Origin of the sequence: Saccharospirillum alexandrii (genome assembly GCF_043641555.1) — a bacterium.
Taxonomy (GTDB): Bacteria; Pseudomonadota; Gammaproteobacteria; order Pseudomonadales; family Natronospirillaceae; genus Saccharospirillum; species Saccharospirillum alexandrii_A.
Window position 1 is genome coordinate 402,138 of the sequence record NZ_JBHZRJ010000001.1, and the last position, 57,671, is coordinate 459,808.

The 57,671-nt window shown below is 55.3% G+C and carries 48 protein-coding genes, 1 tRNA gene and 1 pseudogene (2 of these 50 cut by a window edge); 32 read left to right on the forward strand and 18 right to left on the reverse strand.

Going from position 1 to position 57,671, the window contains the following annotated elements; all coding sequences use genetic code 11:
• On the reverse strand, positions 1 to 530 hold the 5' portion of the coding sequence (locus ACHUE7_RS01720; protein WP_394168437.1) for a DctP family TRAP transporter solute-binding subunit. Its footprint begins 478 nt before the window's first position; 530 of the gene's 1,008 nt are visible here — the first part of the coding sequence; its start codon is at positions 528 to 530; its stop codon lies off the left edge, out of view.
• Positions 531 to 871: 341 nt separating this feature from the next.
• Between ACHUE7_RS01720 and ACHUE7_RS01725 the strand changes: the two genes are divergently transcribed.
• Entirely contained in the window at positions 872 to 1,546 is a 675-nt protein-coding gene (locus tag ACHUE7_RS01725; protein WP_394168438.1) for a TetR/AcrR family transcriptional regulator, read from the forward strand.
• A 66-nt stretch (positions 1,547 to 1,612) separates the two neighbouring features.
• A complete protein-coding gene (locus ACHUE7_RS01730) occupies positions 1,613 to 2,554 on the forward strand; it encodes an AEC family transporter (protein ID WP_394168439.1) in 942 nt (313 codons plus the stop codon).
• Between the two features lie 118 nt (positions 2,555 to 2,672).
• On the opposite strand, the gene ACHUE7_RS01735 is transcribed toward ACHUE7_RS01730, so the two are convergent.
• Entirely contained in the window at positions 2,673 to 3,569 is an 897-nt protein-coding gene (locus ACHUE7_RS01735; RefSeq protein WP_394168440.1) for a helix-turn-helix domain-containing protein, read from the reverse strand.
• Between the two features lie 150 nt (positions 3,570 to 3,719).
• On the opposite strand from ACHUE7_RS01735, the gene ACHUE7_RS01740 reads away from it, so the two are divergent.
• The 8 genes from ACHUE7_RS01740 to ACHUE7_RS01775 all read left to right on the forward strand — a co-directional run bounded on the left by ACHUE7_RS01740 (position 3,720) and on the right by ACHUE7_RS01775 (position 13,249).
• On the forward strand, positions 3,720 to 5,171 hold the full coding sequence (locus ACHUE7_RS01740; RefSeq protein ID WP_394168441.1) for an aldehyde dehydrogenase: 1,452 nt from the start codon (positions 3,720 to 3,722) through the stop codon (positions 5,169 to 5,171).
• 95 nt (positions 5,172 to 5,266) lie between these two features.
• On the forward strand, positions 5,267 to 6,466 hold the full coding sequence (locus ACHUE7_RS01745; RefSeq protein ID WP_394168442.1) for an amino acid ABC transporter substrate-binding protein: 1,200 nt from the start codon (positions 5,267 to 5,269) through the stop codon (positions 6,464 to 6,466).
• A gap of 112 nt (positions 6,467 to 6,578) precedes the next feature.
• A complete protein-coding gene (locus tag ACHUE7_RS01750) occupies positions 6,579 to 7,445 on the forward strand; it encodes a branched-chain amino acid ABC transporter permease (protein WP_394168443.1) in 867 nt (288 codons plus the stop codon).
• Positions 7,442 to 8,392, forward strand: a complete 951-nt coding sequence (locus ACHUE7_RS01755) for a branched-chain amino acid ABC transporter permease (protein ID WP_394168444.1) — start codon at positions 7,442 to 7,444, stop codon at positions 8,390 to 8,392. The genes ACHUE7_RS01750 and ACHUE7_RS01755 overlap by 4 nt, the downstream gene beginning before the upstream one ends.
• Complete coding sequence (locus ACHUE7_RS01760; protein WP_394168445.1) at positions 8,385 to 9,119, forward strand: ABC transporter ATP-binding protein; 735 nt, start codon at positions 8,385 to 8,387, stop codon at positions 9,117 to 9,119. The genes ACHUE7_RS01755 and ACHUE7_RS01760 overlap by 8 nt, the downstream gene beginning before the upstream one ends.
• Positions 9,112 to 10,239, forward strand: a complete 1,128-nt coding sequence (locus ACHUE7_RS01765; protein ID WP_394168446.1) for an ABC transporter ATP-binding protein — start codon at positions 9,112 to 9,114, stop codon at positions 10,237 to 10,239. Before ACHUE7_RS01760 ends, ACHUE7_RS01765 begins: the two co-directional genes overlap by 8 nt.
• 2 nt (positions 10,240 to 10,241) lie before the next feature.
• Positions 10,242 to 11,699, forward strand: a complete 1,458-nt coding sequence (locus ACHUE7_RS01770) for an aldehyde dehydrogenase family protein (protein ID WP_394168447.1) — start codon at positions 10,242 to 10,244, stop codon at positions 11,697 to 11,699.
• Positions 11,700 to 11,794: 95 nt separating this feature from the next.
• Positions 11,795 to 13,249, forward strand: coding sequence for a flotillin family protein (locus ACHUE7_RS01775; RefSeq protein WP_394168448.1), 1,455 nt, complete (start codon positions 11,795 to 11,797; stop codon positions 13,247 to 13,249).
• Between the two features lie 72 nt (positions 13,250 to 13,321).
• Here ACHUE7_RS01775 and ACHUE7_RS01780 read toward each other — a convergent pair whose 3' ends face one another.
• The 3 genes from ACHUE7_RS01780 to ACHUE7_RS01790 form a co-directional block, all read right to left on the reverse strand.
• Complete coding sequence (locus ACHUE7_RS01780) at positions 13,322 to 14,968, reverse strand: sulfatase-like hydrolase/transferase (protein WP_394168449.1); 1,647 nt, start codon at positions 14,966 to 14,968, stop codon at positions 13,322 to 13,324.
• 4 nt (positions 14,969 to 14,972) lie between these two features.
• Entirely contained in the window at positions 14,973 to 16,937 is a 1,965-nt protein-coding gene (locus tag ACHUE7_RS01785; protein ID WP_394168450.1) for a TRAP transporter permease, read from the reverse strand.
• An 82-nt stretch (positions 16,938 to 17,019) separates the two neighbouring features.
• Positions 17,020 to 18,021: a TAXI family TRAP transporter solute-binding subunit gene (locus ACHUE7_RS01790; RefSeq protein WP_394168451.1), complete on the reverse strand. Its 1,002-nt coding sequence runs from the start codon at positions 18,019 to 18,021 to the stop codon at positions 17,020 to 17,022.
• Between the two features lie 324 nt (positions 18,022 to 18,345).
• On the opposite strand from ACHUE7_RS01790, the gene ACHUE7_RS01795 reads away from it, so the two are divergent.
• Positions 18,346 to 19,266, forward strand: a complete 921-nt coding sequence (locus ACHUE7_RS01795; RefSeq protein ID WP_394168452.1) for a LysR family transcriptional regulator — start codon at positions 18,346 to 18,348, stop codon at positions 19,264 to 19,266.
• 6 nt (positions 19,267 to 19,272) lie between these two features.
• Here the strand turns inward: ACHUE7_RS01795 and ACHUE7_RS01800 are convergent, their stop codons facing one another.
• Positions 19,273 to 20,751 carry a hypothetical protein gene (locus ACHUE7_RS01800; protein ID WP_394168453.1) on the reverse strand — a complete coding sequence of 493 codons (1,479 nt, stop codon included), beginning with the start codon at positions 20,749 to 20,751 and terminating at the stop codon, positions 19,273 to 19,275.
• 59 nt (positions 20,752 to 20,810) lie between these two features.
• On the opposite strand from ACHUE7_RS01800, the gene ACHUE7_RS01805 reads away from it, so the two are divergent.
• Positions 20,811 to 21,578 (forward strand): phosphatase, encoded by a 768-nt coding sequence (locus ACHUE7_RS01805; protein WP_394168454.1) that lies wholly within the window; start codon positions 20,811 to 20,813, stop codon positions 21,576 to 21,578.
• Between the two features lie 314 nt (positions 21,579 to 21,892).
• On the opposite strand, the gene ACHUE7_RS01810 is transcribed toward ACHUE7_RS01805, so the two are convergent.
• The 3 genes from ACHUE7_RS01810 to ACHUE7_RS01820 are packed head-to-tail and all read right to left on the reverse strand — an operon-like array spanning position 21,893 to position 24,354.
• Positions 21,893 to 22,636 (reverse strand): amino acid ABC transporter ATP-binding protein, encoded by a 744-nt coding sequence (locus ACHUE7_RS01810; RefSeq protein ID WP_348474690.1) that lies wholly within the window; start codon positions 22,634 to 22,636, stop codon positions 21,893 to 21,895.
• Positions 22,637 to 22,639: 3 nt separating this feature from the next.
• Positions 22,640 to 23,524 carry an amino acid ABC transporter permease gene (locus ACHUE7_RS01815; RefSeq protein WP_394168455.1) on the reverse strand — a complete coding sequence of 295 codons (885 nt, stop codon included), beginning with the start codon at positions 23,522 to 23,524 and terminating at the stop codon, positions 22,640 to 22,642.
• Positions 23,521 to 24,354 carry a substrate-binding periplasmic protein gene (locus ACHUE7_RS01820; RefSeq protein WP_394168456.1) on the reverse strand — a complete coding sequence of 278 codons (834 nt, stop codon included), beginning with the start codon at positions 24,352 to 24,354 and terminating at the stop codon, positions 23,521 to 23,523. Before ACHUE7_RS01820 ends, ACHUE7_RS01815 begins: the two co-directional genes overlap by 4 nt.
• 314 nt (positions 24,355 to 24,668) lie before the next feature.
• Between ACHUE7_RS01820 and ACHUE7_RS01825 the strand changes: the two genes are divergently transcribed.
• Both ACHUE7_RS01825 and ACHUE7_RS01830 read left to right on the forward strand, forming a co-directional pair.
• On the forward strand, positions 24,669 to 26,219 hold the full coding sequence (locus ACHUE7_RS01825) for a cation:proton antiporter domain-containing protein (protein WP_394168457.1): 1,551 nt from the start codon (positions 24,669 to 24,671) through the stop codon (positions 26,217 to 26,219).
• Positions 26,220 to 26,288: 69 nt separating this feature from the next.
• A tRNA-Arg gene (locus tag ACHUE7_RS01830) sits at positions 26,289 to 26,365 on the forward strand.
• 379 nt (positions 26,366 to 26,744) lie between these two features.
• Here ACHUE7_RS01830 and ACHUE7_RS01835 read toward each other — a convergent pair.
• The gene (locus tag ACHUE7_RS01835; protein ID WP_394168458.1) at positions 26,745 to 27,515 is read right to left on the reverse strand and encodes an IclR family transcriptional regulator domain-containing protein; all 771 of its coding nucleotides are present in this window, start codon (positions 27,513 to 27,515) and stop codon (positions 26,745 to 26,747) included.
• A 395-nt stretch (positions 27,516 to 27,910) separates the two neighbouring features.
• Between ACHUE7_RS01835 and ACHUE7_RS01840 the strand changes: the two genes are divergently transcribed.
• From ACHUE7_RS01840 to ACHUE7_RS01895, 12 genes are all read left to right on the forward strand, one after another.
• Positions 27,911 to 29,812, forward strand: coding sequence for a TRAP transporter permease (locus ACHUE7_RS01840; RefSeq protein ID WP_394168459.1), 1,902 nt, complete (start codon positions 27,911 to 27,913; stop codon positions 29,810 to 29,812).
• A gap of 78 nt (positions 29,813 to 29,890) precedes the next feature.
• Positions 29,891 to 30,901: a TAXI family TRAP transporter solute-binding subunit gene (locus ACHUE7_RS01845; RefSeq protein WP_394168460.1), complete on the forward strand. Its 1,011-nt coding sequence runs from the start codon at positions 29,891 to 29,893 to the stop codon at positions 30,899 to 30,901.
• Between the two features lie 132 nt (positions 30,902 to 31,033).
• Entirely contained in the window at positions 31,034 to 31,369 is a 336-nt protein-coding gene (locus ACHUE7_RS01850; RefSeq protein ID WP_127557258.1) for a non-heme iron oxygenase ferredoxin subunit, read from the forward strand.
• Positions 31,369 to 32,625: an NAD(P)/FAD-dependent oxidoreductase gene (locus tag ACHUE7_RS01855; RefSeq protein WP_394168461.1), complete on the forward strand. Its 1,257-nt coding sequence runs from the start codon at positions 31,369 to 31,371 to the stop codon at positions 32,623 to 32,625. Before ACHUE7_RS01850 ends, ACHUE7_RS01855 begins: the two co-directional genes overlap by 1 nt.
• A gap of 13 nt (positions 32,626 to 32,638) precedes the next feature.
• The gene (locus tag ACHUE7_RS01860; protein ID WP_394168462.1) at positions 32,639 to 33,898 is read left to right on the forward strand and encodes an aromatic ring-hydroxylating dioxygenase subunit alpha; all 1,260 of its coding nucleotides are present in this window, start codon (positions 32,639 to 32,641) and stop codon (positions 33,896 to 33,898) included.
• 22 nt (positions 33,899 to 33,920) lie between these two features.
• Positions 33,921 to 34,391 carry an aromatic-ring-hydroxylating dioxygenase subunit beta gene (locus tag ACHUE7_RS01865; protein WP_394168463.1) on the forward strand — a complete coding sequence of 157 codons (471 nt, stop codon included), beginning with the start codon at positions 33,921 to 33,923 and terminating at the stop codon, positions 34,389 to 34,391.
• Between the two features lie 65 nt (positions 34,392 to 34,456).
• A complete protein-coding gene (locus ACHUE7_RS01870) occupies positions 34,457 to 35,365 on the forward strand; it encodes a PdxA family dehydrogenase (protein ID WP_394168464.1) in 909 nt (302 codons plus the stop codon).
• A gap of 894 nt (positions 35,366 to 36,259) precedes the next feature.
• Positions 36,260 to 37,567 (forward strand): Rieske 2Fe-2S domain-containing protein, encoded by a 1,308-nt coding sequence (locus tag ACHUE7_RS01875; protein ID WP_394168465.1) that lies wholly within the window; start codon positions 36,260 to 36,262, stop codon positions 37,565 to 37,567.
• 21 nt (positions 37,568 to 37,588) lie between these two features.
• Positions 37,589 to 38,581 (forward strand): ABC transporter substrate-binding protein, encoded by a 993-nt coding sequence (locus ACHUE7_RS01880; protein WP_394168466.1) that lies wholly within the window; start codon positions 37,589 to 37,591, stop codon positions 38,579 to 38,581.
• Positions 38,582 to 38,757: 176 nt separating this feature from the next.
• Positions 38,758 to 39,753 carry a TAXI family TRAP transporter solute-binding subunit gene (locus ACHUE7_RS01885; RefSeq protein ID WP_394168467.1) on the forward strand — a complete coding sequence of 332 codons (996 nt, stop codon included), beginning with the start codon at positions 38,758 to 38,760 and terminating at the stop codon, positions 39,751 to 39,753.
• Between the two features lie 117 nt (positions 39,754 to 39,870).
• Positions 39,871 to 41,781: a TRAP transporter permease gene (locus ACHUE7_RS01890; protein WP_394168468.1), complete on the forward strand. Its 1,911-nt coding sequence runs from the start codon at positions 39,871 to 39,873 to the stop codon at positions 41,779 to 41,781.
• 71 nt (positions 41,782 to 41,852) lie between these two features.
• Entirely contained in the window at positions 41,853 to 42,746 is an 894-nt protein-coding gene (locus ACHUE7_RS01895; RefSeq protein ID WP_394168469.1) for a DMT family transporter, read from the forward strand.
• A 78-nt stretch (positions 42,747 to 42,824) separates the two neighbouring features.
• On the opposite strand, the gene ACHUE7_RS01900 is transcribed toward ACHUE7_RS01895, so the two are convergent.
• The 4 genes from ACHUE7_RS01900 to ACHUE7_RS01915 form a co-directional block, all read right to left on the reverse strand.
• Positions 42,825 to 43,574, reverse strand: coding sequence for a class II aldolase/adducin family protein (locus ACHUE7_RS01900; protein WP_394168470.1), 750 nt, complete (start codon positions 43,572 to 43,574; stop codon positions 42,825 to 42,827).
• A 133-nt stretch (positions 43,575 to 43,707) separates the two neighbouring features.
• Entirely contained in the window at positions 43,708 to 44,220 is a 513-nt protein-coding gene (locus tag ACHUE7_RS01905) for a MarR family winged helix-turn-helix transcriptional regulator (RefSeq protein ID WP_394168471.1), read from the reverse strand.
• Positions 44,221 to 44,242: 22 nt separating this feature from the next.
• Positions 44,243 to 45,445 (reverse strand): Gfo/Idh/MocA family oxidoreductase, encoded by a 1,203-nt coding sequence (locus tag ACHUE7_RS01910; protein ID WP_127557235.1) that lies wholly within the window; start codon positions 45,443 to 45,445, stop codon positions 44,243 to 44,245.
• Complete coding sequence (locus ACHUE7_RS01915) at positions 45,442 to 46,410, reverse strand: PDR/VanB family oxidoreductase (protein ID WP_394168472.1); 969 nt, start codon at positions 46,408 to 46,410, stop codon at positions 45,442 to 45,444. Before ACHUE7_RS01915 ends, ACHUE7_RS01910 begins: the two co-directional genes overlap by 4 nt.
• A 169-nt stretch (positions 46,411 to 46,579) precedes the next feature.
• Here ACHUE7_RS01915 and nadC point away from each other — a divergent pair, with 169 nt between their 5' ends.
• Complete coding sequence (nadC, locus tag ACHUE7_RS01920) at positions 46,580 to 47,443, forward strand: carboxylating nicotinate-nucleotide diphosphorylase (RefSeq protein ID WP_394168473.1); 864 nt, start codon at positions 46,580 to 46,582, stop codon at positions 47,441 to 47,443.
• Positions 47,444 to 48,397: 954 nt separating this feature from the next.
• Positions 48,398 to 49,273 carry a hypothetical protein gene (locus ACHUE7_RS01925; RefSeq protein WP_394168474.1) on the forward strand — a complete coding sequence of 292 codons (876 nt, stop codon included), beginning with the start codon at positions 48,398 to 48,400 and terminating at the stop codon, positions 49,271 to 49,273.
• 269 nt (positions 49,274 to 49,542) lie between these two features.
• Here the strand turns inward: ACHUE7_RS01925 and ACHUE7_RS01930 are convergent, their stop codons facing one another.
• The 4 genes and pseudogenes from ACHUE7_RS01930 to ACHUE7_RS01945 form a co-directional block, all read right to left on the reverse strand.
• A complete protein-coding gene (locus ACHUE7_RS01930) occupies positions 49,543 to 50,094 on the reverse strand; it encodes a zinc-binding dehydrogenase (protein ID WP_394169142.1) in 552 nt (183 codons plus the stop codon).
• Positions 50,095 to 50,169: 75 nt separating this feature from the next.
• Positions 50,170 to 50,643: pseudogene (locus ACHUE7_RS01935) on the reverse strand (alcohol dehydrogenase catalytic domain-containing protein); the annotation flags it as partial.
• Positions 50,644 to 50,659: 16 nt separating this feature from the next.
• Positions 50,660 to 52,597 carry a TRAP transporter permease gene (locus tag ACHUE7_RS01940; protein ID WP_394168475.1) on the reverse strand — a complete coding sequence of 646 codons (1,938 nt, stop codon included), beginning with the start codon at positions 52,595 to 52,597 and terminating at the stop codon, positions 50,660 to 50,662.
• Positions 52,598 to 52,706: 109 nt separating this feature from the next.
• Positions 52,707 to 53,657: a TAXI family TRAP transporter solute-binding subunit gene (locus ACHUE7_RS01945; RefSeq protein ID WP_394168476.1), complete on the reverse strand. Its 951-nt coding sequence runs from the start codon at positions 53,655 to 53,657 to the stop codon at positions 52,707 to 52,709.
• A gap of 443 nt (positions 53,658 to 54,100) precedes the next feature.
• Between ACHUE7_RS01945 and gtdA the strand changes: the two genes are divergently transcribed.
• The 4 genes from gtdA to ACHUE7_RS01965 all read left to right on the forward strand — a co-directional run.
• Positions 54,101 to 55,144 (forward strand): gentisate 1,2-dioxygenase, encoded by a 1,044-nt coding sequence (gene gtdA, locus ACHUE7_RS01950; protein ID WP_394168477.1) that lies wholly within the window; start codon positions 54,101 to 54,103, stop codon positions 55,142 to 55,144.
• A gap of 27 nt (positions 55,145 to 55,171) precedes the next feature.
• Positions 55,172 to 56,026: a fumarylacetoacetate hydrolase family protein gene (locus ACHUE7_RS01955; RefSeq protein ID WP_394168478.1), complete on the forward strand. Its 855-nt coding sequence runs from the start codon at positions 55,172 to 55,174 to the stop codon at positions 56,024 to 56,026.
• Between the two features lie 10 nt (positions 56,027 to 56,036).
• Positions 56,037 to 57,476 (forward strand): aldehyde dehydrogenase family protein, encoded by a 1,440-nt coding sequence (locus tag ACHUE7_RS01960; RefSeq protein WP_394168479.1) that lies wholly within the window; start codon positions 56,037 to 56,039, stop codon positions 57,474 to 57,476.
• A 78-nt stretch (positions 57,477 to 57,554) separates the two neighbouring features.
• Positions 57,555 to 57,671, forward strand: partial view of an FAD-dependent monooxygenase gene (locus tag ACHUE7_RS01965; RefSeq protein ID WP_394168480.1) — the 5' portion only. It continues 1,086 nt past the right edge of the window; 117 of the gene's 1,203 nt are visible here — the first part of the coding sequence; the start codon lies at positions 57,555 to 57,557; its stop codon lies off the right edge, out of view.

Genomic DNA, 57,671 nt, shown 5'->3' on the forward strand with positions numbered 1-57,671 from the left:
TCCAGATACAGCGGAATGGTTTGCACCCGGAATTTCAGGCCTTCCATATCGGCTGGCGAAGCAATCGGGCGTACCGAGTTGGTGAAATGGCGGAAGCCGGTTTCACCGTAGGCCAGGGTGCGCAGGCCGGTTTCTTCCAGGCAGTGATCCGCCAGGGCCTGTCCGAATTCACCGTCCATCACTTCCCAGGCAACCGGTGCTGAAGGAAAGGTGTAAGGGATGTCGGTGACCGCGGCTGCGGCGCAATAGTTGGCGTAGGAGCCGGAGACCATGCTAATGCTGATGGTGCCATCCTGAGTGCCTTGCACCAGGTCGTCTTCACTGCCGAGCGAGCCGGCCGGAAACAGATCGACGGTCATGTCGGTTTCGGCTTCCACCAGGTTTTTGAACACCTGACTGGCGGCGCCCTTTTTGGAGGTTGTCCAGTCGTTCGGGTCTACGTGGGCGAATCGCAGGTTCTCGGCAGATACCGCACCGGCGGCAATCAGAGCGATAGCCAGGCCGCTGGCCTGAAAGGATAAGCGCTTCATGGTTACTTCCTCTTGTTGTTGTATTGGCAGTGGGCCATGCGAAAGTTCTATCACTGTTCACTTTGCCAGCAAGTCCAGAGCTTCGTTGTCAAACCTTGAAATAGCGCTGCTATTCCGGCGGTTTTCCGCCTCGCTCTGAACCTGCTGGCGTCGTTCCTTAGTGACAGAACTTCACGCATGGACCACTTGCTAGTTCATTGAGTTGTTTAAATCGGGCCACGAGACGCCGGCAACTTCGCAAAGTATAGCCAGGCGATGATGGTCAAATTCATAATGTACGAAATGGTACGTTCAGTCAACCTGTGGCATACTGAACGCATCGCAGACGGAGGGAAGTCAGAATGACCACACACAAGGTGGCCGCTAACGGTAAAGAGCGCACGCGCAAGAACGACCCGGTGCGCGTACAAGCCGATATCATGCGGGTTGCGACCCGGGAGTTCTCTGAAAAAGGCCTGTCTGGCGCGCGCATCGACGAAATCGCTGAGAAAACAAAAACGTCTAAGCGGATGATTTATTATTACTTTAAAGACAAAGAAACGCTGTATCTGAAGGCGCTGGAACGCTCCTATCAGCAAGTGAGACAGCAGGAAGGGGAGCTCGAACTCGATCATCTGGAGCCGATTCAGGCCCTGAGCAAACTCGTTGCTTTTACCTTTGAGCACCACATCAAAAACCCGGATTTCATTCGAATGGTGATGATCGAGAACATTCATCATGGCCGGTTCATTGAGCAGTCCGAACTGATTCAATCGCTTAATGCTGGCGCGGTGGATGAACTGCAGAAAGTCTATCGTCGTGGCCTGGAAACCAGTCAGTTTCGGCCCGGCCTTGAAGCGCTGGAGTTGCACTGGCTGATCAGTGCGCTGTCGTTCTTCAATGTCTCCAACCGCTATACCTTTTCGCGAATTTTCAACTGGGACCAGAACGCAGCGTCCAACCAGGAAAAGCTCGCCAGCCATGTGATCGATATGGTCTTGCGGTATGTTGTGAAGCCAGAATTGATGGCGGACTGAAGGCAACCGCTCATCTACTAGCCAATACCGCCAACCTGCACACAACCGCCCGGGTGATTTTCCGCCATGCAAGACATTTCCGTATTTAACGTCATCGTTCCGATTTTTATGGTCATCGGCATCGGCTACCTGGCGGTGCGCACCGAACTGATGCCCAAATCAGTGATTCCGGGCATGGGCCGTTTCGTGCTGTATTTTTGCTTGCCAGCGCTGATTTTTACCACCCTGACCACGACTTCGATCGTCACCGCCATCACGCCCTATTATCTGATTGCCTATGGCGCGGGCTCACTGCTGGCGTATCTGCTTGGCTTTGCTTTTTCAAAAGGCGTGTCGAAATCCACGACCTCTGAAGCCGGCTTGAATGCGCTTGGCATGAGCCTGAGTAACAGTGCTTTTGTCGGCTATCCGGTTTTGTTGCAGGTATTCGGTACCTTGCCTGCGGCTGCGTTTACCATGACCTTGCTGGTTGAAAACCTGCTGATCATGCCGCTCGCGCTCATGGTGCTGGAGCTGTCGCGCGCTTTGTCTGAAGGGGGCAGCGCTCGTCAGGTAATCAGCAGTTTTGTGCGCCGACTGGTAACTCAACCGATCTTGCTGGCCATTGTGTTCGGCAGCCTTTTCAGCCTGACCGGGTTGAGGTTGCCGGATGTCGTGTCGAGCGGTCTGGGTTTTCTGGCCAATGCCTCGGCCGGTGTGGCGTTGTTTGTCATCGGCGGCTCGCTGGTAGGCATCAGTATAAAAGGCGATGTCTGGAAAATCAGTTGGGTCACGGTGGGCAAGCTCTGTATTCATCCCCTGCTGGTCGCTCTGATGATCTGGCTGTTGCCGCCGTTCGACCGCCAGTTACAGGTCATTGCGATTCTGATCGCCTCAATGCCCATGCTCAGTATCTATCCGGTCGTTGCCGGCAATTACCTCGACCCGGCCCGCTACGCGGCGACACTGGTTGTAGCGACGCTCATGTCTTTTGTATCAATCTCAATCGTTCTTGCGGTGTTGTTTTAGGAGAAAGCTAAGAGCTTCGAGCTATGAGCTGCGAGTAAAAGACAACCCCAATGCTAACAGCTCGAAGCTCGAAGCTCGAAGCTAACAGCTCATAACTCGCAGCTCACAGCTTTCCTTTTCACGGCCACGCCGCGAACGTCGTGTCTTCACTCGGTGCCTGCTTGCGAATTTTTCGGCGCCAGGTGCCGGGGGCATCGATCATGTGTCGTTTAAAAAACCGATTGAAGTAGGCCGGGTCTTTGAAGCCCAGCCCGTAAGCCACTTCGGCGACCGACAGCGGTGAATGCGCCAGGCGCTGGCAGGCTTCGCTGATCAGTTTGCGTTGAATGATCATACTCGGGGTCTGGCTAACGTCTTTGTGGGTGGCGAATTCGAGTCGTCGTTCACTGACCCCCATGTGCCGGGTGTAATCGGACACCTTCCAGTGATCGCGAAAGTGCAGTTCGATCAGCCCCAGAAAACGCTGAAACAGGGTTGAGCGAATCAGGTCGGTCTCGGGTGCGATTGACTGTTCTGCATGCTGGCGATGTATGAGTGCCAGCAGGGTGGTCAGTTGCGCAGCAACGACGGTCTGTGCGCCCGGTTCGTTGTCGGACAGCTCAGCGCGAATGGCACTGAAACAGGGCGATAAGCGATCCAGCAATACATCGTCAGTCAGTGGCAGTTCGTGCAATGCATCGGCCATTGAACGGAAGGGCACCTGCGCATCCAGGGTACGGCTGACCGCAGGAATCAACCAGTCTTCCGACACCGTTAACAGCACACCATGGCTGCCTGCGGCAAAGTCACACCCCAGCATCATACCGGCCGGTGCCCACAGCAAGGTGGGTGCCACAAGCTCAAGATGCTCCCCTTTGAAACGCACCTTCCCACGGCCCGACAACAGCAGGATGCACTGGGCGAAATGGCGCCAGTCCTGTTTGGGGGCCGTCCAGGTCAGGGCGGTTCTGGGGTAGGTGATGTCCACCAGGTCCAGGTGCCGCTGTATCGGCTGTTGCAGCGCTGAATCGTTCATTAATTAACCTCTTTGTTGGGCTAATGTACAATTTTTTGTTGTAAAAGTGCAATGCAAAGCAGTTCCACCTTGTTCTCCTTTTGACTATCGTTCATCCATCAAAGCGCCTAATGCTTCGATCCCATATAAAAACTACTCGAGGATCGCACCATGTTTGACGTTGCCATGCTGGTTAATAACCAGCCGACGCCCGCACACAACAACCGTGTGTTTGAATGCAAAAATCCGATTACCGGCGAGGTCGTCACCCGGGCGGCGGCGGCCACTGTTGCCGATGCGCGTGCCGCTGCCGATGCCGCTGCCGAAGCGTTTCCGGTCTGGTCTGAGATGTCACCGAATGAACGCCGAACCGTGCTGTTGAAAGCCGCTGACTGCCTGGCCGCGAAAGCAGACCAGGCAGCGCAAACGGTGATGCAGGAAATGGGTGCGACGCCGATGTGGGGTGGTTTTAATATTCATCTGGCTTCGTCGATGCTGCGCGAAGCCGCCGCCATGACGACACAGCTGACCGGTGAAATTGTACCCTCCGATGTACCCGGTATGACCGCCATGGCCGTGCGACAGCCGGTCGGTGTTGTGCTGGGCATTGCGCCCTGGAATGCGCCCATTATTTTAGGCGTTCGGTCCATTGCCATGCCGTTGGCCTGTGGCAACACGGTTGTGTTCAAGGCCTCGGAAATTTGCCCGGCGACGCATCAGTTAATCGTTGAAGCACTGGTCGAAGCCGGTGCGCCAGCCGGTGTCGTCAACATGGTAACCAACGCTCCGGAAGACGCGCCCGACATTGTTAAAGCATTGATTGAACACCCGGCCATTCGCCGCGTGAACTTCACCGGTTCGACCAGAGTGGGGCGCATTATCGCGCGGTTGTGTGCTGAACAATTGAAGCCCGCTTTGCTGGAGCTCGGTGGCAAGGCGCCGATGGTGGTGCTGGATGATGCCAATGTCGATGCCGCCGTAAACGCAGCGGCCTTTGGTGCCTACATGAACCAGGGCCAGATCTGTATGTCGACCGAACGGCTGATCGTGACACCTGGGATCGCCGACGAACTTGTCGACAAGCTGGCCGCTAAGGTTCAAACCATCAAAGCAGCTGCGCCTGAATCGCAAACCGACATTCTGGGCGCGGTGGTTAATCAGGCAGCACTGGATCGGCTCAACCGGTTGATTGCCGATGCGGAAAAGAAAGGCGGCCAGATTCTGGCTGGCGGGCAATCGGATTCGGTGCTGATGGATGCCACCCTGATCGACGGGGTGACGCGTTCAATGCAGGTTTACAAGGAAGAATCGTTCGGGCCGCTGTTGTCGATCATTCGCGCGCAGGATGAAGAAGACGCCATTCGCATTGCCAACGACAGCGACTATGGCCTGTCATCAGCGGTCTTCAGTCAGGATTACAACCGCGCCATGGCCGTGGCCAAACGCATCGACAGCGGCATCTGCCACATCAACAGCCCTACCGTTCAGGACGAAGCCCAAATGCCATTTGGCGGCGTCAAAGACAGTGGCTATGGCCGCTTTGGCAGCAAGGCCGCCATTGCAGAGTTTACCGAATTGCGTTGGGTGACCAACCAGGCGGGCGACCGGCATTATCCGTTTTAGTGAGACATTCCCAATAACAAATACCCCATTAAGTACAGCTCACTCCGGTGAGCCAGTTGCACGACCAAAACAACGATAAAAAAGAGGTACGACCCATGAAAATCAAAACTCTGTCCACCCTGGTGGGCGCTGTTACCCTGGCCGGTGCGGCCGTATTTTCCAGTTCTGCTCTGGCAGAAGACACTATTCGCATTGGTGCGGCAGCCCCCAAAACCGGTCCATTGGCTGGCGGCGCTGCAGTGACCTACTGGCCCAACGTAGAGCTGTGGGCGCACCAGGTTAATGAGCGTGGCGGCATTCTGCTGAGCGACGGCGAGCGCCACCCGGTCGAAATTATCGAATACGATGACCGCACCAACCCAACTGAAACCATTCGTGCGGTTCAGCGCCTGGCGACCAGTGATGGTGTTGATTTTATCATCCCGCCTTATGGCACCGGTATGGCACTGGCCACCGCGCCGATCTTCGACCGCCTCGGTTACCCGATGATCAACGTAACCGCTATTACCGACCAGACCGATGCGCTGACCGATCGCTATGACGGTGTGTTTTTCACCCTTGGCAAAACTACGCCACTGGCCCAGGGCATTGCTCGCCTGGCTGCTGACATGAAAGCCAATGGCGAAGTGGGTGATCGCCTGGCCATGGTGAACGTGGCCGATGCGTTCGGTATTGAACTGGCCGAAGCGGCGCGCGGTATTTTTGAAGAAGCGGGTTTCGAGATTGTGTACAGCACCTCCTACCCACCGACGATTCAGGATGTGACGCCGATTATCAACTCAGCTTTGGATGCCGACCCTGATTTGTTCGTGGCGTTCTCCTACCCGCCCGACACCTTTGCTCTGACCGAGCAGGCGCAGGTGTCTGGCCTGATGGATGAAGTTGACGTGTTTTATACCGCCGTGGCCAACGCTTTCCCGGCTTACCGCAATCGCTTCGGTGACAGCATCAACGGTGTTTATGGCGTCGGTGGTGTGAACCCGGAAGACCCGGCCTTTGTCGAATACAAGGAAGCGCATATGGAAGTCACCGGTGCCGAGCCGGATTACTGGGCCAGTGCCGTCATGTATTCCTCGTTGCAGGTGCTCGAGCAAGCCATCGAAGGCGTGGGCACGCTGGACCGTCAGGCGGTGACCGAGTATCTGAAGAACAACAGCTTCGATACCGTGATGGGCGAATGGACCTTCGAAAACCAGCAGATCACCAACTACTGGACGGTTGGCCAATGGCAGAACGGCGACTTCTATGGCCTGGGCTCCACCGAGGGCATGGACGGAACAGCCGACCCGATGTAATACGGGTCGCGGCGCAACCGGAGGCTCATCTCATTTGGCTCTCCGGTTGCAAGTCCACTCTGGTCTTTCGTTTTAATCGCATTTCTTACGGGCCTCTTCAGGTAGTTTAGCTATGCAAATCTTAATCACGGGGATCTTCCTCGGGGGCGTGTACGCCATTATTGCAGTGGGCTTGTCGCTGCAGTACGGCGTGTCCCGAATCATGAATCTGGCGGTCGGTGAAATGCTGGTGGCGGGTGCTTTTGCGGCTTTCTGGTTCAGCACGGCCCAGAGCCTGAACCCTTATTTGTCACTGTTGGTGGTGATACCGGTGGCTTTCTGTGCCAACTGGCTGATTTACCGGTATCTGTTATTGCCGCTGGTGCGCCGTGCCAAAACGCGGGGCCAGCTGGAGGTAGATTCCATTCTGGTCACCTTTGGCCTCAGCTTCACCCTGGTGGGTATTTTTCTGTGGGCTTTTGGTGGCCAGTTTTTCAATTACAGTTTCTTGTCGGTACCGGTCGAGATTTTCGACTCGCGCTACGGGCAAAACCGGGTGCTGGCTTTTGTCATTGCCTTTGTGGTGTGTGCGGCCCTGTGGATCTGGCTGAACCACACTCGCTCGGGATTGTCGATGCGCGCCATTTCGGTCGATACCCGCGCCGCCAGCCTGGTGGCCATTGATGTGGAAAAATCCTCGAACTTTGCCTTTGCACTCGGGGGTGCCATTGCTGCGACCGGTGGCATGGTGCTCAGTACCTTTTTAACCTTCGATGCCTCCATCGGCATTGTGTTCACGTTGAAAGCGCTGGTCATTGTGATCATGGGCGGCGTGGGTGATATTCGCGGCGCCATCGTGGCCGCTTTGGTGCTTGGCATTACCGAGACCGTTGTTGCCCGGTTGATTGACCCCGGCCTCACGCTGGCGGCTGCTTACGTCCTGTTTCTGTTAATTCTGCTGTTTCGTCCCCAGGGCTTGTTCGGGAGGGCGCAAACATGAAGTTGACGCAAACCGATGTCTGGCGGGGCGTGGCGATACTGCTGGTGTTTTTTGTGCTCGCCTGGCTACCGGCGGTGCCGGGTGCCGACGGATGGCTGTCGATCGTGGTGCCGATCACCATGTACACCGTGTTGGCCACTTCCTGGGCTATTTTCTCAGGCCCGACACACTATGTATCGCTGGCCACCGCCGCCTTCTTTGGCGTGGGCAGTTACACCCTGGCGCTTGGTCTTGAGAGTGTGCCGTATCCGTTGCTGTTGTTGATGGCGGCAGTGCTTGGTGGCGTGATGGCGGCGCTGGTTGGCTGGGCCACGCTGCGATTGTCGGGTGTGTATTTTGTGATTTTCACACTGGGCCTGGCCGAACTGATTCGACAGGTGTTTACCTGGTATCAGAACAACATGGGCGGCACCCGGGGCAGTTATGTGTTCACTGACTTCACCGACGCCCACATTTACTGGCAGTTGCTGGCACTGGCGTTGCTGGTGTATCTGGTCGGTTGGCTGATCAACCGTTCGCGTCTTGGCTTTGCCATTCGCATCATCGGCGGTGATGAGTCGGTCGCCAAACACAGCGGTATCAATGTCGCCTGGTCGAAGATCGTGTTGTTTATGGTGTCCGGCTCGGTGGCGGCGGTGGTAGGTGCCATTCTGGCCCCGCGCTTCGTCTACATCGAACCGGCCATGGCCTTTAACCCTCAGTTGTCCTTTATGGTAGTGATCATGGCCTTGCTGGGCGGAACCCAACGGTTGTGGGGCCCCCTGATGGGCGCCATCCCCTTTGCGCTGGTGTGGGAAATCATTGCCTCCAACTTCCCGGCTCAAACCACTTTGTTGATGGGTCTGGCCTTTTTGCTGGTGGTGTTTTACATCCCCAACGGCATCAGCGGCGTGTTGCTTCGCTGGTATCACCAGGCGCGAGCCAGGCAGGGGGTGAGCCATGAGTAGTGCGGTATTGCTTGAAGTGCGCAAGGTGGTAAAACGCTTTGGCGGGCTGGTGGCCATTAACGGCGTCAGTTTCGATGTGCACGAACACGAAGTACTGGGGCTGATTGGCCCGAACGGTTCCGGTAAAACCACCATGATGAACCTGATCTCCGGCGCGCTGCCGGCGACCGATGGTTACATCGCCATGGACGACAAACTGCTGACCGATCTGCCAACGCGCAAGATTGCCCGCGCCGGTATTGCCCGAACCTTTCAACTGGTGAAGGTGATTCCGTCGATGACGGTGCTCGAAAACGTCATGGCCGGTGCCGTCTTTGGCCACAAAAAACTCTGGGGCCATGCGTTGGCGGTCTATGCCGAACGCCAGCTGGAACGCGTTGGTCTTTTTGGTGTTTCGCACAAGCTAACGGCCGATCTGACCTACATCGATCAGAAGCGGGTCGAGCTTGCCCGGGCGCTAGCCTCCGACCCCAAGGTGATTCTGCTTGATGAGTGGCTGGCGGGGCTGAACCCGACCGAGCTGCAAACCGGTATTGAACTGATTCGCTCGCTGCGTGACGACGGGCGTACGGTGATTCTGGTGGAGCATGTCATGGATGCCATTCGTAGCCTGTGTGACCGCTGCGTAGTGATGAGCACCGGTAACATCATTGCCCAGGGTACACCCGCCGAAGTGCTGGCAGATCCGCAGGTTATCGAAGCCTATCTGGGAGAAGACTATGAGTGATTCGCAGGGTCTTCAGGTCACCGGCGTCAGCGTCGCTTACGGAAAGCACCAGGCGCTGGACAACGTGTCTATCTCGGTCGCACCCGGTGAGATCGTGGTGATTCTCGGGGCGAATGGCGCAGGCAAGAGCTCGTTGCTGGGCACCATTTCCGGTTTGGTCGATCGCAGTGCCGGGTCAGTCACCATTAATGGCACCGCCACCGCAGGCTATAAAGCACATCAGGTTGTTGCCGCTGGTTTGGCCCTGGTGCCGGAAGGTCGGGGCATCTTTGGCGACCTGACTGTTGAAGAAAACCTCACCCTCGGCGCCTATTCAAAATTCGCCCGTGAGCGTGAAGAAACGCAACGCCAACTGGTCTATCAGTTGTTCCCGAAACTCATCGAGCGACGCCAGCAAATTGCGCGCACCATGAGTGGTGGTGAACAGCAAATGGTCGCCATTGGCCGTGCCATGATGTCGGCACCGGGCATTCTGATGCTCGATGAACCGTCATTGGGGTTGTCGCCCCTGCTGGCCAGCGATGTGTTCAAAACCCTGAAAAAGGTCCGGGAAACCGGGCTGGGCATCCTGCTGGTTGAACAGAACGCCAAACAGAGTTTGTCGATTGCCGACCGCGGTTATTTGCTGGAAAACGGGCGCATTACCGCCGAAGACAACGCGCAGAACCTGTTGAATGATCCGGCTGTGCGCGAGGCTTACCTGGGTGGCGCGGGCAGTAAAGAAGCGCCCGTGACTCAGCACACAAAACCCGCAGCTGATCACACGGGCGAGTCGGTTTCGGTCAACCGGCCGGCGGCGTCAGTACCCGGCCACATTCAACCGGCAGGGCTCGACAAACGGGCTCCTCTGGCATCCGATCGTTTGGCCGGTGGCAACATTCAGGACTGGATACGCAGTGCCGAGGTGTTGCAACGCACCGCCTGGCAAACCGGCGTGCGCGCCAACCGCAGAGTGATCGCCGGGCCGAGCGACAACACGTCCGGTAGCCTGGCCGATATGCTGGCGCGAATGGAACAGGCCGCCCGGCGTTCGTCGGCCGACGGCGATACATCAACCAGCGATTCATCAAACAATGATCTATCAAATAATGATTTATCAAACAACAACCGGGGTGGTTAACCATGCATCCGTTTAAGGGCAATTACATCGGCGGCCAGTGGGTGCCCACCGACCGCACCTTTAATGACATCAATCCGTCTACCGGTGACATCTGGGGCAAGGCACCGGATTCCGGCGTAGCCGAAACCCGCGCCGCGATTCGCGCCGCTCAGGAAGCCTTCCCGGCCTGGCGTGATTTACCCTACACCGAACGCTCGGCCTACATGCTGAAAGTGGCGGACATTTTCGAGAAGCGCAAACCCGACATCGTGAAAGCCGTGCAAGCTGAAGGCGGTGGCTGGTTTGGCAAGGGCATGTTTGAAGTGGGCTATACCGCCGGAGTTTTCCGCGCGGCGGCCGCCATGAATTACAACGCGATCGGTGAAGTGTTGCCCTCCGAATACGGCAAGGTCAGCATGGCCATGCGCCAGCCCATGGGCGTGGTGACCGTGATCAGCCCCTGGAACATGCCGCTGATTCTGACCTCGCGCGGTTTGTCGTTTCCCTGTGCGACCGGCAATACCATAGTGCTGAAGCCCTCGGAAGATACGCCATACGTGGGCGGACTGATGTTCGCAGAGATATTCGAGGAAGCTGGCGTGCCACCCGGTGTGTTGAATGTCGTGACGTGCTCGCGGGAATCGGTGACGGCGGTTGGTGACGAGCTGATTGAAAACCCGGCGGTCAAGGGCATTTCCTTTACCGGTTCAACCCCGGTGGGTCGCTTTATCGCGGCCAAGGCCGGAGCGCATTTGAAGAAAGCCTGTGTCGAACTCGGTGGTAAGGATTCGCTGATTGTCTGTGACGACGCCGATATGGAGCGGGCGTTGTCGGCCGCCAACTTCGGCAGCTTCATGCACCAGGGCCAAATCTGCATGTCAGTAGAAAAAGTACTGGTGCACGAAAAAATCTACGATGAGTTTCTGCGCAAGTTCATCGCCCGGGCGGCAAAGCTGAAAATGGGCGACACCACAACCGATCCGTCGAATGTGATCGGGCCACTGATTAATGACCGCCAGGCGGCTCGTGTAAAAGACCAGATCGACGACGCGGTGGCCAAAGGCGCGAAAGTGGTTCTGGGTGGCGGTGTTCAGGGGCGTTTTGTCGAGCCGACGATCATGACCGGCGTCACGCCGGATATGAAGCTCTATCAGGATGAAACCTTCGGCCCGGTGGTGCCGGTGATTCCGTTCTCGACCGACGACGAAGCCATCGCCATTGCCAATGACACCGAATACGGCCTGTCATCCGGCATCATCACCGCCAATGAAGAACGGGCGTTGCACATGGCCCGGCTGCTGGAAACCGGCTCCTGCCACGTGAACTGTTCATCGATCAACGATGAACCCCACGTGCCCTTTGGTGGCTCCAAGGCGTCTGGTCTGGGTAACCATGGCGGTCGCTGGTCAGTCGAAACCTTTTCACAAACCCGCTGGATCACACTGGACCGGGGCGGTCGTCCCTACCCGCCAGTGTTCTGATACCGCACTTAACCGCATGGCCCGGCAGGCTTCGGAATGTCGGGCGTTTGGGAGACTTACAATGAACAATAACAAGCGTCAGTGGGAGATTGGGCATGGCTAACGCTATTATCTGGGTGATTCTGGGCCTGATCGTTCTGGCCATTGTCATCGCCATTCTGGCTAAATTCTATCAACGTGGAACCCGGGAGGTGAGCCTGGTACGCACCGGTCTCGGTGGCCGCAAGGTATCGCTCGACGGTGGCGTACTCGCTATTCCGTACTTCAACAACGTCGCCCGGGTGAACATGCAGACGCTGCGCCTGGAAGTGAAACGCGCCGGCAATGCCTCACTGATTACCCAGGATAAACTGCGGGTCGATGTGGGCGTCGAGTTTTACGTGTCGGTCATCGACACCGAAGAAGGCGTATCACGGGCCGCGCAAACGCTCGGTAACCGCACCTTCGATGCCGGCAAATTGTGTGACCTGATTGAAGGCAAGCTGATCGACGCGCTGCGTTCGGTGGCTGCGCGGTTCACCATGGACGACCTGCACGAGAAGCGTGGCGACTTCGTGCGCCAGGTAAAAGAGCTGCTGGAACCGACGATGACCAGCAACGGCCTGGCGCTTGAAAGCGTGTCGCTGACCGACATGGACCAGACCCCGTTTGACGCGCTCGATGAAAACAACGCCTTCAACGCCGCCGGCATGCGCAAGCTCTCCGAGCTGATCGCCCGGTCGCGCAAAGAACGCGCCGATATCGACGCCGATGCCGAGGTAGCGGTGCGCCAGTCGGCATTAACCCTGGCCAAACGCAAACTCGATTTCGACCTCGAAGAAGCCCAGGCACGCATTCAGCAAACCCAGCAGATGGAAGTGTTGAAGGCTCGCCAAATGGCCGAAGTCGCCGCCTATAAAGCGGAAAGCGAACGCGCCATTGCCACCAGCCAGATCGAGATGGAACGCGCCATTCGCGAAGCCACCCTGAAGCGGGATATCGAGCTGCATGAGAAGCAGCGAGAAGAGCGCGAGTCGCAGATTAAGCTGGAAGAAACCGAAGCGAAGGTCATTGCTGCCAAAGATAAAGTGGCGACTGGCAAAGCCGTCAGCGATGCCGAGCGCGCCAAGAAAGTGGCAACGCTTCAGGCTGAAGAAGCCGCTGCCACCCGAGTCGCCAGTGCCAATGCGCACCAGGCTGAACTGCTGGCCGAAGCGGAAGGTCGCCGCGCCATGGTTGCTGCCGAAAACGGCATGAGTGATAGCCTGATGGCGATGAAAACTGAAGCATCCCGACTGCAGGCATTACCTGACATTGTTGCGCAAATGGTGAAGCCGGCCGAGAAAATCGAGTCGATTAAGATTCACCAGATCACCGGCTTGGGGCAGCCGCTGGGCAGCGATGGTAATCGCGTTGGCGAGCGGCCCGCTGTCAATCAGGCGCTCGACAGCATCATGAGCATGGCGGTGCAATTGCCGGCGTTGAAGAAGCTGGGTGAAGAGCTGGGCGTGAGTTTCGATTCCAGTCTGGATGCTGTGCGCAGTGGCAACCGGGATGAGTTGCATAAATAATCGATGCGCTGACGGTACAAAAAAGGCAGGTCGGGAGAACTGCCTTTTTTTTAGCTGAAACCCTCTGCTGGGTTACTTCACCCCAATACTCAACGGCGGTTTCATTGCCTCCGGCACCGATTCCCGATCCCAGAATCCGATCAGAATCCCCTGACGCCGGGACAAGCCGTTGGCGTTCTGTTCCATTTCACGGCTGACTGCGCGACGATTGTGCAAGGTTGCGCTCCAGTCGAGCAATTGATCGCGCAGGGCACGTCGTACATTCTGGTAACCCGGGTCACGCCCGAGGTCGACCAGTTCGTCCGGATCATTGTGCAGGTCGAACAACATGTCGGGAAAGCCCGGGCAATGCACCAGTTTGTGACGACCGTTGAACGCCATGGTCATACGGGCGGCCAGTGCATCGACACCCAACTGCGCGGCGACGGGAAGGCGACCGTAGTCGTCTTCAGCGACGATAAACTCACGTTCAAACGGGCTGGGTAACTGGTGCAGAAAAGGCAATAGCGAATGCCCCTCCAATCGGTGTTCGTGCCTGATAATCTCGCCACCCGCACATTCAATCAGTGTTGGCAGCACATCAATGGCACCCACCAGCGCATCGCATTGCTGGCCACGCGTTACATTGGCTTCCTCGCGGGGGTCGACAACGATCAGTGGCAATTTAACCGAAGGCTGATGAAACAGATCCTTCTCACCCAGCCAGTGATCACCCAGATAGTCACCATGGTCGGCGGTCAGTACGATCAGCGTATTGTCGGTGAGGCCTTTGGCGTCCAGGTGGTCCAGAATGCGACCGATGTGGTCGTCCACTTCTTTCACCAGACCGAAGTAAGCCGGTAGAACGTGCGCGCGTTTTTCATCGTCGCTGAATGTCTGGCTGACGCCCAGTTGCATGAATTGCCGGTAAATCGGATGCGGGTCCTGATGCTCTGATTCCGACTTCACGGCCGGCCCAAAGTCGGCATCCCGGTACAGGGAGTGATACGGGTCTGGAGCAATGCACGGCCAGTGTGGCTTGATGTAAGACGCGTGCAGGCACCAGGCGTCATCGCCCATGTCATCGATGGTGTCTATGATACGCTTTGTCAGATAGGCGGTTTCCGAATGCTCTTTGGGAATGCGGGCGGGCCGGTGTGCGTGCTCCAGATAGAAGCCGGAGACGATATCGCCGTTTTCTTTTTCCGCCGCATTGGCCCATTCCAGCCAGGGGTTGTCACCTTCAAAACCGTTCTGGCGCAAATAGTCGTTGTAGCGTGGTTCACGTTTTGAGTATTTGCCCAGCGGGCCTTCCGGGTGCAGGCCATCGTCGTGCTCGCCCTCGGTGAAGCCAGCGTTGTACAAGCGTTGGCCGAGATCAGACTCGGGCTCAATGCCGAGCCGGTCCATGCCGTCCAGGTCCGGCTTCATGTGCGTTTTGCCCAGCAAAATAACGCGCTGGTTCAGCGGCGTTAAATAGTCGGCCAGCGTCCATTCGCTCAGGCTGAACGGCCAGTCGTTCCAGGTGGCGCCGTGCGAGCGCATGTGCAGCCCGGTGTAGAAGGAAGCGCGCGAATTGCCGCAGCTGGTGCCCTGGGTGTAGGCGTTGTTGAATCGAACCCCGCGCTTGGCCAACCGGTCGATGTTGGGGGTATCGACCACGGTATTGCCATAGCACGACAGGGCATCCCAGCGCAGCTGGTCGATCATGATGAAGAGCGTATTTTTGACGGCGTTCATTCGCTTATCCTTTGGCCAGTTGCGGGTTGGCGTTGGGTCGATGTCCGGTCTGGTGGCGGATCGCATGCACCACCAGGTGCAGCAAACCCAGCCCAAGGCAAACAATGCTCACCATCAGGTACGGCGACAGCAGCCCCAGTGCCAGCGCAAATCGAACACCGCTGTCTGGCAGAGTTAAAACGCGGCGGTCAAACCGGGCCAGGCTGCTGGTAATCAGGTACAGCGCCAGTACCAGTTGCGCGATCAGCCAGGCGTAGGCACCGAGAGAGAAATCAGCCCCTGCAGCGGCAGTCGTAAGCATTAACGGGTTGTAGGCAAACGCAAAGGGAATCAGAAACAGCACGGCGGAAATGCGTGTGCTTGCAATGGCAGTCGCCATGGGCTTACCACCGGAGATGGATGCCGCGGCGTAAGCGGCAATGGCCACCGGCGGGGTAATGACCGAAGCGACGCCAAAGAAAAACACGAACATGTGGGCGGTCAGCAGTTCCATGCCAAAGGCCTGCAAGGTGGGCCCCATCACCGAAATAATGGCGATGTAGGCGGGCAGGGTGGGCATGCCCATACCGAGCACAATGCAGCCGAGCGCGGTAATCAACAAAGCGGCCAGCAGTGAATAGTCCGAGGCATTCGACAGCAGCACCGCAAAGGTGGTGGGTATTCCAGTGGCCGCCAGCGTCGCAACAATAATGCCGACCACGGCGATGGCCATCGACAGTCGGCCAACGGTCACCCCACCATCGGCCAGGGAGGTGAGCAGCAACAGGGGCTGGCGTCTAACGGCGGGGTTCAGAAAACTCAGTACCAGCAGCAACAGGATGGCGCTGATGGAGGCACCGGCGGGCGACAGCCCCTCGATCAATAGCCAGACAATGGTGCCCAGTGGCGCCAGCAACAGCAGCAGGTTGATCCAGTCCTGGCGTTCGATGGGTTCCGGCAGGTCGCCTTCCGGTTCGGCATTGAGGCCCAGCTTCTTCGCTTCAAAATACACGGCGAGAAACAGGCTGGCGTAGTAGGCGATGGCCGGAATCATCACCGCCACGATGACGGTCAGATAGGAGACACCCACATAGTCGGCCATCACCAGTGCAGCGGCCCCCATAATGGGTGGCAGGATCTGCCCTCCGGCCGACGCCGACGATTCAAGCCCACCGGCGAAGTCGCCACTGAAACCGCGTTTGCGAATCATCGGAATGGTGACCACCCCGGTGCCGACGACGTTGGCCACGGCACTGCCGGACACGGTTCCGAACATGCCTGACGCCATGATGGCCGCATAGGCGGGCCCGCCCCTAAAGCGTTGCATCAGTGCGAAGGAAATACGAATCATCGATGAGCCGGCGCCGCAGCCTTCCAGTATGCCGCCGAGAATAATAAAGGGCAGAACGGTCGATAGGATGACCGCGAAAATGGAGCCGACCACGCCGTTGTCGCTGCCGAACCAGAGGTTGGCGGCCAGGCGGTCCATGGCGTTGCCACCTGCGGTTTGCAGTACCCCGGGCCAGTACTCGCCGGTGCCGAGATACAAGACGGCGATCAGCCCGATGATGGCGATTGGCGCGCCCCAGAGCCGCCAGCAAATAACGGTCGCCACCAGAACGGCCATCAGCGCGGTGAGGCCATCCCAGGTGGTGAAGAACATGATCGACATTTCCATGATCTGAGCGACTTGAAAATAACGGATGCTGCTGTACACCGTCAGGGCGATCAGAGTCAGGTCGAAGAGGATGCGTGGTGTCGACGGCACGCTGTTGATCAGTGCCTGTTCGCGCCACAGATACAAGATCCCGATGATCACACACAGGGTAAAAAAGAATGGCCGGAACCACTGAAGTTCAAAGGGCCCCAGACGCGGCAGAAAACCGTAGCTGGGCAGCACATTAATCAGGCCAACCAGCGCCAGCAGTCCGCCGACGACCCAGAGGGCGTATTGCAAACGATTGGCTAGCGTCATGGACGGTGTCGACATGGGAAAGTCCTCCGGGCGCCCGGGATCAGGCACCCTGGTTTAACAGGCGGCGCGGTCTGACGACCGCACCGGGTCAGGCCTATCAGGGCATCAGGGTGTCAGGAATGGCGATGTCGTTTTCCTGATAGTAGCGAACCGCACCGGGGTGCAGTGGTGCGTTGACGCCTTCAAAGGGGTTGTCGGTGCTGATGGTGCGCAACAACGCATTGGAGGCTTTCAACTCGTCGATGTTTTCCCAGTACGCCTTGGCCAGTCGATAGGCGACGTCATCGGACATTGAGGCGCCCACGCCCATCCACATGATGTTCGAGGCGGTGTAGATATCCTGGTCGCCATTGACCTGGCCGCGGTAGGTGCCAGCTGGAATCACGGTGAAGGACATGGCGGCCGCTTCGGTGTAGTCCGCCCATTCCGGGGTGCCAATGCGGTCTTCGGGGATGCCGAGTATGCGAATCGGGTTCTGCAGGCTCATTTCGTTGATCGATTGCTGGCCCACGGGCGCCGACAGCACCAGTACATCGTACTGACCATCCTGAAAGCCCTGAACGGCGGACCCCCAGGGCGCGCGAATGGCTTCGTAGTCGCCATCGACCAGGCCGGAGGCGGCTTCGATCATGCCCATGATCTGCATGTTGGCGGCACCGGCCGGTGGGCCGACAAAGACGCGTTTGCCGCGAATGTCATCCCAGCTTTCAATGCCGTCCCGTTCCCAGGTAATGGCGTGATAGGTGCTGCCGGGCAGGCCGGTAATGGCGCGTACATTTTTAGACAGTTCTTTTGCCTGGTCGGCATTGCTGGCATAGGGGCCGACGCCGGCTTTCATGGCGCTGAACGCCGGTGGCGGAACCACGGAGGAACCCAGCTGGCCAGCGCCCAGCATCATGACTGAGCGGGTGAGCGTTTGCCCGAGCACGACTTGCAGGTTAATGCCTTCGCGGCTGGTGTACTGGGCATAGGCCTGCGGCAACATACCGGTAACCGAGGCGGCGCCACCGGCGTCCATTTGCAGGTTTTCAGCCTGGCTGAAGCTGGCAGAGAACGTCAGAGCCAGCGTGGCCAGGCCCAGAGACAGTGATTTTTTCATATCGACCTCGTCGTGTTCAGGTTGTTATTGGAGTTGTGTGGGTGTTCGACGTCCACAAAGTGTGCAATCTTTAATCGCATTCGTATAATTCATTTTTAAACTCTTAAACAAGCATTTTCGTATGCTTATGTGGCAGGAGTACGCATCGGCCACCTGGGATGCCTCTGTGGGGTCGGCGTAGACCCGTCCATGGGGCCTAGGCCGCAACATCCCTGTTGCGGACTACCCCACAGAGGCATCCCAGGCAGCCGATGCTTGTGCTGTTGCCGACTCTGACATCCAATGATTACGCCATCAGACAGTACTCGGTGAGTGTGAGGGCTTATGGAATCAAAACATCTGGTACAACTGGCCACTATTCTAGACAGCGGCTCAATCAGCGCCGCTGCGGCCCGCCTGAACGTTACCCAGCCGACGCTAACGCGCAATATCCAGACGCTGGAGATGCAGGCCGGTGGTCCGCTGTTTACCCGCAGCCGGCACGGTGTGCGGCAAACGCCATTGGGGGCCGACCTGGCGCGGCATGGGCGGGCCATTGCCAAGGCGGTTTGGTCGGCGCAGCAAGTGGCGGTGCGTCATGGGCTGGGGCTCAAGCAGGAATTGCGCATTGGTGTGGGTCCGTTGCTGGCCAACAACCTGATGAACGAGATGGCTCAGGATCTAATGGCAGAGCATGACGACTTATCGCTGCTGATTCGAGTGGACACACCGTACCGGATGATCGAACAGATTCACGACGAAGAGCTCGATCTGGTGTTTTCACCCAAGGTGCAATCCCAAACCCGGGATCTGGTGTGCGATCTGGTGCTGGAAGACCGTTTGGTCGTGGTGGCTTCCAGCCAGCACCCCCTGGCCATCAGGGCTCAGCAGAACGGCTCGCTGGCGCTGTCGGACATTAACGATCAAGCCTGGATCAACATGGGTACCTATGCCCGTTTCGAGGAGTCACCGGTTGAGCGGTTGCAAGCGATGGGGGTCTCCGGTATTCGCACGCCTGTGGCCCTGTCGGGCGATGCGGCGATTACGCTGAAAATGCTGCGAGAGGGCCGGCACCTGAGCCTGATGCCGGAAAAACTGACCCTGCGGGTCGAGCGGGATTACAACCTGATGGTGCTGCCGGTGGATGCTGATTTCGGCCGCCGCGATATTTTTCTCTGGTACCGGGCAGAAGACCTCGACCGGCGCTGGATACAGATTGTCAGCCAGGCGTTTGCGCGTCGGATGACCGACAAAGAGCCTGGTTAGGCGGTGTTAATACAACCACTGCAATCCAAACAGCCAGACACTTAAGAACGCAAAGCTCACCAGCAGATAACGCCGGTTCCAGTTCCAGGCCAGATGCCGCGGTGAGACCTGGCTCAGGTAGCCGACAATCGATACCGAGATAGTAAAGGGTGACGAGTTCACCGTTAAACACCAGGCCGACATCAAACCCAGCGCCAGCAATTCATTGGTCAGCCCGAAGGCGGCCACTGGTTGTAGCGCTGAGGCTAACAGCGTCACAGAGACAATCGGGTTAAAGCCGACTTGGCCAAGCGCGACCGTCAGCACCATGGCGGCGATTAACAGAAAATAGCCATCCAGGTGCAGCGCCGAGACCAGCCACAACACCTGGGTTTCAGTCACCAGCCCGGAAATGGCAGCCCCCAGAAACCCAGCCCCGGCCAGCAGGCTGACCTCACCACTTAACGGCGCGACCTGATTCGGGATGTCGGATTTCAGGCGTCGGCCGAGCAAGACCAGAGCGCCCGGCATTCCGGCGCGGTTGCCTTGCCAGGCCAGCCAGCCAATGCCCACCAGCGGGCTGGTGAGAATGACCGCCAGCGTCAGTGAAAGATCCGTCCGGGTTTCCAGCAGAAAGGCAGAGCTGGTCAGCAGGCCGATTAAGCCGACCAGTTGCACGGCCGGTCGCCAGCTGTAATGGCGGGTGTCAGTTGCCATGCCGGGCGGGGCTCGCCGTGGGTTGTGGCGGAAATCCTGAATCCAGCCGATCAGAATCAGCAAGGCGGCCGTCACAAAGCCAATGGGCAGAATGTCCTGCCAGCGCAGGCCGGGAATGATGGTCAGCAACAGGGCCAGGGTAATGGAGAATGGCGACGTCATCGGCAGAGCGGCAAACCCCCGCAACATGGCGAGCGACATGCGCCGCTGTCGGGTGCGTTGAATGCTCACCTGGCCATTGGCCGCGGCCAGCGTATTGCCCCGGGTTACCATCAAGCCAAGCAAATGCAACACACCAAAATTGAGAATCAGCCCGAACAGGGCGGTGGTGTAACTGAGAATGCCGTAGCGCCGACCGGGAGGCTGGTTCACGGCCAGGGCACCGCAGCGGCGTACCATGCGCGACCGCTGGGCGGCCAACCGCAGAAAGCTCAGGGCAATCAAAAACGTTGAGAAGTAACCGGCGCGATCGAACGCGGTGCGCAACACGCTCCAGGGGTCTTCCGCCCAGGGCAGAAAAACGCCGCTGAACAGTGCCAGGCCGACGAGAATGCGGGGCGACTGGGGTAAGCGTTGCCAGCGCACAACAATAAACAGAATGAGCGCAACGCCAGCAACCCAGAGCGCCGGTTCGAGGTTTGCCAACTGATACAGCAAGGTACCGGTCAGCACGGTAGCCAGCAGGGGTAAAGCCAGGGAACGTTCCAGTAACATCAGGCCGCTCGGGGGTTGCAGTAAGCTTAACAGTGTAAGTCGTCGCGCCCGGGAATGCGAAGCTGTCGTCTTCATGAAAGCGTCATCGGCCCTATGCTATGCTATTTGGTCTTCAACACTACACAGGGCCTTCAATGCGCATTCTCACCGACACCCACGCCCATACCGTCGCCAGCGATCACGCCTTCAGCACTGTGCACGACTACTTCCAGATCGCCCGCGACAAGGGCCTGCAACTGTTCAGCATCACCGACCACGCGCCCACCATGCCCGATGGCGCGCACTACTGGCACTTTGGCAATATGAAGGTGATTCCTCGTGTGATTGGTAATGTCGGCATGCTTCGCGGCATCGAAGCCAATATTCTGGAGCCGGACGGCGGCCTGGATATTCCCGACAAACTGCCCCAGTTTCTCGATTTTGCCATCGCCAGTTTTCACGAACCGGTGTTTGCACCGGCCGACAAGGCGACATCGACCCGGGCGGTGATCAACACCATCAAAGCCGGCCAATGCCAGATCATCGGCCACCCTGGCAACCCGAATTACCCGCTCGATTACGAAGAAGTCATCCGGGCCGCGCGAGACCACAACGTGGTGCTGGAAATCAACAACTCCTCCTTCTCGCACTCCCGCCTAGGCAGCGAATCGAACTGCGTGCACATCATGGAACTGATCGACCGGCTCGACTGGAAAGTTGCCTTCGGCTCGGATTCACACATCGCCTACAGCGTCGGTGACTTCGAGCATGCCACTGCACACGCCGAGCGTATTGGCTTTCCGGAAGCGCGCATCGTTAACGCTACCGCACCGCGCTTTTTGCGTTTTTTGGGCGAGCACGATAAGCCCGTTGCTCAAGAAATGGCAGAGTGGGCAAGTCAGTTCGAGAGCGATGCCAGTTAGCCACAACAGTTAACTTCGGTGTCGTGAGTCAGAAATTCGCCAGTACAAACCGCGGAGATACCCAAGGACCACCGGGTGCGCCTACTGAAGGACGTTAGACAACATGGACTAAAACGCCGGGAGCGTTTTAGCATGAGCGAAGCGAGCCCGAAGGGTGAATCCCATGGAGGGGATTCATATCTTGTCTCCGAGCCCCCATGGAGGGGTTCACGGCGTGCCTTCAGTAGGCGTGCGCGGTGGTCCGAATGGCACCAAATACAGAGTAACCAGTGAAGTAGCTTACACCGCGAATTTCTGACTCATGACACCAGCTACTACAACCGCCCAGCCTCAATAATCCGGTCCAGAAACGCCCGGGTGCGCTCGTGTTGCGGGTCGCTGAACATCCGGTTCGGGTCGCCTTCTTCGAGAATGCGGCCGCCTTCCAGAAAGCAGACCCGGTCGGCGACGTCGCGGGCAAAACCCATCTCGTGGGTGACAATGACCATGGTCATGCCCTGGGCTTTCAGCTCCTTGATGATGCCGAGCACCTCGCCAACCAGTTCCGGGTCGAGCGCAGCGGTGACTTCATCGAGGAGTAATACATCCGGCTTGTTCATCAGCGCGCGCACGAAGGCCACACGCTGCTGCTGACCGCCGGATAACTGTTCCGGGTAGGCTTTGGCAAAGCTGTTCATGCCAAACCGGTCCAACTGTTCCAGTGCGGATGCTTCGGCGTCTTTTCGGCTCTTGCCGTGCACCTTGCGCGGTGCCAGCGTTAAGTTATCCAGCACCGTCAAATGCGGAAACAGATTGTACGACTGAAACACAATGCCGATGCGCTTGTGCAGCCCGACCTTGCCGAAGCGCTGATCGGTGACCGGCACATCATCCAGATAGATGTCGCCGTAGTCCGCTTTTACCAGCCGATTGATGCAGCGCAACAGCGTTGATTTGCCAGATCCGGAGGCACCGATCAGGCAGATGACCTCGTGCAGATCAACCGACAGATCCACCTGATCCAACACCAGCTTCTCGCCAAAATACTTGGTCACTTCCGATAATTGGACACGCGGCACCGCTTAGCCTCCTACTTGCAAACGACGGGCGCGATCGCGCCGGGTAACGTAGTCAGCCAGTCGTGCCATCGGAATGGTGGCCAGCAGGAACAAGCCGGCTGCGACGATCAGCGATGAATAATTAAAGGTCGAGGCCGTATAGATTTGCGCTTCTCGTACTGCATCGCGCACACCGATGATCGACAGCAACGCCACATCTTTTTGCAGGGCGACGACGATGTTCATCATCGCTGGCATCACATTGCGCACTGCTTGCGGCAGAACCGCATAGATCATGGTTTGCCATTCAGTCAGGCCGAGCGACTTGGCCGCCGCCCACTGGCCTTCGTGCACGGCATCGATGCCTGAGCGATAGATTTCGCAGACATAGGCCGAGTAACTCAGCACCATGGCAACGGCGCCCCAGAACAGACTGCTCGAGGGCAAACCAGGCAGGTTCAGTGCTGGTATGCCAAAACCAAACAGCAGTACCAGCAGCAACACCGGCAGGCCGCGAAACAGGTCGATGTACAGAATCACCATTAACCGAAAGGGTGCAAACCAGGGCGCACGCAGCGATCGGATGACCGCCAGGGCAATGCCCAGTACCAGAATGCAGGCCAGCACAATCAGCCAGATGCGCATGTTGATCCAGAACCCCTGCAACACCCGCGGGAAGGCGGCGATCATGGCGTCGACATTGAAAAACTGCAGCTTGATGCGCGGCCACTGCTCGGCCGAGGTGATTACCCAGGCCAGTGCGCCAAACACGACAAGAATACTGATGAGGCTGATCAGACTGGGAGCCAGGGCTTCCCGCCAATTATAAGAGCGGCCGGGCGGAGGCGGGGGCGGGCGCCGTTCGGCGCCGCCCAGCGAGCCCGTTTGGGGCGATTGAGAGTCGGTCATTCGGTGATGATGGGCAGATCGGGGTCGGCAATCAGATACTCGTTTTTCAGGTCTTCGACCACACCGCGGTCGATAACCGCCGTCAAGGCGTCATCCACCCAGGGAATCAGTGGGTTGTTGTATTCGAACAACAGGCCATGGCCGCGGTCGTTCTCATCCGGCGGCAGCAGCGCAACGATGCTGGCTTCCGGTACTTGAACGGCGGTGACGTACAACGCCGTGGGCAGAGAGATCAGCGTGCCGTCAATCTGGCCGGCGCGCATGGCCTGGAACACATCGACCTGCTCGTTATAGATGGCCGCTTCGGTAACGCCCAGTACGTTGACCAGATAGTCGTTATCGGTAGTACCAATGGTCGCGCCCCAGCGAGCGTCGCGCAGGTCTTCGTAGCTGGTGGCGTTTTCGAGGGTGTTGCCGGGTAAGGCGAGCACGGCTTTTTCAGGCTGAAAATAGACCCGGCTGAAGCTGACGATTTGCTTGCGCGCTTCGGTGACGGAAATTTGCTGAATGGCGAAATCGTAGGGCTTGTTGCCTGGGGCAATCGCCTGGTCGAAGGTCTGGCCGACCCACACCACATCGTCGGCATCGAAGCCCATTTCTGCGGCCAGTTCGTACACCAGGCCGTTCTCGAAACCTTCACCGCTGGCCGGGTCGTTGTTCAGCATCCAGGGTGGGTAAACCGGATCGCCGGTGCCGACGGTCAGTTTGCCGGGCGTGACCAGGCGCGGGTCCATGGTCGTTCGTTCTTCGGCAAAAGCCTGGGTGAATACAGTCATCAACAGCGACAACAGAACGATCGAACCGCGACGGAAAGCAGTGCGTTCAGACATGACAGGACTCCAGTGTGTAGGTCGTACCCGACCAGGAAGGGGGCTTTCACTGCCGACAGCGCGGCCGCGTTAGAGTAAACAGGGCGGTGACATCCGGCAGAAAGATAGGTGAATGCTGACGAATCGTGGCTCACAGGTCAAGCAGCTTCAACCCGGACGAGGTCTGCCGGTCAGGCACAGAGCACCGTATTCGGTTGAGGGGCGGCATCACAAACATACAAGGCCAGGTTGATCACCGGTATACTAACCTGACGTTGTACGATGACCCTGCGGTGCGAGATCAGCACTGAAATCTGGTTTAAAGGACCCAAGTTGTGATTGAAGTTGTCGGTTTATCCCTGGCATTCGTGCTTGGCCTACTGGTGAAGCGAATAGGTCTGCCGCCCCTGGTGGGCTTTTTGCTCGCGGGTTTTGGTCTGAACGCCCTGGGGCCCTATGTCGGCCTGCCTTCCTATACCGGCCCGGTGCTGGAACACATTGCGCACCTGGGTGTGTTGTTGCTGCTGTTTACGGTTGGATTGAAACTCAAGCTCAAGAACCTGGTTCAGCCCGTGGTGGTTGGTGGGGCCCTGTTGCACTTTGGGATCACGGTGGTGGTATTTGGTGCGGGCATCGCGTTCTTTACCGACCTGCCGATCGCGACCGTGATATTACTGGCCGTCGCGCTCAGTTTTTCATCGACCGTCCTGGCGGCTAAAACGCTTGAGGCAAAACGTGAACTCGGTGCCTTTCATGGCCGGGTCGCCATCGGCATTCTGATCATCCAGGATCTGATTGCGCTGTTGGTGCTGAGCGTTGCCGGGGGGCATTCACCCTCCTGGTGGGCATTGCTGGTATTCGCACTGCCATTGTTAAGGCCCGTGCTGTACTGGTTGCTCGATATGGCGGGGCACGACGAAATGATGGTGCTGATGGGCATGGTGCTCGCCGTTGCCGTTGGTGGCATGGGGTTTGAAACACTGGGGCTCAGCTCTGAGCTGGGCGCACTGGCGATGGGGGTGCTGCTCTCTGGCCACACACGCTCGCAGGAGCTGTCCCATTCCTTGTGGGGCCTGAAAGAAGTCTTTCTGATCGGCTTTTTTCTGCAGATCGGCATGAACGGCCTGCCGGATGCCCAGGCGCTGATATTTGCGGCCGTCTTTGCCCTGGTATTGCCGCTGAAAGGCTTGCTGTTTTTTGGGTTGCTGATTCTGTTCCGACTGCGCGCCCGCAACGCCTTTCTCGGTGCCCTGAGTCTGACTTGTTACAGTGAGTTCGGGTTGATTGTTGCCGCTGGCGTGCTGGAAGAGTGGCTGGTGCCGCTGGCCATTACCGTGGCGCTGTCGTTTATTATCGCCGCGCCGCTGAACCGTTTGGCGCACCCGATATTCGAGTGGCTGGAGCTCAAGCTGATCCCGCTTGAACGTCACAGCATGCATCCGGATGAGCAACCCGCATCGCTCGGCGATGCGACCATTATTGTGATGGGTATGGGGCGAACTGGAACCGCCGCCTATCTGGCGCTGGAAGACCGTGGTTACAAAGTTGTCGGTCTCGATTCAGACCCCGATAAAGTCGCCCGCCAACAGGAAAAAGGCCGTACGGTCGTTTATGCCGATGCTGAAGACATCAGTTTCTGGCATGCCGTAGATCTGTCGTGCATCCAGGCGTTCGTTATCGCGATGCCGGATACCGAAGGCGTAGTCGTGGCGGCCAGGCAGATTCGCAGGCAAGGGTTCCAAGGGCCAGTGGTTACCCACGCTCTCTACGAAGACGCCGCCATTCTCATGAAAGCGGCCGGTGCAGATGAAACCTTCCTGACCATGAACAGTGCCGGCATGGGGTTGGCTGAGCGGGCGTCTGCTCGATTGGCCTCCTCTGAATGACGCTAACCCCTTGAAATCACAACCAATTGTGGACTTGTGGTGGTATATCTGTATACTGCGCCTCGTTACGCGCCCGTAGCTCAGCTGGATAGAGCGCTGCCCTCCGGAGGCAGAGGTCAGAGGTTCGAATCCTCTCGGGCGCGCCAGACACAAAAGAACCCGCTGCGAGCGGGTTTTTTTGTGTCTGGCGCGCCCGAGCGATTAGATGAGAACCTCCAGGTGACAGCCTCCTTCCCTGGAGGCTGCCCTTCGGGCTCGCTTCGCTCGTGCAAAATGGCTCCCGGCCATTTTGTCGACAATACGCCAGGAGCGTTTTGGGTCGCGCCTATTGCCCCTGCATTTCCCTGTTAGTAACTACTTACAATTTTAACGTTGTGCCTTAACTTTTCCGCGCCATATAGGCTATTACATTTAAAAAAGACCACACAGCAGTAAAGGTTATTTCACCCAGACAGCCTATAAGTTAAGCGTTGCTTAAAAAGTTATTAAACTGTGTCCTGTATTACTTGACCACATCACGTATCATTAAATCAGTTTACTAATTCTAGAAGCTCCTTCTTTCAGAACCGGCAATAGGTCATTCACCAGTTCGTCCCTAGTGCGACGCTGAGCTTGGGTGCTGATGCCTATGGCGGCTACCGCTTTGCCGCGGCTGTCACGGACCGGAACAGCAATTGCTAACAGGCCGACTTCCAACTCCTGATCAACAATAGCGTACCCCTGTTTTTTTATTTCACCCAAGGCCTCCCGGATCTTTGGGACGTCAGTGACGGTATAGGGTGTGAGGCCTGTTGGTGGGTTCCGTTCGAAAAACTGCTGTTGTTGATCGTCACTGAGATCGGCCAACAAAACTCTGCCTATCCCTGCGGTATGAACCGGCACAACCCGACCAGGACTCAGGTTTATTGTGAGAGCTCTGGGTCCCTGAGCCCGGGCAACGAAAATGAGCTGATCCCGAGACAATACGCCAATGGAGCAGGATTCGCTGAGCGTGCGGGAGATGTCCTCTGCGACCGGATTGGCCAGTTGCCACCAGGGCAGGTTGGAAAGGTAGTTGTAGCCGAGGGTCATGACCTTGGGCGTGAGTGTATAGCGCTTACCCTCAAGCGATAAATACCCTAGATCAACCAGTGTTAGTAGAAATCTCCTGGTGGTTGCCCGGTTCATTCCAACGGTATCGGCAACTTCACTCAGCGTCATCGTCGCGTGGCCTTCAGAGAAGCACTGTAAGACCACAAGCCCTTTATAGAGGGATTGAGCGCGGTCTGAGGACTTATCCAGCATGTCCTTTGTCATGTTTTTTAGGTTCCAGTTTCCAATCTATTTGTTCGTATAATGACACAATTTTCATCCCACTCTCCACTTGTTGTAAAACGAACCCCTTTGCGTACGCACCGTTCCGTTTGATGTACAAAAATCCACACTTCCCTTGATCTGCGTCATTAATGGGTTTCAGGGCGTTTTGGTTTGTAGGTATCACTCAGCTTGATCTTTAAACCAAGGTTTGTCATTGACAGCCCCTCACACCTAAAACTACCGTTATGAGAACAATAATTCCTAAAATGAAATTATCGAGGTGTCTGTGAGTTCGGAAAACCATCATTCCATAAAGCGTTCAGGGCTAAGTAAGCCCGGTGATTGTTGCCAGGAAGTCGTGCCTCTGTCTGTCTTGGTGAGCGGTGGAGACACAGATGAATAGCAACAGACGCGAGCTTACCGGATTCGTAGCGCTTCTAATGATGGTGCTCGCGGCGTTAGTCCCGATCTCGGCGCTGATTTTTGGACTCCGGATACTGCCAGAGTTCGGTTTGGTGATTTATAAGGAACAATTCCTGGCCTTCTTTCTTACGTTGTGCCTGGTGCTGACCTTTATGCTCAAACCGGCGTACTCGGGAGCGGCAAACGATAGGGTCCCCTGGTATGACACGTTATTGATCATCGCAACCCTGGGTTCGGGTGGTTATGTCGCGTTCTGGTATCACGAACTGGTCGGGATGATGGGTCTCATCACGCAAGATAAAGTTATCGTGAGTGCCATTGGACTGGTGGTTCTATTGGAAGCGGCCCGACGGTTGGCGGGTTGGACAATGGTGCTGGTTGGATTAGCCGCCTTGTCTTATGCGTTCTTTGGCCATTTTCTGTCAGGCATGTTCGAAACTCGCAACATTCCGTTTGAGCGTTTGCTTATATATAACTACCTGGGTACGGATGCGGTACTGGGAACGCCTCTCTATGTAGCGGCAACCATCGTGACCGCTTTTGTTCTTTTTGGGCAGGTACTGTTTTTAGTGGGCGGTGGCGATGCGATCTCTAACTTCTCCTTTGCTTTAATGGGAAAGCGCCGTGGTGGCCCGGCCAAAGTGGCCGTATTCTCCAGCGCATTGTTCGGGTCGCTGTCTGGCAGTGCATCTGCCAATGTCGCCACAACCGGTATGATCACGATCCCCATGATGAAGCGGGTCGGCTACAAAGACACACAATCAGGGGCGATTGAAGCGGTGGCGTCTACGGGCGGCCTGGTGTTGCCCCCTGTTATGGCGGCAACGGGCTTTCTAATGGCCGAGTTTCTCGGCGTGCCCTACAGCACAATTGCGCTTGCAGCGGCAATTCCTGCTCTATTGTTTTATCTGTGCGTTTACCTGCAGGTGGATCTTGAAGCAGGGAAAGGGGGGATTTCGGCTTGGGAATCGAATGAGCTACCGTCGATGATGCAGTCGGCAAAACAGGTCATTCCTGTGGCGCTCTCATTTGGTGTGTTGTTGTATGTATTGTTCGGCATGATGCAAAGTCCCGAAAATTCGGCCTTCGCAGCAACGGCCGCTACTGTGGTGATCAGCCTGGTCGTACCGGCGATGCGTCGGAGTATTATTAAATACCTGACGGTGCTGGCCAGTGCGGGCGAGGCGGTTATCTTTATTGCCGTTATGTGTGCTGTGGCAGGTTTGGTAGTGGGTTGCCTTGGTTTGACTGGTTTAGGGTCGAGCCTGTCCCAGAACCTGGTAGCGATAGCCGGGGGCAATGTTTGGTTACTGCTGCTCTTTGCTGCGCTGGGCTGTATTGTTCTGGGCATGGGTGTCCCGGTAACGGCAACCTACATCATACTGGTTATCCTCGTTGGACCAGCTCTGGTGCAGGTTGGCGTGAACGAGCTGTCAGCGCACATGTTCGTATTTTACTTTGGAACACTCTCTTTTCTGACACCACCCGTGTGTCTGGCGGTATTTGTAGCTGCCTCTATTGCTGAAGCCAACCCCTGGCGTACCGCGCTCTATGCACTTAGGTTTGCGGTCATCGCTTATTTAATTCCCTTTGTTTTTGTATTTAACGATGCCTTTCTAATGCAGGGTAGTGTGGCAGGCATCGTTCACGCTGTGCTGGCAGGTATTGTTGGCGTCTTTCTATTGGCCGTCAGCCTGGTAGGTCACTGGGTTCAGCCTGTGCACCCCCTACTGCGACTGGTGGCATTGGTGGCTGGTTTGCTCGCGTTCTGGGTGGGTGCCACATCGTGGATCGTTTTGCTGTTTACGTTATTTGCGCTCGTTGCGCTTTATGCCTTACAACGACGCAACCGTGTGAATACGGCCATCGCTTAAAGACGTTACGTTTAATCGCCGCCGAATCTAGCAATTTCGGCAAACCTGGCCATTGGCCATCTTCAGGAGGTAATTACCGTGAATAAGAAAAAGACCCTGAACACCTTGTCCCGAACACTCATAGGCTTGCTTGCAGGTGTTTCCGCAACCGTTGCGTCAGCCGATATTCTCGTTATGGGTGGAAACCCGGCGGGCAGTCTTTTTTACACCCAGGCGCAGGCGCTCGCCGCAACGATCAGTAAGCACACTGGTGACCGGGTAGACGTACTGCCACAGCCTGGCACTGTTTTCTTCCCGATGTTTATGACACAGGAAGCCGACCTGGGGATTGCCAGCCCGGTTGAAGCGAAGCTGGCTTATGACGCAGAAGCACCCTTTGACGGCGCCAATGGCGGCGAAGGATACGCCATGCGTACCCTGATGCTTGGTTCCATAAATCGCTTGTCATTGGTGACTCGGGAAGACGACAACATAGAATCAATCAGCGACTTGCAGGGTCGTCGTGTTGTAGCCGACTACGGCGCTTTTGCAGGGGCCACCAAGACGTCTTTGGCAGCGCTTGCCAATGCGGGATTGACTACAGACGACATCCAGGTAGTACGGGTTTCGAGTTACCCTGAAGGTGTTCGCGCTGTCATGGAAGGACGCGCGGATGCAGCCGTAGGATCAGTGGGTAGCGGCATCTTACAGGAATTGGATGCATCGTCCGGTGCTCACTTACTCCCAATTGATCCTTCAAGTGAAGCGATGGCACGTTCGCAGGAAGTTGGCCCTGCTTTTGTCCCTTACTTGGCCAGTGCCGGACCAGTAGGCATCGACACTGACACTCATGTACTGAGCTACGCAACCACGCTCTATGCGCGTCCCGATATGGACGAGGAAGCCATTCTGCGAGTGATGAACGCACTCTGGGATCATGCCGATGAACTTCCGGGTATCACCCGTACGCTGTCAACCTGGGTTCCGGAAGGCTATGCCAGCACCGACGTGGTTATTCCCTATCACGAGGTGGCTATCGAGTTCTTCCGTGAAAAAGGTGTTTGGTCCGATGAACTCGAGGCGCGCCAGCAAGAGTTACTAAACAACTGATCAGAATGCAGTGCTTGAAAAACCGCTCCAAAGCGGGTTTCTGGAGCGGTTTTTTTTACGATACGATCGTTACATAAACAAATGTTACTAAAATGAAATCCATTCAAGTTAGTGGATGAGGAATCAGCCGTTATGACTACCTCAAATCAACTGGTCTTGACCAGTGTTGCGAATGTTCCAGCCGACGATGTTATCGCGATTCGAATCGAAGGGCATGATCTAGCTGTTTACAATGTCGATGGAACCTTTTACGTATCGGATGATCGGTGTAACCACGGCAATGCAAAATTGTCTGAAGGATTTCTGGATGGCGATGTAATTGAGTGTCCTCTTCATGGTGGCTGTTTCAAAGTAACGAACGGAGAGCCATGTGCGTCTCCTGTTACCCAGCCTATGAAAATGTATTCGGTGAAAGTTGAGGGTGGGGAAATCATTCTGACCGATCCGAGTGAACTGGACGCTTCCTGATGTCGACTTCAAATCACATTGTGATCATCGGAACAGGTATTGCGGGTTTGTCTGCGGCACAGGGTGTCAGGGAGGTCGACCCAGAGGTGCGAATTACTCTGATTGGTGAAGATTGCTACCCACCCTATGACCGAACCCACCTGTCAAAGCAGATGCTAAAACCAGAGGCACGACTAGAAGCGTCCAGCCTAATGGAGTCAGAGTGGTTTGATCAGAATGACATACAGCTCATTTTGAATACCCGTATTGAGTACATTGACACTGCCGCTCAGTCAATTTCAACCAGTGTGGGTGAAACCATTCAGTACGATGCGTTGGTGCTTGCATTGGGGACCCGCGCCCGACAGCTTCCGGCCTCTCTGGGACAGATTGAATCAACCCGTATACATACATTGAGAAGCGCGGAGGACGCTCTTCGTCTTCAGGGTGCATTGGATGATTCAAAGCGCCTTGTCATTGTCGGTGCGGGACTGATTGGGCTTGAAGTGGCCGCCGCTGCTCGAGCCAGAGGTATAACCGTTGACGTTATTGAAGCGGGCTCACGAATCCTGCAGCGCAGTTGCGACCCATACACCGCCGACCGTATTGCCAGCTTACATGCCGAGAATGGAGTCAAGCTGCACCTTGGACAATCCATCGAATCAGTCTCTGAGTCAGCCCAGGGGTCGGTCACATTGCACATGTCTGATGGTACTGCCCTTGAAGCAGACCTCATGGTGGTTGGTATTGGCGTGATTCCCAATACAGACCTGGCAGAGTCAGCGGGTATTGCCGTTGATAATGGCGTTGTTGTTGATGGTTTTGGGCGGACAAATGTTCTCAATGTTTATGCCGCTGGTGATGGTGCCAGCCTGCCTATACAGGGGCAAAATTGCCTGACTCGACTCGAAACCTGGCGACATGCACAGGATCATGGGCGGTGTGTCGGGATGAATGCTGCTGGACAGCAAACTGAATACAAAGCTCACGCTTCGTTTTGGTCAGATCAATATGAAAACCGGATTCAGGGCGTGGGTTTGATCTATGACGAGATAGCCTCAACGCTGGTGCGACTGTATGAAAGCGGCGCTCATGTCAGCTTCCTGTTGGATCAGGATCGTGTGCTAAAAGCCGTACTGGGGATTGATGCCGCGAAAGATGTCAACGCCATGGGAAAGCTGGTTGGGCAGGTGTTATCCGTTTCGGATCATGAGCTTAAAGACGAGCACCAGCCTCTGGTGCCCATCGTAAAGAAATTACTCAAGAAGGTTAGCTAAGGGGATACAGAACATGACTGACATAATTGCGACCTCAGGCGGTGTTAAATGGCCTTCGGACAAGGTATCTACGATTCCGTTTCAGGTCTATACGGACGAGAATCAATACAAAATTGAAAACGAGCGAATCTTCAAGGGTTCAACCTGGAACTATCTGTGCCTTGACGCTGAATTGCCAGAACCAGGCAGCTTTATTGTCTCAAGGATCGGTGAGACACCCATCGTTATTACCCGCGATGAAGAGGGTCAGTTAAATGGCTTCGTTAACCGATGCGCGCATCGCGGATCCTTGCTGTGTCTGAAACACAAAGGTAAGGCCGAGAACCTGACCTGCGTGTATCACGCCTGGAGCTATGATCTCAAAGGTAACCTGACTGGGGTTGCCTTTCAGCGAGGTGTGAAGCGTCAGGGTGGAATGCCCGAACAATTCAAGAAAGAAGACCATAACCTTCGGAAAATCCACGTCACCGAATTTTCCGGCCTGGTATTTGGTTCGTTTTCGGACGATGCGCCAGACATCGAGTCGTATCTGGGTAGCGAAATAGCGGACCGAATTCGTCGGGTGCTGAATCGACCAGTGCGGATATTGGGGCATAATACCCAAATTCTGAACAACAACTGGAAGCTTTACATGGAGAATACGAAAGACAGCTATCATGCCAGTATTCTTCATACTTTTTTTACCACCTTCGAGCTTAACCGTCTCAACCAGAAAGGCGGGATCATTGTAGATGAGAGCGGCGGCAACCATGTCTCTTACTCGAAGATTGATCCCAGCTTGTCGAACGATGACTATGGCAGTCAGAATATTCGTTCCAGTAAAGATGAGTATCGTCTTGAAGACCCCAGCTTGCTTGATGGTGTGGATGAATACGGGGATGGCGTTACGCTTCAGATATTGACCGTCTTCCCTGGGTTGGTTTTACAACAGATACAAAATGCCATCGCGATACGTCAGATCGTGCCCACAGGAGTCGAAACAACCGAGTTGGTTTGGACCTATCTGGGCTTCCAGGATGACGACGAAGCCATGGTTGAACGCCGCCTTAAGCAGGCCAACCTGGCGGGACCAGCCGGGTTCATCTCCATGGAAGATGGCGCTGTGGGCAACTTTGTTCAGCGCGGTATCAACGGGACTGAAGAAGATACCAGTGTGGTTATGATGGGGGGCGAGACGGCAGAAAGTCAGGCCTTCCGTGCAACTGAAACCTCGGTTCGAGGCTTCTGGAAAAAGTATAGAACCTTAATAGAAGGCCAGGTTCCCAATGCCTGAAGCTGAATCCAAGGAGATTCGAATGAACGAAAAAACTCGTAACCTCATCGAAAACCTGATGGCTGAATATGTCTCACGTATTGATAATGATGACCTAGAGCGTTGGCCAGACCTGTTTACTGACAAATGTCTCTACAGCGTTACGAATCGCGAGAACCATGCCCAGGGGTATGCGCATGGAGCGATATGGGCCAATTCTAAAGGCATGCTGAAAGACCGTGTAAGTGCATTGCGTGAAGCCAATATTTATGAAGAACAAGTCTATCGGCATATTGGTGATGCAGTTCGGCTGATCACGTTGGACAACGATATCGTAACGGTTCAGTCTAACTTTATGGTAGTACGTACCATGCACACCGGGGATATTCATCTGTTTGCTACGGGCATGTACCTTGATCGCATTCGCATCCAGGGAGACACGGCCTTGTTCGAAGAGCGCATCGTTGTTTGCGACAGTCAGAAAATTGATACCCTGCTGGCGATTCCGCTGTGAAGGTTCAGCGCCGGACCATAGCTGTGCCTATAGGCGACCCCGCTGGCATTGGTCCAGAGGTTGTTTTGAAGGCTCTACTGGAAGAGTCACTGTATGGACAAATGGACCTGATCGTTGTCGGTGAGGTTGAACCACTGAAGCGCCATATAGAAGCTTGCCGGTTGCCAGTATCGGTCAGTGAAAACACTATTTCCCTGCCTAATGGTTTACAGGTTCCGCTTCAGGTAGTTCCGGCACTCGAAGACCAGGACTGGCAGTTTGGGAAAGTGAGCTCCGTGACGGGCTTGGCCTGCTATCGCTATGCGGAAGCCGCGATTGAAATGGCGAAGAGCCAGTCAGTAACCGCTGTTGTTGCAGCACCTCACACAGAAGCCGCTGTTAACGCCGCTGGAATTCAATTTCGAGGCTATCCAGGCTTGGTAGCGGAATTGACGGGTACTCCGGCTGACAAGACGTTCCTGATGTTGATGTCACCGGTCTATAGGGTGGTCAACGTTACGCTCCACGAGCCCTTGAAAGAGGCTCTTATACGATTGGATGGGCCTTTAATCCTCAACGCTTTGCGTGCGACACGAGATGCGCTTATTGCCCTTGGCTTGCCAGGGGGGCGCATTGGCGTTTGTGGATTAAACCCCCATGCTGGTGAGGGTGGCTTGATGGGGGCAGAAGAGGGACTTTTCATTCGATCGGCAATAGGCGATGCGGTTGAAGAGGGTATTAACGCCTATGGGCCCTATGGCGCAGATGCGCTTTTTGCCGATCGTGAGTTTGATGCCTATCTCGCTATGTACCATGACCAGGGGCACATTCCGATTAAGGTTGCTTCACCAAGACAGGCATCGGCAATCACCATAGGGACACCTGTTTTGTTTGGTTCTGTTGCCCATGGGAGTGCTCTTGACATTGCAGGAAAGGGGTTGGCGACACCAGCGGCGATGGTACAAGCACTAAAGAATATAGCTAATGGTAAATAATTTTAATTATGTGATTAATAATTAGAATGCTTCTGGACGGGTGGCGAGGTTGTATTGGCAAGGTTGGCGGCCGATATGGCCAAACAGTTGCTTAGTATCTGGGCAGACATGCTTGCTACAACTTCCTCGGACAAGCGACCGATCTCATGGGTCGTTTGGGTATGGTTATGGTCTAAGGTGTCAACAATGGTGGCCTACCCAGCAGTTCGATTTGGCCAAGGCAGCTGTCGTCAGTCTGGGCGGTCATGTGGCCTCTGAATATCGATGAATTCAGGGGCTATGCTATCGGGGTGGGCCGTGGCCTAAAATCGATGGACAGACGACTTCGAGGGGGTCTTTCGGACGTCAGGCTACGTTTGCTCCAGGCGAGGCTGCCTTCGCCCAAGAACGTTGTCAGTCCTAGTTTCGGGTTTAAATGAGGTTTATTACAACTGCCGAGTTCTATGACCGATTCTTGTGTGCCTCTCCCCTATCACTCACTTAGACCGCAAACGCATAACCTGTTCAGACTGTCCTGATTCTGCAGTGCAAGTACGGTCTGAAGGTGCAACATCGTCACAATAAACAAGCTGTGGAACGCAGAATCCATGGAACGGGCTTGGGTATTTACAGGCGGGAGATCACTTTCTGGTCAGTTTAAGCTGATCCTTTAAAGTATCTTAAGATCTTCTAAATACGCATAAAGTATACCTAAAAGAGCTTAAATCCATTTTTATTCTCACCACTTTAAACAGTTTTGGTCCGTCTTGAGGCTCAGCTTCCTGAATCGGAGAGCCTTGACAATCCCGTCAAGTTGGCCCAAATTTCAATAATATTAGATATCTAATTTTATTTTCTTGATTCAGATCAAGGTATTGAAAATCCCTGACAACAAGACGAAGAGGTAAGGGGCCAATGTTATCCCACGAAGACAATGAACTGCTGTGTCGCATTGAAGGCGATGCCCCAATGGGCAAGATCATGCGAAGCCACTGGATGCCAGCCTGTCTATCGGAAGAAGTGCCTGAAATCGATGGTAAGCCTATTCGGGTTCGTTTGCTGGGTGAAAACCTGGTGGCGTTTCGTGACAGTGAAGGGCGCGTTGGGGTGGTTGATGAAAAGTGTCCGCATCGGAAAGCGTCGATGGCTCTGGGACGCAACGAAGAATGTGGCCTGCGGTGTCTCTACCATGGCTGGAAAATTGATGTCGATGGCAATGTCGTGGAAATGCCGTCAGAACCTGCTGAGTCAAAGTTGGCTGAAAAGGTAAAGGTCAAAGCCTACAAAACGCATGAAGCAGCCGGTTTCATCTGGGTTTACATGGGCGATCAGTCAAGCGTTCCGGACTTTGAGCCGCCTGTTTTTCAGCCTGAGACAAACACCAAAATTGCGATAGGCAAGGCCATTATTAATTGCAACTGGGCGCAGATTCTGGAAGGGGCTATCGACTCGGCGCATTCGTCGACGCTGCATTCGACCGATATGGTACCTGCACGCAAAACCAATGCGGAAGCCGATGAGTCACTCTGGTACCGCCCGTCTACTGACAGGGCTCCACGCCTGCAGATTGAAACCACGCCTTTTGGCTTCCGTTATGCCGCCATACGTCGGCCAATAAAGGATGCCAAGACACACGACTACGTAAGAACCACATTGTTTATAGCGCCGCATACGGTACAAATTCCACCGAACAACCGGTACAACATCGCCATTGTTCATGTACCAATCGACGATACTCATACTGCTTTCCACTTTATCGCCTGGGGTAAGCCGGAAACGACGCCCGATACCGAGAGCTGGCGTAAGTTTCTCGCTTTGCAGGTGGGAATCGATGTGGATGAGTCATTCCACCGGTTTAATGACTATGAAAAGAATTACGGTCAGGACCGAATCATTATGAAAACGGGTGAAAGTTTCACCGGCATCCGTGGAATTCCGAACCAGGATGTAGCGATGTGGGAAACCATGGGCCCTATCGCTGACCGTTCTGAAGACCGTCTGGGAGCCAGTGACCTGGCAATCGTGGAGTTCCGTCGTCAGATGGTGCGGGCGGCCAAAACGGTTGCTGACGGTGGACCTGTGATTGGAACCAGTGAACCTCGCGTTGCGCATAGCAAGCTGAAGTCTTTCGAGGGCATTGTACCCAAAGGCACGGAATGGCAATCCATTGGTCGAGCCCCCGAGGAGTCCGAGTTGGCTGAATCTGAAGCAACCAACGCCTGAATAGCCGAGCGAGAATAACCTATGAGTAAATTGAATCTATCGGTAGCCGTCGGAAATTACGACCGGATGCGTCCACTGATTGACGGCGATGTTCAGATTGATGGTGTGGACCCAGTATTCATGCTGCATGACCCGGAGGAGATATTTTTCCGGGCCTTTCGACATGCTGATTTTGACATCACTGAACTGTCGATGAGCAGCTATACCGTAAAAACCGCCAATGACGACTGCCCATACATTGGCGTGCCTGTCTTTCCATCGAGAGCGTTTCGTCATACCTCCATATATATTCGAACTGATAGAGGCATTAATACGCCTCAGGATTTGCGTGGAAAGCGCATTGGTGTGCCGGAGTATCAGCTGACCGCAAACGTCTGGGTTCGGTTGTTTCTGGAGGAGGACTATGGTGTCAAGCCTAACGAGATGACCTGGGTGCGAGGTGGGTATGAAGAAGCTGGTCGAGTTGAAAAGATTACTTTGAATTTGACCGACGGTGTCGAGGTGGTTAATGCGCCTGAAGGTGAGACTATTTCAAACATGCTTGCCAACGGTGATATCGATGCCGTGATCGGACCCCGTGCACCAAGCTGTTTTACGCGGGGAAATCCGAACGTTGGCTACCTTTTTTCCGATCCGATGGCTGAAGCAAAAGCCTGGTATCAACGTACGAAGTTATTTCCAATCATGCATCTTCTGGGTATTCGAAAAACGTTGGTTGAAGCGCATCCCTGGCTGCCTTTCTCAATATACAAAGCATTTGAAGCATCGAAACAGAAAGCCATGACTCACCTGACGGATACTTCGGCGACCAAGGTAACCTTGCCCTTTGTCGAGGATCAGCTGCGTGCGGCCCGTCAGTTGATGGGAGAGGACTTCTGGTCCTACGGTTTTCCGGCTAACCGGGAAACACTGTCACGCTTCCTTGCACAGCATCATGCCGAAGGATTGTCGAGTCGGCTGGTCAGTCCTGAAGAGATGTTTCATCCCGCCAGCATGGAGAGTTTCAAAATCTGAGTGCCCGCAGTACTGGGGGGGGCATCGACCAGTACTGCTTCAGATACCCGGTGCAGAGCCTATCGGCCCGTTTGCTCGCGGACGATTGGTTGAACCTTAATCACAACTGTCAGTAATACGATGCAATCTTGCTAGTTCAAAAAAAGAGAACCATTTACAAGAATAAGAGGTCCGACATGAAAAAATTTATCCAGCAGTCCATTGCTGCGCTGGCAACCGCCGGTGCATTGTTGAGTGCCACTCCAGCGCACGCTGAACCGTATACAATGAATGTTGCCGGTGCCTCACCGGGTGGCCTCTGGACCTTGCTCGGTGCCGGTATTGATGCCGGCGTCCGCGAGGCCTATCCGGGCTCGACCATCACCTATCAAACGTCAGGTGGAGGTATTGCCAACGTTGCTCTGTTGCAACGTGATCAGGCTGACATGGCGCTGATTCATGACGCAGAATTATTGTTGGCCAAAAATGGCGGTGCGCCTTTCCGTGAGCCGATCGATAGCATCAGAGTGTTGGCGTATATGTATACATGGGCGCCGATGCAGCCGTTGATGCGGGATAGCTTTGCCGAAGAGTACGGTATCGAGTCCTTTGAAGACATCGCCCGGGTCAAGCCTCCCATTACGGTAGCCATTAACCGTCGTGGAAACATTGCCTCTAGTGTTGCTGAGGAAATGCTCGCGGCCATAGGTGTCACCGAAGAAGACATCGAGAGCTGGGGCGGGCAGTTGATCTATGCCGCATCTGACGAGCAAATGAGCTTGATCCAGGACCGTCGTGCCGACATGATTCTCAACAGTCTCTTTGTTCGTCATAGCTCGATCATGCAGGCTGGGAACAGTGTGGACCTGACCTTACTGCCAGTGGGCGATGGCACGATTGAAACTGTCAATGAAGCCAGTGGTACCATTGCTTTCGTGATACCCGAAGGATCTTACGAATGGTCTCCTGCTGCCGCACCCACAGTATCTCTGGGTGCCGCTCTGGCGGTGCGTTCTGACATGGACGAACAGACAGCCTACAACTTGACCAAAGCGTTGTTCGAAAACCATCAACTGATCGCCAGTGTACACCCGGCAATGCGAGCTCTGACCCAGGAAGTGATGGCGTCGATCGATGTTGTGCCTTTCCATGAAGGCGCCTTGCGTTACCTCGAAGAGGTTGGCTTGCGCTGAACTTTGTTGCGGGGCCCAGAAGGGGCCCCGCCTGACGCGTTAAAGTGCTTTTAATAAAGACTTCCTGCTGATTGTTCTGTTTTCATGTTTTTGGACCCATAAAGAGGGTATTGGACTATGAGTCAACTCCTGAGTGCGCTGATTGAGACGGGAACCCGACGCGTTCTCTCCGGAGCGTTGAAAACCGGAGTGCAGAGTTGCGCCGCGCTGATCGCTATTGGCGTGATATATACAACCACCATTGTATACATCGACCTGTATGTGATGACGGTAGTGTTTCTGTCCGCCATTCTGGCTCTGTTATTTTTAATGTATACCGCCGGTCCTGCTGCGAGGCAAGACAGGCCCAGTGTTCTGGACTGGATATTCGCGACCGCCAGTTTGGTCGTTGGCGTGTACTTTGCGACTGAAAGCGAACGGATTACAGAGCGTATCACCTTGCTATTTCCATTGGAGACAATGGACCTGGTGATGGCAACAGTGTTGTTGGTTCTGACCATAGAAGCTACGCGACGAACTGTCGGCCTCGGGCTTACCAGTGTCGTGTCAGTATTCGTCGCCTACAATCTTTTTGGCTATAACCTGCCGGCCGGATTTGGCTTTCGGCAAGTCAGTTACAACCATTTTCTCGATATCATGATGTTTACCACAGACGGACTTTTTGGCGTTCCGTTGCGTGTAGCGGCGACCTACGCCTTTTTATTTGTTATGTTTGGTACCTTTTTGTCACGCGCCGGAGGTGCCGAGTTTTTCTATAACTTTGCCTCCGCCATTGCGGGCAAGAAGGCCGGCGGACCCGCGAAAATTGCGGTTATTTCTTCAGGCTTGTACGGCACCATGTCGGGTAGTCCAACTTCGGATGTTGTGACCACGGGTTCGATCACCATTCCAATTATGCAACGTCTGGGCTACAGCAAAGCACTGTCGGGCAGTGTTGAAGTAGCCGCCTCAACCGGGGGCAGTCTGTTACCACCGGTGATGGGGTCTGCTGCCTTTATTATGGCTGAATACACCGGCATCAGTTATCGCGACATCGTGATTGCTGGCGTCGTTCCGGCTTTGTTGTACTACCTCTGTGTCTATACTCAGGTGCATTTGCGGTCACAGAAGATGGGGCTCAAGGGCCTCAGCGATGACGAAACACCCAAGCTGAAAGCAACGCTTAAAAATGGCGGTCTGTTTATTGTTCCTTTGTTGGCGTTATCGACGGCGCTGGTCATGGGTTATTCCCCAACCTATGTGGCAGCGGTCGCGACCGCGGTCGTGTTGCTGGTGGCTGCGGTCAGGCCGTCGACGCGTATGGGCCTGGTTGCCATTTGGCTGGCATTGGGTGAGTCTACCTTGCGCATGGTGTCTGTCGTGGCGGCTTGTGCAGCGGCAGGCCTGGTCATCGGTGGTATTTCAATGACTGGCCTTGGCGGCAAATTCGCCGAGCTTGTGTTTGTTTTGGCCGGAGACAGTACGTTTCTGGTACTGGCTATCTCAGCCATTCTCGCCATTATTCTGGGTATGGGTATGCCGACTCCCTCTGCGTTCATCTTGTCAGCGGTGCTGGTTGGCCCGACCATGCTGGCACTTGGGATCGGTGTCCTGCAGACCAACATGTTCATCCTGTATTTTGCGGTCCTGTCTGCGATGACACCACCGGTAGCGGTGGCGGCCTTTGCGGCGGCAGCCATTGCCGATGCCAAACCGCTTGAGATAGCGGTAGGGGCTGTGCGGCTGGCGATCACAGCCTTTGTCGTCCCCTTTGCGTTTGTCTACGGTGATGGACTACTGCTAAATGGCTCTGTCAGTAACATCATTATCTCATGCAGCACAGCGGTGGTTGGGGTGATCTTGCTCAGTATTGGTGTCGAGGGGTATTGGAAAGAACGGCTCAATACGACGGCACGACTGGGCTTTGGGATTGCCGGTTTGCTGTTTATTTTCCCCAGTGTGATCGCCATTGTCGCTGCGATTGTGATTGCATTGGGCTCAACGATGATGACGCCGCACCTGAGAACGCGCCTGAAGTTTTCGCCCTAGTTAGTCGGGCATCCAGCTTCATCATGACAGAGGAACCCGAATAGTTCCTCTTTCGTTTTTTGGATGACGTAATGGCGGGCAGTCTGATGGCCGTGTTCTGGTCTTTGTTATCGGCAATGATGTTTGCTGGCACCTTTATCCTGGTCAAGCTGGGACGACGCACGGTTACTACGGTCGCCACACTGTGGATCACTCTGTCGTTCAATGTGGTTATTTTGTGGTTCTGGAGCCTAACGGTTCAACCGGTTGATTTTACAGATTGGTGGGGCTGGCGCTATTTTGCATTGGCGGGGTTGTTTGCTCCCCTACTGGGTCGACTCTTTCAGTTTATTGGAATGGCCAGGTTAGGCGCTAACATAACGACCCCAATCACTCTGACACACCCTTTGGTGACGGTTCTGATCGCGGTGGTGATTCTTAGTGAGCCGGTCACGTTCACCAAGCTCGTGGGCGGTGTCCTGGTTTTGATAGGGTCTCTTGCGGTTGGCTCTCAGGGTGCTTCGGCGACTGCGCTTTCGTCAGTGTTGGAGGGCCAACAGCGACGCTATCTCTGGTTTCCGGTTGCCGCATCTCTGGCATACGGTATCTCGGTGGTGTTTCGCAAAGTGGGTATCGATCTTGGTACCGATGCGGTCACCGCCAGTGCAGTGACAACCTCGGCTTCCTGGGTTGTGGTGACACTGTTTGTAACACTGCGCTGGCAGTGGCAGCGCATTCGCTGCAGTAGGTTCGAACTGGGGTATTTGGCGGCCGCCGGTGTGTTGTCGAGTTTGGGGCCCGTGTTTTTCTATCTGGCGTTGCAGCGGGGCGAATTGATCGTTGTTGCGCCTTTAGCCGCGACGACTCCTCTGTTTGTATTGCTGGCAACCTGGGTGCTGTCGCGGGAGGGAGAACTGTTCAGCCGAACCGTGTTAACCGGTACGCTGGTCACCGTCATTGGCGTTAGCCTGATGACGGCATTTTGATATCAACGTTAATTGCTGCAACCAGTCAGCACTTCACTAGCGGGAAGTGCTGAGTCAGAGAGGTATCGAGTTTAGCCGTTACAGGCCGCTGTCAAGCCATTGCTGCTGGGCATGACGAGCTCGCATTCTCCACAACTGCCAGGGCCGTTCGACCTGGCCTTCAATGGTTTTCTGCGTGGTTTCCATTTCCCCTTCACTGAGAAATTCGATCGGGCCGAGGCGGCTTGCTTCCGCCTGAAGCCGGGCGTTGACTTCCACATAAATGGCTCGGTACACAGCTTGTTTCAGCGTGGGTGCGACCACGGTTGAACCATGCCCACGCATTAGCACGACGGTGTTGTCGGCCAGTGTTGAAGACAGGGCAGCACCGAGTTTGGCGTTGGTGATCAGCAAATCGGTGGCATCGCCGGCGACATCACGAATCTCAAAGATGGGCGCTTCGCGTCCGATAAAACCACTCATGTGGCATAGAGGGCGCAATGGGTTGGACTTTACCGCGCTGAATGGCACGACAGAAGGCGAATGACTGTGTACAACGGCCATGACATCCGGCCGGGCTCGGTATATTTCACCGTGAATATAGCGCTCCAGGTAGACTTTCCGGGTATCACCATCGACGACTTCACCGTCGAGATCAAATTCAATGATGTCTTCGCGTTTAACCAGTCCGGGTGCCATGTTGCGAGCGAGAAAATAATTTTCTGGGTTATCCGGGTGGCGCACACTGACATGACCGAAGGCGTCGACCACCCCCTCGTTGAATAGAATCAGGTTGGCATCAACCAGGTCATCGAGCAGTTCCAGCACAGTAGCTGAGTGGTTTTTCATTGTTTTGTGCCTCTTGGCTGTAGTCGTCCGGAGTCCAGTAGGGAAAGGCCCGCCAGGCCCGATACGCAAGGGTTAAGGTTGCAGTGTTCGGGCAGCAGGCCGGCAACCGGTTAGTTCGGTATAACATCCGAGGTTACTCATGGCCGTTGACCTCACTGTCGGCTGCATTGTCGATGGCGAGGTTGTCGATCATTGCTAGCAACGTATTGCGTGTGGTCGTGTGGTCGGCCTCGGACACTCCTGCCAGAGCGACCCGGTTAACGTCTTCGGCCAGCGGTGTCAGTACGTCTTTCAGCGCTCGCCCTTTGTCGGTGAGAAAAATGTGCAGCTTGCGCCGATTGCCATTGAGGTGACGCCTCTCAATCAACTGATTGGCTTCCATCGCTTTAAGTGCGGTAAACGTAGTCGGCTCCATCACACCGGCTTCTTCACTGAGTTCGCGCTGCGTGAGCCCCTCGGTCACCCATAGAATTCGCAAGAATGACCAGTGTCCAAAGCTTACACCATGGTTAGCAAGGCGACTTTGCAAGCTTTTTGCCAGCAAGCGACTGGCATCCCGCACCATGTGAGCCATGCGGTCATTGGGTACGTCGCGATGCCAATGTTGCAAAACACTCTGCGTTTCCCGGCTACTGTTAATTGCCATCTCGTACTTCCTTACAGGTGAATTACCCCTTCTGAGGGGCGACGGGGCACTGGTGAAACAGATCGACTGCCTGACCGGTTCTCGCCGATTCGAGCAGCGCGAAGCATACTTCCATGGTGGCCAGCCCCCAGGCTCCGGAGTGGATGGGTGCTTGGTTGTCGCGCACTGCGGCCACCCATTCGTCGAGCACTTCTCGCCTCGGAATATCGGGTTGGGCTAAGGGTAAAGTACGGTGCGCGGTGTGACCATAGACTTCAACGCCTTTCGGTCCGGGTTTCAGGTCTGCTGAATCACAGCAGGCGAGCACAAAGCCAAAATGATTGTGACCAATGCCTTGCAAGGAGGTGTCAGACAAGCCCAGGGTGTTGCCGTAAGCGCGTTGATTTTTTAGTACTGCTTCGGCTTCGGGTGATTCAATCATAGCCAGCGCTTTGCGGGCTTTGCCATAGTCCCCCGTAGTACGTTGCTGACCCAGTTCTCCATGCCAGTCGAGCAGGGCGTCGCTGTCATAATGTGCATAACCACTGTAGGTCAGGGAGGCAAAAGCGCCATTAGAGAACGTCAGTAGGGCGCTGTAAGCACCTTCGGTAGGCCGCTGAGGGTCCCAGCGCCCGGTTTGTGCCATTACCCGGGTGACTTCACCGCCACCCAGCAATCGTACGATGTCCACCTGGTGAGCCGCCTGGCTGTATACGACACCACCGCCCTGAGTGGTGTCCAATTCCTCCGGGCGACGCGGCCGGTACAGAAAGTCCGTAAAGTTCATGGCCTGAATCATGCGCACGGCCCCGAATTCGCCTGAGCGTATCAATTCTGCCGTGCGCAAATAAGGTGTGTCGAAACTGTGGCTGTGCCCTACCAGTAACCATCGCTTGGCATCGTGCATGGCATCGATCATCGCCTGGCAGTCGGTCAGTGACAGCGCCATGGGTTTTTCCACCAGGACATGCTTGCCCCAGCGAGCAGCGCATTCGACTTGTTCCCGATGCAGTGCATGAGGCGAAGCGATATAAATGGCCTCAACCTCCGGGGACTTGCACAGGGCCTCAAAGGACGTGTAGGTCCGACCCTGAAAGTCGGCTTCAAATCGGGCCCGAGCATCGTCTCTGGGGTCGGTCGCGGCGACCAGACGGATGTTAGGGTGGGCTGCCAGAGTCGGTAACAGCAACATGAAGCCCCGTCCGAGGCCCGCAATGCCAACGCGCAGTGGTTCAACCGCCGTCATTCTGGTAAGCCGATGACCAGGCGCGGGCTGAGAGCCCGGGAAACGCAGGGCATGATGTAGCGTTCCTGCTCCTGTTCGCTCAATACCAGATCACGGTGATCGCCTTCGCCTTTTAGCAAGTCACAGCGGCAGGTACCGCAGGTACCGCTTTCGCAGGACGAGGGCACGTCTAGCCCGTACTTGGCCAAGGCCTCGAGCAGTGTTTGGTCGGTACCGACGGTGATGACGTCTTCCTGCCCCTTAATCTGCACCTCGAAAGGCTGATCATCGGGTTGGTGAGCGGCGTCGCTGGCGCCAAAATCTTCGAAATGGACACTGCTGGGCGACCAGTGCCCGGACATGTCGCGGACTTCCTCCATCAACGCACGCGGGCCACAACAGTACAGATAGGCCCCTTTGGGCTGCTCAAGGACCGGCCACAGGTCAAAACGGTTATCTGCTTTTCCCTCGCTGTGGTGAAGGGTGACCTTTCCACGAAACTCGGGACTGCCAAGGTCATCCAGAAAGGCGGTTTCCCCGGCATGGCGACTTAGATAATAGAGTTTCCAGGGCTTGGTACTGGTCTGGATCAGTGTTTGAATCATCGAGTATAGCGGAGTGATGCCAATACCCCCGGCGATAAAAACATAGCGGCTTGGGTTGCCGGTCAGCGGAAAGTCGTTGATCGGTGCAGAAATCATGAAGTGATCTCCGACCTGACTGTCATCGATGAGGCTGCGCGAGCCGCCTTTGCCATCCGCTTCATATTTAACAACGATGATATAACGGTCTGTTGTGTCGGGTCCCTGACACAGGGAGTATTGCCGCTCTTCGCCATTGGGTACTTGAATCCGGATGTGCGCACCCGCTTCGGCCTCCGGCAATTCGACATCATTTTGGGCGGTAAACTCAAACTGAACAATGCCGCTGGCAATCGTCGTCCTGGCTGAGAGGGTAACCGCTAGATCGAGGGGCGGATGTGCCATGGGATACAATCTCCAAATAAACTTATATATCTAAGAATATTGGCAGTGTTACTAAAATAGGCGATCATTGCAAGTCTGAATCGGCACCGGGGGGCTATGTGCAGGAGTTTGCTGTGGTAGCTCATCGTTGTCTGACGTCGTCAGATATTCATGCTTAGTGTGAGGATTTATGTATTCGATTGAACCGGCAGCGCTTGTCGCTGCCATTAAAACCAATGTTTCAGATGCGCTGGCCGAAGATATAGCCAGTGGTGATATCAACGCAGCACTGATCCCGGAGCAAAGCACTGCAAAGGCTACCGTTATTACGCGTGAGTCAGCGGTTGTTTGTGGTACGGCCTGGGTCGAGGAGGTGTTTGCTCAGTTGGACCCCTCGGTTACGGTCAACTGGCATGTAGAAGAGGGGGACAGGGTGGAGCCCAATAAGACACTACTGACGCTTCAGGGTAACGCCCGGTCCTTGCTGTCGGCAGAGCGTGTGGTCTTGAATTTTTTGCAACTGCTGTCTGCTACGGCGACGCGGGCTGCCCATTTTGTTGAAAGAGTTTCCGGTACCGGTGTGACGTTACTCGACACTCGAAAAACGCTGCCGGGCTTGCGTCTTGCTCAGAAATACGCCGTGACATGCGGTGGCGCAAAAAGTCACAGGATGGGACTCTATGACGCCTACCTGATAAAGGAGAATCACATTGCTGCCAGTGGTGGTATTCAACAGGCAGTAGCCCTGGCACGCACAATGAACCCAACGACTATTGTTGAAGTCGAAGCGGAAACCCTGGTGGAGTTTCAAGAGGCTCTTAACGCCGGTGCAGACATTGTCATGCTGGATAACTTCTCTCTGGATGAAACCAGAAAAGCGGTGGCGCTTGCAGCAGGACAGATAAAAATAGAGGCGTCCGGAGGGGTGAACGACGAGTCACTGGTTGACATTGCACAAACCGGTGTTGATTTCATTTCTATGGGGACATTAACCAAGGATGTAGCGGCGATCGACTTGTCGATGCGTTTGACAGTTGTGCCAAGCGATCTATGAAATCAATGAATGGGTTAGAGACACGTCCGTGTTAAAGGTCCCACGCTTGGGACAGTGGTTTTCATATTATATGAGACCGGACAAGAGACGACGGATGAGGCAGGCCGTGCTAATCGTGCTTTGCGGAAGCGATTAACGCAGAGCTACTGGCTTTGCTTAGGCCTGTATCCACGCGGACCACGATTATTCGCAGCTCTTGACTGATTGAGGATGCACTTCTTACCAACAATTTGCCTATGCTTTTTTGTGAATGATCGGCTTTCCCAATCGAGACTATCTGGACATGCATTACCTGGCGGCACTGTGGGTCTTACAAGTTCTATTCAGGTTATCTGACGCAGAAGAGCCACTGATGGTCGATGAGCTTTACAGTACTGGATCTTGCTATCGCCGTGCACAACTGGGTTTGATGACCGAGGCCATCTTTTGAGGTGGCTCATGTTACTAAGGAATAACGGGATCAACTCATTTGCGAAGCTGAGGCTACTGATGCATATTGATGAAACCCCTGGGGTGTGCGGAAAAGAGCTATTCAACTACCGGTCGGGTAGTAATAACGAGCAGATAGATCACTTTGTGGACTACGAGCTGGTGTCAGAGGTCCTGATCGGCACGCGAAAGTAGAAGTACCCAGGCAAGCGATGGATGATGCTCCGTGGATACTTAAACCGGCCCATTCCAGAAAAGCTGATACAACTGCCGAGTACAATAGGCTGACTTACCCGCTGCTTTTATCATAACTGCCGGCTTTTACCACGACCTACGAATAGCAATGGCAGCTTAATAAATGGCCAAATATTTGACTTGATATTTGTTTCCTCTTAATTGGCGTCAAAATTCCATCAATATCCCGCTAAATTTAGCATCTTCACTCCGGTATGGCCTAGGTAAGTTGTCAGTCACTCTACTCTTTTAGTAGCGTGGATATGGTAACCCTCGCACCCAAGGATCGATATGAAAACAATAACTCTTTATTGGATGGCGATGACTGTCACTCTACCTGCGCTGGTGGCCTGTAACTCATCCAGCGGGTCTAATAGTGAAGCACCCAGTATCAAGCAAGTTCACCCTATGGTGTATATCGAACCCTTTGACCTGGAAGACGAAATTGATATGCACCTCAGTTTTCATGTGGTGGTTGAGGATCCGGACGGGTACTCAGATATTGCGGAAGCAACTGTGCGATTCCCCACCGGACAAAGCTACGATATCGACCTGACCGAACGCTTATACGAACGGAATGGTGAAACTGGCTTTTCTGCTTCATTCAGTCTCGTTGATGTGGCGGCTGGGGCTAATGGTAAAGAGCTCTTAATGACAGGGTACGAGGTGACCTTGATAGACAAGCGCGGCCAGTCGGATACGCAAGCCGTTGATTTGCTTGGCTTTGACGGTGTCGAAGTACCTTTGGGGGCTTACCTAGTACACCCAGATGATTATCCCGTGTCAAGTGGTGGGGATTACATTGAAGGAATGACCAGACCTTTTGCTTCATCTACTTCAATCACTGTTGACTCGACTGGCATTGGTATCGACGTTTACATCAATGATGAGCGTGCTTATGACCTTACGTTCGCCTTCTATGACATGAATGATGACTACATTGGTCAGGCTGTCATTGTCGGTAGTGAGAATCTGACGTTGAGTGGGATGGGCAGTTATAGCATTCCATTTGCCGATATCCATTTTAATGAGGGGTATAGTCAGAGTGATATCAGTCAAGTGAGATTGTACTCTGGAGATAAAAGTGTGCATCAATCCGGGTTTTCGGCGTATCAGAGTCAGCAATTGGCCATGTCTATAAAGTATGACGTGCCAGCACCTGAATAGACTTGTGTATCTAGCACAACCCACTGCATGCAGGATAATTTGGGCTTAGCTTGTGTCGGGCTTAGCTGCTGCCCGACACCTATTTTTTGTGTGACAAACTTAATAGCAGTCAATCGGGTTAACTTGAGTCGGAAACTATACTGATTTCGTTTATACCGAGTGACGCTCGCTTCTTTGGTGTGATCTAAATCGGTCCATTATGATATGGATAGATTAGGCCAGTCTTTATACCATTGCTGGGAAATGGGGCTTCGGGGTTCACCTAAAGTTCATGGCATACGTATGACTGGTTTTACTACGCTCCCTTTTTGGCTGTCTTCGATGGCCTGGTTGATCTGGCTTTGGGGATAATACGTCAGCAGCCGCTCGAAGGGGAACTTACCGGCCAGATGCAAAGCCATCAATCGACCCAGCAATGCTTCGCTGGTACCTCCACCGCCGAGCACGCCTTGAATTCGTTTGCCCCACAATACCCCGAATTGTTCTGCCCGGAAGGATTCACCTACGGGAGCTCCGCCAAGCAGTAGGCAAGTGCCCAATGGACCGATGCAGTCAATCGCTTGTTCGATCAGACTGATGTTTCCGGTGCAGTCAATAATGGCGTCTACCTTGTCGCCGATCAGTGTAGGGAGGTCAGAGCCGTTGGCGAGTCGTATCTCGGTTGCCCCCAGTTCTCTGGCTAGAGTTAGCCTGTCAGCATGCTGGTCAATAACAATGATTTCCTGCCAGCCTTCCACGCGAGCAGCCATCAAGGCGCCAAACCCCACAGCTCCGGCTCCTACGATAGCAATGCGTTTACGTGGTGTCAGGCTGTTAAACACTGCCCCGGCACCGGTAGCTAGACCACACGCTAGTGGTCCGGCTGATTCGAGAGGAAAGTCCTCCGGCACAGGCACTAGCGCGTTGGCGGACACCAGACTGTGACTGGCCAATGATGACTGTCCAAAAAAATGGCCGTAGATAGGCTTGCCGGACGTTTCCTGATAAGCCGAGGCAGTGTGGTTATTGGGTGTTGGTCGATGGCCGGAAAACGCCAGCGACTTAAGGTCTGCACAGTATCGAGGTTCGCCCAATGAGCATGCATCACATTGGCCACAAAAGGGCCAGCCGATTAGAACCCGGTCACCGGCTCGATAACGCTCAACGCCAGGTCCTGTAGCCTCAACGATCCCTGCGCCTTCATGACCGAGTACGGCGGGTAGTGGCAAGGGCATCTGACCGTGCCGGGCTTTTTCGTCGGTATGGCATAGGCCGCAAGCGACAATACGTACAATAACCTCTCCTGGCCCCGGGTCTGCAAGGGTCAGTTCACGTACTGTCAACGGAGCTCCGGCGGCCGGGGCTATGGCCGCCTGGATCAATCGGCTCACTGGGCTGCTCGCAACATCATTGAGTGTTATTAATCAGTGCCCCGGTCCGACTGACCGGCCACAGCAACCAGGCTATCAGGGCGATCCCCAGAGCAAAGCCTGCCCACAAGAGGCTGTCGGCAATCGTACTGCCCAGCGGTATCACTGTGGTCAGTGACAGAAGGCCGATGAACACCCGCATGGCCATAGGGACCGGCCGCCGCAGGTAGCCAATGGCAGCGATGGTAATCAGTACAATACCGAGAATGATGCGAACCAGTGCCGTAACAAAGTCAGTTGTCGTCCCTCCAGCGAACAGCAGTGATGGCTGTACCACGAAAGCCAAAGGAACCAGGTAGACACCGGCGCCGATTTTCAGCGAGGCGAAAGCCGTCTGCCACGGACTGGTATTGGCAACACTGGCAGCAGCGAAACTGGCAATGGCAATGGGCGGTGTGATCATCGATAGCATACCGAAATATAGTACGTAGAGATGTGCGGCCAGTGGTACAACATCGAGCATGACCAGCGCCGGTGCCGCCAGCGTAGCAAGCAGAATATATACCCCAACAGTAGGCATGCCGAGCCCGAGCACGATGCTTAGAATGGCCGTGATAACCAGCAAGATGGCCAGGTTGCCACCGGACAGTGCCAGCATTTGGAGGGTAATGGCAAAGGCGACACCAGTCAGGTTAAGAATGCCGATAACCAGGCCTGCAGCACCGGCCAATACAATAATGTCGGCGATGGCGTCTACGGAGCTGAGCAAGCCAGAGAAGGTCTGGCGAATCCGGAACCAAAGTGTACTCAGTGGCCCGATCATGTGCAGGGCAATCAATGCCCCAGTGGCCATTAAGCCCGCGTATTCCGCCGAACGATTTTCGACAAACAGGAGGTAGATAAGATAAAGCGCAGCCAACAGGTAGCGTCCGGGAAAAGCCTGCTTCGGAGCCGGTGTGCCGTCACTGGCAACGTCGGTCAGATCAAGGTCAATATCCTTGTCGCCCTTGATGTTGAGCCTGCGGGCTTCAAAGTCGACCGATAATAATACTGCCAGGTAGAACAGAATGGAGGGCACGATAGCGGCGATGGCAACGGTCTGGTATTGGATCTCAAGCAGTTCAGCCATGAGGAAAGCCGAGGCGCCCATGATAGGTGGCACCAACTGGCCACCAGTTGAAGATACGGCCTCAACCGCAGCGGCAACAGGACGTGAATAACCGGCCCGAACCATGGTTGGAATAGTGACGGACCCGACCGCGACGACGTTGGCCACAGCACTGCCGGAGACCATTCCGAAAGCACCGGAGCCAATGACCGAGACTTTGGCGGGCCCGCCGGTATAGTGCCCCACCATTTTGGAGGCAAAGCGGGAAAACACAGCACTACCGCCAAACGTATTGAGCAAGAAACCAAACAGTATGAATGGAGCGACGACAATGGAGGCAATCGCCAGCACGGTTGACAGCAACGCATTGGTGTCGAGAGACAGATAAACAGCGACTCGACTGAACGATACCGGACGTGTCTGATAATCAGCTGGTAAATAGGGGCCGATAAAGGCAAAAACGACCAGCAGGGCTACCAGGATCGGGAGAAATAGGCCCGTTTTGCGTCGAACGCCTTCGAGAATAGCCAGTACCATGATCGTGCCCATCACAGCTGCCTGGGGTGGCGCTGCGGCTACATCCAGTTGCAGACTGGGAAAGTCTCGGGCGACATAGCCAAACAGAATCAGCACCAGGGCGGTGAAGGCCAGGTTCAGCCATTGGCCAATCCGATTGAATCGTCCTCCCGTGGCCAGCAATACACTGGCGGTGCCGAGCCCGGCCGCCAGAGCCAGGAATTGTTCGTTGTAGAGGTAATAACCAAAGTTGGCCGGCAGATCCAGAATCCATACGACGACTGACACGAGCAGGAGTGTATTGATCAGGGAGCGTAGGCCGTGGGTGATTCGGTTCATGCCGGTCAGCATTAAAAAGATCCTCTTGTAAACTGCCCCTCAGACAGGCATGGCTGCCGGGGGGCGGTTACAGGCAAAAGTGTGCGATCAAGCCAGCCTTGATGGGGCTGGCCTCCTGGGTTCAGCGGTTGCTGGCCCATTCAATGACGGCCGGATGGTACGGCGTCTGGATGCTTTCTTTGTAGATCTGGTCGGGGTTAAGGCCACGGAACAGTGGCATACCAGCCGCCAGCGCATCGATGTTGTTGACCATGCCATCGAGCACAGCCCGAATGCGTTCATCAGAAACTGAAGCGTTCGTAACCAGCATGTTGTCGTAGGTCAACACCGGCGTCGGCTCGGATACACCGGCAAAGTTGGGCAGCGGCGGTGCCGTGGCAATGTAACCCTCAGGAAACACTTCCTGCATACGAGCGACTGACGCTGCATCGGTATTCATGGGAATGACACGCAGTGGGATCACGGCATTCACTTCGGCTGTTTTGGCCCCCCCAACAGCAAAGAAAAAGGCGTCGGCACGGCCGTTTTGCAATTGTTCGGCACCGGCGACGACGTTTGGCACCATCACGGGTTGAATATCACCCGGTGTCAGACCCGCGTTGGCCAGCAGAGATTCCATCACCACACTGATTGAACCCATGGCTGAGAAGCCAAAGGTGACGCGTTTGCCTTTCAGGTCATCCAGCGTGTAAATATCGCTGTCTTCGCGCACAAACATTGCCGTGCGCAGCGGGTACATGGAGGCGGCGACGCGCAGATTTGGCTGTTCACGGCCTGAGAAAGTGCCTTCTCCGTGGTAGGCCTCATACACTTCCAGCACGTTGGCAATACCGAAGTCGAAATCACCACTGTTGATCAAAGGCAGCAGGGTGGTCTCACCGGAATTGGGCTGCACTCTAGCCTGCAAGCCCATCTCTTCATTCATCACTTTGGCCAGTGCTGAACCGGTTGAATAGCTAATGGTGCCTTGTGACATGGTACCGACACCGACAGTCTCGGCCTGGGTGGTACCTAACAAGCCAATACTGGCAATTAGGCCCGCAGCGAGTGCAGAGAAGCGATTTTTTATCATTGTGAATACCTCTGGTGGATCGGATGTAACTCGAAGAATGACGTGCTGGCGGCGTTTATTGGTGTTATGGCCGCAGCAGTGGTAGCTCTAATGGCTGCACCATTAATGGCACAGATCAGGGCATTGCGAATCGAGTATAGGAAGCTGGCTGGTTTATTAAATTGAATTTTAGCTGCAAATACTTAACTAAAAGTTAACTTGATGCCGCAAGGCCGTCCTGCCTAGTCTTAGCGATATGATTAACAAAAAGTTAACTAAGAGGTCGCAATATTCAATTTAATTAAGTAAATGCGAGGCCTAGACTGAGCCTCCTAGCAAGTGATGCAGTAGCTTTTGTCTGGCTGAATCAGTTCGGCTCATCATTGAGTCATAGCCAGATTCCCCTGTGTCATCACTTCGGTTCAAGCCCGAATAACAAGACGGACAGAAGAGGCTAATAATCCATGGCTTATGAATCGGCCAGTCCAGAACGACGCGCATTTTACGATAAGTTATCACCTTTGAGCACCGCTCCCCTTTGGGAAGTGCTGGGAACCATTGTTCCGCGGGAACCAACGTCAAAAGCCGACTCCCATCTGTGGCGCTATGAGGCCTTGCGGCCACTGCTGCTGGAGGCTGGATCTTTGCTAACAGCCAGAGAAGCAGAGCGCCGAGTCCTGGTGCTGGAAAACCCAGCCTATATTGGCCAGTCGAGAACCACGTCAACGCTGTATGCGGGACTGCAGCTCATATTGCCCGGTGAAACAGCACCGGCGCATCGGCACACACCATCGGCGCTGCGCTTCATGATTGAAGGTGAACAGGGTTTCACTCAGGTCGGTGGTGAGCGCACCACCATGCGGGAGGGTGACTTTGTCATAACGCCTCCCTGGGCCTGGCACGACCACGGCAACGAAGGCGACGAGCCTGTGATTTGGATGGACGGTCTGGACATTCCGATTCTGCAGTATTTTGAATCGGTTTTTTCAGACCCATATGGGGAGGAACAGCACCCATTGAGCCGTCCCGAGGGCGATTCACTGGCACGGTTTGGCCAGGGGTTGTTGCCTATGGACGCCTCCAGCCCCTACGGCATGGCGTCGCCCATCTTCAATTACCCCTACGACCGAACCCGAGAGGCACTTGTCAGAAGCGCCCAGGGGGCAGAGCCTGACCCGCATCTGGCGACAACGTTGCGCTACAGCAATCCGATTGATGGTGGTTGGGCGATGCCCGCCATGGCGACCTGGATGACCCACTTGAAGCGCGGTCAGTCGACGCTGCCGATGCGCTCGACCGACAGTCAGGTGATGCACGTCGTGGAAGGGCGGGGCACCGTGACCGTGGGTGAGCAGACCTTCAGCTTTGGTCCGAAAGACGTTGTGGCCCTGCCAGGCTGGCAACGTCGTAGCCTGGTGGCAAGTGAAGACTGCTTTTTGTTTTTCTTTTCCGACCGTGCCGTGCACGAGAAACTCGGTTTTTACCGCGAACAACGCTTTTCGGCCTAGTGCCCGCCGCTTATTAAGGAAACTACGATGCGTATATGCCGTTTTAACGACAACAGACTGGGCTTGGTCATAGGCGATGAGATTGCCGATGTCACACCGGTACTGGATCAATTGCCGGCCTTTCGCTGGCCACTGCCTCGTCATGATGTGCTGATTGATGCTTTGGCGGACCTTCGCCCGGCTATTATGAGTGCGGCCGAAAAAGCGCCTCGTTTCAACTTGGCTGACGCTAAGTTGCTCAGCCCGGTCGCCAACCCAGGCAAGCTGATTGCCGCACCAGTTAACTACATGGCGCATGTTGAAGAGTCGCAGCAAGATGCGGGCATCAACTTCGGCTCCGATGTGACCTTTATTGACCGCTATGCACTCTTTTTGAAAGCGACCAGCTCGCTGGTCGGTGCCGGTGAGGGTGTTGAGATTCATCACGATGACGGTCGCCGTACCGACCATGAGGTTGAACTGGCACTGGTGATAGGCAAAACGGCACGCAAGGTGTCGGAGGCCGAAGCACTCGATTATGTGGCGGGTTACACCATAGGGCTGGATATCACCATTCGCGGCACGGAAGATCGCAGCTATCGAAAGTCGCTCGACACCTTCAGCGTGCTGGGCCCCTGGCTGGTTACCCCTGACGAACTGGGTTCGCCGGATGCACTGGGGCTGACCATTCAAGTCAACGGCGAGCCGCGTCAAAATGCCAATACCCGGGATCTGATCTGGGGCGTGGCCAAGCTGATCTCAGTTGCCTCCCATGCCTACACCCTGCACCCCGGAGACGTGATTTTTACCGGGACACCGGAAGGGGTCGCGCCGATACAGCGTGGGGACGTGATGCACGCCGAAATCGAGAAAATCGGGGCTATGGATGTACAGGTCAGATAGAGGGCACAGCATGATGCAGGCAAATCATTGGATAGGCGGTCGCTGGCTCGAAAATGGCGATGCGCTCGGACAGACACTCAACCCGGCCGATAACACCCTGGTGGGTTACTATGCGCTGGGCAGCCAGGAACTGACCGATCAGGCGATCGACGTTGCCCGGTCGGTTTTTGAGAGTGGTCAGTGGTCTACCAAACCACGCATGCGGGCTCAGGTGCTGCTCGATTATGCAGACCGCATCGCTGAGCGTCAGAACGAACTGACCGACCTGATCGTTCAGGAATCGGGCAAGCTTCACAGCGAAGCACAGGGCGAGGTGCTGGGCTGCATCAGCGAGTGCCGGTATTACGCCGGGCTCGCCCGAACCATAATGGGTCGCAGCACCGAACTCGACACCGGGCAATGGGTCAGTTTTACCCGGGAAGCGGCCGGCGTGGTCGCCATTATTGTGCCCTGGAATGCGCCAGCAACCCTACTGATACGCAGTCTGGCGCCAGCGCTGGCGGCCGGTTGCACCGTGGTGGTCAAGCCGGCGCCGCAAACCGCCAACGTTAACCGGGTGATGATGGAATGCCTGGCTGCCGTGACCGGGTTGCCCGCCGGGGTGGTCAACTCAGTCAATGAAAATGGCATTGAAGTTGGGCAGCGCCTCAGTGTGCACCCGGACGTTGATGTGATCTCTTTCACCGGCGCAAGTAGTACCGGTGCTGCCATCATGGCTGCGTCTGCTGGTACCTTGAAGCGGCTGTCTCTGGAGCTGGGCGGCAAGGCGCCTACGCTGGTCGCCAGTGACGCCAATCTTGATATCGCCATTCCGCAGATCGCGCGTCACGCCACCATTATCGCCGGTCAGATGTGCACTGCCATTACCCGCGTGATTGTCGATCCTTCCCGCTTTCAGGAAACCGCCGAGCGGCTCAGAGACGCGCTAGCCGCCATCAGAACCGGGCGCGGTGATGACCCGCAATCGACCATGGGAGCGTTGATCGATGCGCGCAGTCGTGACCGCCTGCTGGGCAGTCTGGAACTGGCTCGACGAGACGGAGAGGTCTGGTTACAGGGCCAGACGTTCGAATTCGGCCCTCTGGCCAAAGGTAACTTCCTGACCCCGACCCTGATGCAGATTCAGGACGTGAAACACGAACTGATACAGGAAGAACTCTTTGGCCCGGTTCTTAACATCGAATGCGCGGCCGATGAAGTCGATATGCTGGCCCGGGCCAATGCCACCCGTTATGGCTTGGCAGCCAGCGTCTGGACAGAGAGTGTTCGCCGGGCGCAGCACTGGACGCGTGGCATTCGCTCCGGTTCAGTGTGGGTGAATGCGCACAATCGTCTCGCTGCCGAGACTGAAACCGGTGGCTTTAAGCATTCGGGTCTGGGCCGGCTGCACGGTATGCAGGGGCTGGATGATTTTCTGGAAACCAAGACCGTCTATTTTGCCGAAGACTGATTGGCGGCTGGCCAGCCCAGCCCCTAGTCGGACTCACCTTTATAGGTGTCGCTCGAGGGCGACACGGGAGACAACGTTATGACAGCCTATCCTTCCGAGGGTATTAAAACCGTCCTGATCGCCGGTGGCGGTATTGGCGGCCTGACCGCTGCAGCTTGCCTGTTACAGGCCGGTGTCGATGTGCAGGTGTTTGAA

Coding starts and splice junctions, on each gene's coding strand:
- ACHUE7_RS01725 (WP_394168438.1), top strand. CDS start 872: ATGACCACACACAAGGTGGCCGCTAACGGTAAAGAGCGCACGCGCAAG.
- ACHUE7_RS01730 (WP_394168439.1), top strand. CDS start 1,613: ATGCAAGACATTTCCGTATTTAACGTCATCGTTCCGATTTTTATGGTC.
- ACHUE7_RS01735 (WP_394168440.1), bottom strand. CDS start 3,569: ATGAACGATTCAGCGCTGCAACAGCCGATACAGCGGCACCTGGACCTG.
- ACHUE7_RS01740 (WP_394168441.1), top strand. CDS start 3,720: ATGTTTGACGTTGCCATGCTGGTTAATAACCAGCCGACGCCCGCACAC.
- ACHUE7_RS01745 (WP_394168442.1), top strand. CDS start 5,267: ATGAAAATCAAAACTCTGTCCACCCTGGTGGGCGCTGTTACCCTGGCC.
- ACHUE7_RS01750 (WP_394168443.1), top strand. CDS start 6,579: ATGCAAATCTTAATCACGGGGATCTTCCTCGGGGGCGTGTACGCCATT.
- ACHUE7_RS01755 (WP_394168444.1), top strand. CDS start 7,442: ATGAAGTTGACGCAAACCGATGTCTGGCGGGGCGTGGCGATACTGCTG.
- ACHUE7_RS01760 (WP_394168445.1), top strand. CDS start 8,385: ATGAGTAGTGCGGTATTGCTTGAAGTGCGCAAGGTGGTAAAACGCTTT.
- ACHUE7_RS01765 (WP_394168446.1), top strand. CDS start 9,112: ATGAGTGATTCGCAGGGTCTTCAGGTCACCGGCGTCAGCGTCGCTTAC.
- ACHUE7_RS01770 (WP_394168447.1), top strand. CDS start 10,242: ATGCATCCGTTTAAGGGCAATTACATCGGCGGCCAGTGGGTGCCCACC.
- ACHUE7_RS01775 (WP_394168448.1), top strand. CDS start 11,795: ATGGCTAACGCTATTATCTGGGTGATTCTGGGCCTGATCGTTCTGGCC.
- ACHUE7_RS01780 (WP_394168449.1), bottom strand. CDS start 14,968: ATGAACGCCGTCAAAAATACGCTCTTCATCATGATCGACCAGCTGCGC.
- ACHUE7_RS01785 (WP_394168450.1), bottom strand. CDS start 16,937: ATGTCGACACCGTCCATGACGCTAGCCAATCGTTTGCAATACGCCCTC.
- ACHUE7_RS01790 (WP_394168451.1), bottom strand. CDS start 18,021: ATGAAAAAATCACTGTCTCTGGGCCTGGCCACGCTGGCTCTGACGTTC.
- ACHUE7_RS01795 (WP_394168452.1), top strand. CDS start 18,346: ATGGAATCAAAACATCTGGTACAACTGGCCACTATTCTAGACAGCGGC.
- ACHUE7_RS01800 (WP_394168453.1), bottom strand. CDS start 20,751: ATGAAGACGACAGCTTCGCATTCCCGGGCGCGACGACTTACACTGTTA.
- ACHUE7_RS01805 (WP_394168454.1), top strand. CDS start 20,811: ATGCGCATTCTCACCGACACCCACGCCCATACCGTCGCCAGCGATCAC.
- ACHUE7_RS01815 (WP_394168455.1), bottom strand. CDS start 23,524: ATGACCGACTCTCAATCGCCCCAAACGGGCTCGCTGGGCGGCGCCGAA.
- ACHUE7_RS01820 (WP_394168456.1), bottom strand. CDS start 24,354: ATGTCTGAACGCACTGCTTTCCGTCGCGGTTCGATCGTTCTGTTGTCG.
- ACHUE7_RS01835 (WP_394168458.1), bottom strand. CDS start 27,515: ATGACAAAGGACATGCTGGATAAGTCCTCAGACCGCGCTCAATCCCTC.
- ACHUE7_RS01840 (WP_394168459.1), top strand. CDS start 27,911: ATGAATAGCAACAGACGCGAGCTTACCGGATTCGTAGCGCTTCTAATG.
- ACHUE7_RS01850 (WP_127557258.1), top strand. CDS start 31,034: ATGACTACCTCAAATCAACTGGTCTTGACCAGTGTTGCGAATGTTCCA.
- ACHUE7_RS01855 (WP_394168461.1), top strand. CDS start 31,369: ATGTCGACTTCAAATCACATTGTGATCATCGGAACAGGTATTGCGGGT.
- ACHUE7_RS01860 (WP_394168462.1), top strand. CDS start 32,639: ATGACTGACATAATTGCGACCTCAGGCGGTGTTAAATGGCCTTCGGAC.
- ACHUE7_RS01865 (WP_394168463.1), top strand. CDS start 33,921: ATGAACGAAAAAACTCGTAACCTCATCGAAAACCTGATGGCTGAATAT.
- ACHUE7_RS01875 (WP_394168465.1), top strand. CDS start 36,260: ATGTTATCCCACGAAGACAATGAACTGCTGTGTCGCATTGAAGGCGAT.
- ACHUE7_RS01880 (WP_394168466.1), top strand. CDS start 37,589: ATGAGTAAATTGAATCTATCGGTAGCCGTCGGAAATTACGACCGGATG.
- ACHUE7_RS01885 (WP_394168467.1), top strand. CDS start 38,758: ATGAAAAAATTTATCCAGCAGTCCATTGCTGCGCTGGCAACCGCCGGT.
- ACHUE7_RS01890 (WP_394168468.1), top strand. CDS start 39,871: ATGAGTCAACTCCTGAGTGCGCTGATTGAGACGGGAACCCGACGCGTT.
- ACHUE7_RS01895 (WP_394168469.1), top strand. CDS start 41,853: ATGGCGGGCAGTCTGATGGCCGTGTTCTGGTCTTTGTTATCGGCAATG.
- ACHUE7_RS01900 (WP_394168470.1), bottom strand. CDS start 43,574: ATGAAAAACCACTCAGCTACTGTGCTGGAACTGCTCGATGACCTGGTT.
- ACHUE7_RS01905 (WP_394168471.1), bottom strand. CDS start 44,220: ATGGCAATTAACAGTAGCCGGGAAACGCAGAGTGTTTTGCAACATTGG.
- ACHUE7_RS01910 (WP_127557235.1), bottom strand. CDS start 45,445: ATGACGGCGGTTGAACCACTGCGCGTTGGCATTGCGGGCCTCGGACGG.
- ACHUE7_RS01915 (WP_394168472.1), bottom strand. CDS start 46,410: ATGGCACATCCGCCCCTCGATCTAGCGGTTACCCTCTCAGCCAGGACG.
- nadC (WP_394168473.1), top strand. CDS start 46,580: ATGTATTCGATTGAACCGGCAGCGCTTGTCGCTGCCATTAAAACCAAT.
- ACHUE7_RS01925 (WP_394168474.1), top strand. CDS start 48,398: ATGAAAACAATAACTCTTTATTGGATGGCGATGACTGTCACTCTACCT.
- ACHUE7_RS01940 (WP_394168475.1), bottom strand. CDS start 52,597: ATGCTGACCGGCATGAACCGAATCACCCACGGCCTACGCTCCCTGATC.
- ACHUE7_RS01945 (WP_394168476.1), bottom strand. CDS start 53,657: ATGATAAAAAATCGCTTCTCTGCACTCGCTGCGGGCCTAATTGCCAGT.
- gtdA (WP_394168477.1), top strand. CDS start 54,101: ATGGCTTATGAATCGGCCAGTCCAGAACGACGCGCATTTTACGATAAG.
- ACHUE7_RS01955 (WP_394168478.1), top strand. CDS start 55,172: ATGCGTATATGCCGTTTTAACGACAACAGACTGGGCTTGGTCATAGGC.
- ACHUE7_RS01960 (WP_394168479.1), top strand. CDS start 56,037: ATGATGCAGGCAAATCATTGGATAGGCGGTCGCTGGCTCGAAAATGGC.